Below are 55,221 nucleotides of genomic sequence, written 5' to 3'. Positions count from 1 at the left end.
TTCGATGACTTACTTAATACAACCCCAAAACTCAAGCCCACCCATTTCGGTCAACTCTGTGTTGCCGACATCACCTATGTTGCCACTCAACAAGGGTGGGCCTACCTCTCACTGGTAACAGATGCCGCCTCAAGAGTCATAGTAGGTTGGCAGCTCCATCCCACCTTATCCAAGGACGGCCCCATAGAAGCCATGAAGAAAGCTATCGACTTCTATAGAGTCAACCATGTCAACCTAACAGGGCTCATCCACCACTCCGACCGAGGCACTCAATATTGCTGCAATGAAATACATTGCGCTATTGAAAGACCTAGGAATAAGAGCCAGTATGACTCAAACAGGCGACCCTCTACACAATGCCCTAGCAGAGAGAATCAACAACACCGTAAAGAACGGATGGCTCTTTGAAACACAAGAAAAGAGCTTCGAGGAAGTAAAGCAACTCGTGCAAAAAGCCGTTGATATATACAATCGAGTACGCCCCCATCAAAGTTTAGAAAAGAGGACACCTCTCGAAGAAATGAAACGCTTATTAGAACAAGCAGCATAGCACAATGTCTCTCGGGGGCTACTCGCCCCCTGCCGACAGCATCCCCTCGGTGTTTTTCATACCTCTAGCTGCCATCGCAAATAAAATAGAAAGCCAAATAAATTAAAAATCCTTATCTTTGCCACCATAAGGCAAGTGTCAACCTAAAACAGATTTAGGAAACAACAATGACAACCTCCGCTAAACTTAACTTCAGGAGCTGTCAACCAAAAGATATTTTAACAAACAGAACTGTCAACCTTTTTCAGGACAGAGCAGTTTAAAAGCTGTTTTTTCCTTATTCTATTTGAAAACACAATAAGACTGTCAGCCGACATTCTTATTACATTTGAAAATATCTTTATTGTATTTTTTCTTTCTCCTCTGAAACTTCAAAATTTCCCTATTGTAGTAGTGCGTTGAATCTATGCTCTTTTCTTGTCAGCAAAATTTGATTCTATTCAATTCTTGTAGATATAGATTTCGGGATTTCTTTACAATCTTCTTTTTTGTTTGTCGTATGAAAGTTCTTAAGTTTTGCACAAACTCTTTTGTGTCTTTTTTATTCTTACTAATTGTGAGATTCCGTTATCTTAGAAACAATTTATCTGTAATATCTATGATATGAGATCTATACAAAACTCTCGCTATAATTTGTTTATTTTATTTTTGTATCTTTGAAGCATACAACAGGAATCCTCCTTTCCAGATTTGCCGATATATTGCAGGTTTACCGCAAGGGCTGGCAGTTCTTTTTTCAAATGACTAAGATAATCGATAAGAATCCCATTCATGGTATAATGGAGATAGCCTACACCAAAGATAACAAGCTGAGATCTCCCACTATGAAAAGTTTGGGACTTGCTTTAGTTTTTTTCGGCTAGAAGTTTTAGATCATTTGTGTAGTTATACAAAACGAAAGCAAAGAAGAGTGGATGAGCCCTGCTTCTTTGCCTCCGTTTTATGAAAGCTAATATTATTAGAGTGCATTCCATTTGCCGCCCACAAGCCTCCACTGGATTTTTACATCGTTCCAGTATGTAGGCCAACCACCAAAGATTCCTCCTAGGAATAATGCATGAATCTTGTGCCAACCTTTGGCTAATGCAATTTCACAATTCTCTCGCGTGTCGCGTGGGGCGTATACTCCTGAATTGTCAATATAGAGTGTGCCGTCAATACTTACTTGTGTGAGCAAAGAAGAAAATTCATACACACCCGTCTCTGGAACATAGAAGAACCCTTCTGCAGTTGCAGCGTAATTCTTGACGTTGCGCACATCGCTAGGAACGTTTGTTAGAGTGCGTACAACTTCAATGCGATCTGCCTTAAGGGTTGAGTCGGCCTTTGCATTTTTTAGCTGTTGAGGAGTTCTATATTCTCCCTTGTATTTACGAATTATGTAGCCTTTTATGGTAGGAGTACTGAGTGCGAAAAGGGGAGTTTGTTTGTTAATTTCAATCTTACGCACATTGCTGAGTAAACCACATGGAAGAAGAGTTGCAGTATTTAGCGTTGTGTTTTGATCAATTTTGATTGGCCCCGTATAGCGCGTTGAATGCGCGGTAGGTGTTGTTCCGTCAAGTGTGTAAACAATCGGGAGATTTCGTTGAGAGGTTAAAGCAACAGTACGTGAATGGATAAAAGCTAGCTTGTTGGAACTAATTCCTTCAACACTGGGAGCTGGAATGTAGAAATTGATGTGACGTTCTTTGAGGCGTAGCGTAAAATCGTTATCAAGACGACGTTGGAAATCAGAGAAATCTTTATTGCTTTCTTTCGTCCATCCTACTTCTGCCAAGGCAGCTCCACGCGGCCAAAGTCTATTTTCTAATGCTGCTGGACCGAGGGTGTATTCTGTCCAATTGTTTCCTTGAACACCTAAAACAAGTGAATCTAAACCTTGTGTAGACAGAGCAGAAGGTACAGGATTATAGGCATAACACTTATCTAGTGGAGCATATCCTCCGATGCTTGTAGGTTCATTCATGAAATCGCCTTGGTAATGATCGAAGTACAGACCATGACTTCCTGGCGTCATGATGACACTATGGCGTTTCTGAGCTGCAATGATACCACCTTCTTCTCCACGCCAACTCATAACAATAGCATCTTTGGGCAGATTTCCACCTTCAAGTATTTCATCCCAACCTATGATGCGCTTGCCCTTTGTTTGTAGGTATTTTCCAATGCGTTCGATGACGTAGTCTTGTAACTGAGCTTCTCTAGTGAGTCCCAGAACTTTCATGCGAGCTTGGCAACTATCACATTTTTCCCATTCAATGCGCGGACTTTCATCGCCACCAATATGGAAATAAGTCGAAGGAAATAGCGGCACAAGCTCATCTATCACGTTATTCAAGAAGTTAAACATATTTTCTCGGCCAGGGCACATTACAATGTCCTCGACCCCCCAAATGATTCGTGGTGTTATCTCTTCTTTATTGCAGGATAGGTCAGGGTAAGCCGCAATAGCTGCAAGTTCGTGACCTGGAATTTCTAGTTCAGGGACCACTTCTATATGGCGTGCTGCAGCATAGGCCACAATCTCACGAATTTCTTGTTGAGTATAAAAACCTCCATATTTGTTTCCTTCTGCATCTATTCGCCATGCTCCCACATCGGTGAGTTTTGGATAGCGCTTAATTTCAATGCGCCACCCTTGGTCGTCAGTTAAATGCCAATGAAAGCGGTTTAACTTTAGCGAAGCCATTATGTCAAGTTGCTTTTTGATAGCAGCAACGGGCATAAAGTGACGACTAACATCAACCAAAGTTCCGCGCCAAGAGAAGCGAGGTTGATCTTCGATTCTTACCATAGGGATTTTGAGTGGCCAGTTAGGCGTGCGTGCATTGGTTGATTCTACAAATGGTGGGAATAATTGAAGTAACGATTGATAAGCCCAAAAGAGACCATTTTCTGAAGATGCAGAAAGTTTTACTTGTTGAGGAGTTACCTCCAAGAGATAGGCTTCTTTTCCCTTTATTGTTGGATCAATAGCAAAAAGAATAGAAGATGTTGCTGCTTTGTGAGAACTCTTCAATCGAACGCCTGTAGATGTTTGCAATTTCTCTATAAAGGCTTGAGCAACTCTACTTGCTCCTTTTCCTTTGCCTTTCGAAATGACAACAGTTTGAGGAGATAGTTGAAAACTGCCACTTCCCTCCTCAACAATCGCAGGGCGTGGGATGATGTTTACTTGTCCCATAGAGGGAAGCAAAGACAGCGCAAAGAAAAGAACTGTGAGAACTTTTTTTATCATTTTTGTATAGTTAGATGTAATGTCTGCGAAATTACGTAATATTTTTTGATTTTCTTTAGAATAACTAATCCAAGAAGAAAAGTGATTTCCTTATTCCATAGATAAATACTAACTTTGTAGCAGAATAAAGATAACCAAAATGGAAGGAAAGAAAAACTCTCCTATATATATATCAGGTCCTTGTGTTATAGAATCGACAGAGTTGCTTGAGCTGGTTGCGCAGGAATTAGTTCGGATTCGTAACGCTCACGGAATAGATATAATTTTTAAGGCTTCTTTTGATAAAGCTAATCGCACATCTCTATCTTCTTTTAGAGGCCCAGGACTGGAGAAAGGACTTCAGATGTTGTCGGATATAAAGTTGCGTTACCACTTAAAACTAACGACAGATATTCACGAAAGTTATCAAGCTAAAGCAGCAGGAGAAGTTGTAGATATTTTGCAAATACCTGCATTCCTTTGTCGTCAGACAGATTTGTTAGTAGAAGCATCTCGGACAGGATGTGTTGTTAATATCAAAAAAGCACAGTTCCTTTCTGGCAGTGATATGAAGTATCCTGTTGAGAAATGTCGTAAATCAGGAGCTAAAGAAGTCTGGTTGACAGAAAGAGGAAATTCCTTTGGCTATAACAATCTAGTAGTAGATTTCAGAAATCTTCCTTTAATGGCTCAATGGTCAGACCGCATAATTATGGATTGTACGCATAGTGTTCAACGGCCTGGGGCTGGAGAGGGGAAAACTGTTGGCGATAGACAATTTGTACCAATGATGGCACATGCAGCTAAGGCTTTCGGTGCGGATGGTTATTTTTTTGAAACACATCCACAGCCTGATATGGCTCTTAGTGATGGCCCTAATATGCTTCCACTTAATGATTTGGAAAATCTCATTGTAGAATTAAGTAATTAGTTGTCTTATGAGTAAGTATATAGATGTAGCGATTCAATGTCTTAGAGAAGAATCAGAAGCCATAAAGGAGTTAATTCCTTATGTCAATGAAGATTTTGATAAAGCTATTCGCCTTATTTTAAATTGTCAAGGCAAATTGATTATTACAGGCGTTGGAAAGAGTGGACATATAGGAGCTAAAATTGCTGCAACACTTTCTTCTACGGGTACTCCTAGTTTCTTTGTTAATCCCCTTGATGTTTTTCATGGAGACTTAGGCGTGATTACTGCTGATGATGTAGTATTAGCAATTTCTAATTCTGGACAAACAGATGAACTATTGCGCATCCTCCCTTTTCTTCTTGATATGAAGATACCTGTAATAGGGATGTCGGGCAATCCTTGTTCACAACTATCTGAATATTCAACTGTTCATTTGAATTGTGGTGTGAAAAAAGAAACAGGGCCTTTGGGCTTAGCTCCAACTTCGTCTACAACGGCACAACTAGCGATGGGAGATGCTTTGGCGTGTGCTCTTATGGCTGCTCGTAACTTTCAGGCATCTGACTTTGCCCACTTTCATCCTGGCGGTTCTTTAGGGCGTCGGCTACTTACACGGGCAAGGGATGTGATGCGTACAGAGGATTTACCAGTAATTCCTCCTTCTATGAAGATGGGGGAAGCTGTTATACATGTTAGTAACGGCCGTCTCGGACTTTGTGTTGCAGAGGAGGACGGCAAAGTGGTTGGAATCATCACAGATGGCGATGTACGACGTGCTATTCAGTCCTCTCAAGATAGTTTTTTCCAGAAGACAGTGGCAGACTTTATGACGCGCTCACCAAAGACTGTAGGAGTAGAAACAAAGATTATGCAAATTGAGGAAATCCTGCAAGAAAACAAGATTCATTGTGTTTTAGTTGTCGATTCAGAAGATCATTTATTAGGTATTGTTGATACGTTTAGAACACAACTTTAAGTGGTTGTAAATGATTCTAATATTCATACATTTTTCTGAATATCTGGGTAAAGAATAGCAGATGTGTAAATACAATAAGGATAAGAAAATAAATAATAATAACAAACTCTTTTCACAATTAGGGATGTGTCAAAGTCGCTTTAAACACATCCTATTATTGTCTTTGCTCTTTGTACTTCCTTCTGTATTGAGGGCTGCACAAACGGACTCTCTCGTCTTCACAACAAATAATAGGATTGTTATTTTCAAGAGTGGACAAGAAAAGTTTTCAGATCTTTTTGCTGCAATTCGGCAGGCAAAGAAAAGTATTCATCTTGAGTATTTTAATTTTAGAAATGATTCTATTTCTGCAGCTCTCTTTTCGTTGTTAGAGCAAAAGACAGAAGAAGGGGTAAAAGTACGAGCTATCTTTGATGGCTTTGGTAATGCATCCAATAATAGACCTTTGAGGCGTAGACATTTGGATTCATTGAATAGGCATGGAATTGAAATATATGAATTCGATCCATTAAGATTTCCGTATGTAAATCATATCATACCGCGGGACCATCGAAAAATAGTAGTAATAGATGGAATTATTGCTTATACGGGGGGTATGAATGTTGCTGACTATTATATTAAAGGAAAGTCTGAATTTGGTGCTTGGCATGACATACATGCTCGTGTAGAAGGTGATGCTGTGGGGCAATTGCAAAAGGCCTTTTTAGACTTTTGGAATCTTTGGACTCAGCAAAATATCAATGGCGCACAATTTTATCCTGGATATCGTGATGCCACACAAGAGTTTTCTCATTTGGCATCTGATACGTGTAGCTCAGCAGGTAGAAAACGTATTGCTGTCGTTAATCAAGGTCCAGGATGTCCCAAGAAAATTATTCATACAACATTCTTGCAGCTCATCAATAACGCAAAAACGCAAATACAAATAATAAATCCTTATTTTACGCTTTGTCACCATATTCGGAGAGCACTCAAGCAAGCAGTAAAGCGGGGAGTCGATGTGCAAGTGATGGTTTCTGCCAAGAGTGATATTCCTATAACTCCACGCATTGTTGAACATAATGCTCATCGGCTTATGAAGAAAGGAGTTAAGATTTATTTTTTTGAAGGAGGTTTCCATCATAGTAAGATAATGATGGTAGATAGTATATATTCTTTTATCGGTTCTGCTAATTTGGATAGTCGTAGTCTATCTTTCGATTATGAATGTAATCTTTTAATCAAAGATAAACCTACAACTGAAGTATTACAAAATATTTTCAAAAAAGACAGAGACGAGAAATGCTGGCTATTAACTCCTAAAACATGGAAGGAAAAGTTTAAACCTTCCCGACGCTTTGCTGCATGGTTTTGGCAGTGGCTTGCTCCGTTTGTGTAGTTTTCTTTTAATTACGATTTAATTGCAGAATAGAAATGGATTCTTTTGATTATAATGACGGATATAATAGAAGCCTCTTTTACAAACAGAATGGACCAAAAGAGGAGAAAATAGAGGAGACAAATCCTTCTATAGGTGATTCATATGCTACACCAGCTAGGGATACAACTTTTTCAATATGTAAGGCTTTAGCAATTATTTGTGTGGTATTATCTCATGCGGGAGGTCCTTCGTGGCTCTTAAATATTGTATTCCAGTTTCATGTTCCAGTCTTTCTCATTTGTGCAGGATATTTTTTTAATACCAAGTACCTCAACGATGAAAAAACTTATATAGCAAATCGTATTAAAGGTTTATATTTCCCGTTTGTACGCTGGTCGATTTTTTTTCTGGTATTCCACAATTTTTTGTTCTATTTGGGGATTCTCAATGAACAATATGGAAATGCTAGCGGGGGAGTAACTCATCCATATAATTTTACTCAGTTTTCTCAACGTCTGTGGAGTATAGTCTTCAATATGTCGGGATATGATGAATTCCTGGCTGGTGCTTTTTGGTTTTTCAGAGCTCTCTTTATTGGTAGTATTGCTTTCTTGTTACTTTATAAGATTTGCGTGTGGTTTTTTGTAAAAAATGGGAAAGAAGCTTCTAAATTCTTCATTGGTGGAATAATTCTAGGCATAAGTCTGCTGATGGCTACTTGGCTTATTCTTGGTAATCTAAAGATTACAGGTATTAGCCAGGGGGGATATCGCGAAGTAATGGTGGTTTGCTTTATGGCTATTGGCTATATTTTTCGACAAGCCATTGATAAAGCGTGGTTAGATAAGATTCAGAAAGAGCGATTTGGCGTCATCTTAAAAATCTGTTTGCCTGCATTTCTCCTGCTGATTTTAGGATCTATATTTTTTCCTTCAAGCATGACTTACCGACCTGATTTCTTAGGTTTTCTGTCGTTGCCTTTTACAGGACTTGCAGGTTTCCTTTTGCTCTATTATTTCAGTATCTGGTTACGAAAAAAAGAACATATCTTGAAGCGGATACTGATCTATTTAGGAGAAAATACGCTGTATGTTTTTGCATTCCATCTTTTGGCTTTTAAGCTGGTTGGTATTCTAAAAGTTATAAGTTTGAACCTTCCATGGGAAATGATAGGAGGGCATCCTGTTGTGATAGAAGGAGCTGGACATGATTTCTTTTGGTTGATTTATCTTCTCGTAGGTATTTTCGGTCCTTTAGTTTGGATTTGGACATATCGCAAACTTGAGTCATATTTTGGATTTACCTTGTCTTATAGCAACTTGCTAAATCAAAAAATAATCAATGTCGTATTCTTCACTACTTTTAAAGTTTTGTGTTTTATAACCCTTAGAAGTTGGCGCTTTCTTTGTACTCTTTACAAGGGTGTTTGGCTTTTCTTTTCGAATCTGGTGCAAGGCGTTAAGGATATAATAAAAGCATCGAGTCCTGAAGATGAGTAGACGAAAAAAGACATTTAATGAATCGTATTATAGCAGTGTTCATAATAACTTAAATTTGAGATGTTATGTACAGAACCCTTTGTTTTCTTTACTTACTTTTTGCAATATTAAATTTGGCAAATGGTACACCAGTAGTGGGTGATTCAACAATTATTAAGCGACCTCGAATAGGTTTGGTACTTGGAGGAGGTGGTGCAAAAGGTGCTGCAGAGGTTGGAGTTTTGAAGGTGCTCGAAGAAGAAGGAGTACCTGTTGATTATATTGCAGGTACAAGTATTGGTGCCATAGTGGGAGGCTTATATAGTGTAGGATATCGTGCCGATTCTTTGAGAGTATTGCTGCGTAATGCCGATTGGCAGCAGCTATTAGCAGATAAAAGGTTGAGAATTGCTGAGACGTTTAATTCTAGACAAAGTAATGAGACATTCTTAATCTCTGTGCCTGTACCTTTCCTAAAATCTCACAGTGTAGCAGCTTCTACCCGTGGTTTTGTTGAGGGGAATAATCTCTACAATTTCTTTTCGAAATTGACAATTGGTTATCATAGGATGCATTCCTTCAAATCTTTGCCTATTCCTTTTACTGCTATTGCTACAGATCTTAAAACAGGTCAAGAAATAGAAATGGATAGTGGGTCTTTACCCCTAGCTATGCGTTCCAGTATGTCTATTCCTGGTTTTTTCGAACCAGTCCAATATGGAAGTCATCTTCTTGTAGATGGCGGAACGATCAATAATTTCCCTGTAGATGTTGTAAAAAAAATGGGTGCAGATATTATTATAGGAATAGATCTTAGCCAACAGACACGGTTGCAGGGAGAAGAATTGAAGGGGCTCGCTGCTGTTATACATCAACTTGTGAATATTATGGGGCAGCAAAAGTATAAGGCCAATACGAAAGTATTGAAAGAGAGTAATACTGATATCTACATCAATCCCAACTTGAAGGAGTTCGGAACAATGAGTTTCTCTCAGACGGCTATTGACACAATGTACAAGCGCGGTTATGAGGCAGCCGATTCTCTTCGTTACAAATTTCGAAAGCTCCGTGAATCTTTAGGCATTGCTAAATCTAACAATGTTTTCTCCACAGATGTTCAGCACCATTCTTCTCCTGATTTCTATAGTATTGAGAATATAAATTTTTATCTCTTAAATGCTGATTCAACTTCATCTTATAACTTGTTACAAGATGAGAAAAATCATAGACTATTATTGCAACGGTCACAACTGGTAGAACATTCTATCATTGATCAAGTTCAATTGGAAAAAGCTGTTGAAATGCTTCGGGGCATGGGAATTTTTTCTTCTGTCCAATACACATTGTCAAGTGTTGCTCCCTACAATCTGGATTTTTATCTTGACGCTAGTAGTGATGCTAGGATCAGTGTGGGAGCACGATTTGATAATGAGTTTGTTGCTTCAGTCCTAGTAAATATGTCTAATCTTAATGTTTTTTCTGGACAGCATCATTATTCATTTACTGCCCGTCTTTCTAAATTACCGTATTTTAAAGCTGAGTATTTCTATGGTCATCTCTTTGGAGCCCGTCTTGGGATTTCTTATAAGTATCAATATAATAATTTTGATGCGTATGTGGAGAGAGAAAAAATTGCAGGTTTAGATTTTAATCAACATTCATGTAGTCTCTTCTATTTGCAATCACTACGAAACTTCCAACTTTCAGCAGGAGCTTTATTCGAATATTTTCATTTTCGCCATTCACTATTTCAAGAAAAGTATTCTAAGAATAAACAAAACAATGCACATTTCTTGAACTATTTTGTTCAGCTTTCAATGGACAATTTCAATCGTCGATATTTTCCAACACGTGGTTGGACAGCAGATGCTTTAGGAATGTTGCACACAGATGATGGCTTTGGTTATAAGCAAAAAGCTCCTTTCTTGTCTGTTTCTGTTACAACTTCAGCTGCATGTCCTCTTACCTCGCGTTTTACTTGGATACCAAGTGTGCGTCTCCGTTTTCTCCTTGGTGATAATATGAATTTTGTGTATTCAAATGTGATAGGCGGAAACTTTAATGGTATGTATATGCCACAGCAACAGGTTTGGGCCACAGCAACACACTTAAATCTGATCAATAATAAGTTTGCAGCAGTTTCTTCAACCTTTCGTTATCGTTTGCAGAATAATATATATATGAGTGCAATAGGGGAGTATGGTAAAACATCAAAAGATTTTAATGGACTTATTCGTGGTCATAATCTTTGGGGCATAGCTCTCCAAGCTGCTTATGATTTTATTCTTGGTCCACTTAGCTTGCAAGTAAACTATTCCAATATTTCTAAATCTTTCTCTTGGTATGTTAATGCTGGATTCTATTTTTAAAGCTTCATATTTGTCTGTATTTTTTCACGAATGATTAGATTTATAGATATTTATCAAAATACTGACCAAGGGAAATAAAAGAAATTTTGCTTTTAAGAAGACTTCAATGCAATGTATAAGAGTGTCGATGCGGCTTGTTACTGTGCTCAAAACGCTTAAAAAGTGGCTTATTTCCAAAAAGCATATTATAATTACGTTCTAAAATGTAGTTATGGAATTTTAATTTGTAACTTTGCCACAATAAAGAAGAATAACTAATTGAAGATAAATGATAGATCAAGACAGAATTTTAAAGGTCGATATTGAAAAAGAGATGCGACAATCTTATATCGACTATTCTATGTCAGTGATTGTTTCCCGTGCACTACCAGACGTTCGCGACGGCTTTAAGCCTGTGCAACGCCGTATCTTATATGGTATGATGGGGTTGGGAAATACGCATGACAAGGCCTATAAAAAGTCAGCACGTACAGTAGGTGAAGTTTTGGGTAAGTATCATCCTCATGGCGATAGTAGTGTTTATGGTGCGCTTTGTCGTATGGCCCAAAATTGGAATCTACGCTATCCCTTGATTGATGGTCAGGGAAATTTTGGTTCTATTGACGGCGACTCGCCTGCTGCAATGCGTTATACCGAAGCTCGCTTGAGCGTTCTCGGTGAGATGATGATGCAGGATTTGGACAAGGAGACTGTTGATATGATGAATAACTTCGATGATACATTGAAGGAGCCAACAGTTCTACCAACGCGTATTCCTAACTTTCTTGTCAATGGTGCCACAGGTATTGCTGTAGGTATGGCAACAAATGTACCAACTCATAATCTTGGAGAGGTTATTGATGGTGCAATAGCTTATATCGACAATCCAGAAATTGATGTGGAAGGTTTAATGCAGTACATTAAAGCACCAGATTTTCCAACAGGAGCATCCATTATGGGGCTGCAAGGTGTTCGTTCTGCCTATCAAACTGGTAAAGGGCGTATTGTTCTACGCGCGAAAACAGATATAGAAAATGGTCCTCAGCACGACACTATTGTTGTTAGTGAAATTCCTTATGGTGTTAATAAGGCTGAGCTTATTCGCGATATAGCCAATCTTGTTAATGACAAGAAGATTGAAGGTATTTCCAATGTAAATGATGAATCCGACCGTGAAGGTATGCGAATCGTCATTGATGTAAAGCGTGATGCTAATGCCAATGTTGTTTTGAATAAGTTATTTAAGATGACAGCGTTGCAAAGCAGTTTTGCCGTTAATTGCATTGGTTTGGTTCACGGACGCCCAAAAGTATTAACGCTGAAAGACTGTATCTCTGTTTTTGTTGATCATCGTCATGATGTAGTAATCCGTCGTACGCAATATGAATTGCGCAAGGCTCAAGAACGAGCACATATTCTTGAAGGCTTAATCATAGCTAGCGACAATATCGACGAGGTTGTTCATCTCATTCGTTCAAGCAAAACTCCTTCAGAGGCTATTGAAGCTTTGAAGAATCGTTTCGAGCTTGATGACGTTCAAGCAAAGGCTATCGTAGATATGCGTTTGGCGCAGCTGACAGGTTTGCAACAAGAGAAACTTCATGCAGAATATGTAGAATTGGAACGTAAGATTGAATACTTCAACCAAATCCTTACAGATGATGATCTCTGCCGCAAGGTGATAAAGGACGAACTCATCGACGTAAAAGAAAAATATGGCGATGAACGTCGCACAGAGATCAAGCTGAGCGCAGAAGAGTTTAATCCAGAGGATTTCTATGCTAATGATGAAATTGTGATAACAATTTCTCATTTGGGATATATTAAGCGCACGAATCTTGATGAATTCCGTGCCCAAGCGCGTGGAGGTGTTGGTAGTCGCGGTGGTACTACACGCGATTCTGATTTTATAGAGTATATTTATCCTGCAATGATGCACGATACGATGCTCTTCTTCACTGCATGCGGCCGCTGCTATTGGTTGAAGGCATATGAACTTCCGGAAGGAACAAAGAATGCAAAAGGTCGTGCTATTCAGAATATGCTCAACATCGAAAAGGATGACGCCATTAATGCCTGCCTCTATGTGAAGAAACTCTCTGATGCAGAGTTCTGCAATAGCCACTATGTTGTATTCTGTACGAAGAATGGTACGATAAAGAAGACCTCTCTATCCGATTATAGTCGTCCACGTGCTAATGGTGTTATTGCTATCAACATTCGTGAGGATGACCGCGTTGTGAGTGCTGTTCTTACTAATGGGACTGACGAACTTGTTATTGCAAATAGAAATGGCCGTGCCATTCGTTTCAATGAAGATTCCGTTCGCGTTATGGGACGTACAGCAACGGGTGTCCGTGGTATTACGCTTGATGAGGCAGACGATGAAGTAGTAGGAATGGTTTGTGTGAACGACCCTGATAAAGAAACTATTATGGTTGTCAGCGAGAAAGGATTTGGTAAGAAGAGTGCCATTGAAGACTATCGTAAGACAAATCGTGGAGGTAAGGGGGTAAAAACTCTCCAAATTACGGAAAAGACTGGTAAGGTTGCTGCCATTAAGAGCGTTACAGATGATGACGACTTGATGATTATTAATAAGAGCGGTATAGTCATCCGTCTGAAAACTTCAGAAGTACGCGTAATGAGTCGTGCTACGCAAGGTGTAAAACTTATCGATCTCAAGAAGAGAAATGATATGATTTCTAGTGTTTGTAAGTGTCCTACTTCCACGGAAGAGGATGAAGAATTTATTGATGAAAATGCTGAAAACCTAGAAAACCTAGAAAACAATCAACAAATAAATACGGAAGAATAACCATACATATTAAATAAATAAATCTATGAAACGTATTATGTTATCACTTGCACTGATGGTTGTTGCAGGCTCAGGCTTTGCACAGAACAGTGCTCACTTCAAGGCTCAAGCTTTGATGCGCGACAAGAAAGACTATGCTCAGGCAGCAGAAGTTTGTGAGCAAGCTATTGTCAATCCGAAGACAACAAAGTTTGCCGAAATCTATCGTGATATGGGCTTGGCTTATGCAAGTCTATTCAACAATGAACTTGCGAAAGCGGCTAGAGAACTTCCTTTTGATACCATTGCTTTCTGCAACTATTTGGATAAAGCTGTAGACGCCTTTACAAATAGTCACTTGGCAGATATAAAGCCTGATGCAAAAGGTCGAGTTAAGCCTGAGTTCGAGATCATGAATAAGATGAATCTGAATCAGATGTTGAATTATTTCAATTATGCAGGTGTTTTCAAAGCACAGGGAGGAAAAAATGAAGAATCCCTGAAATACTTTGAAAAATACATCAATATGCCAAAGAATCCTATCTTCTCTCAGCATGAGACAGATTCTATCTATAAAGTAGGTCTTCATGAGTACTCTCAGGCTGCATTCAATGTTAGTTTGTTAAATTACAACTTAAAAAACTACGAGGCAGTCATTAGTAGTGCGGATTTAGCACTGAAAGATGCAGAACTTGATAAGCAGAATGTCCATGATGCTTACGTGATGAAGTCAAATTCTTTCCTCATGCTTAAGGATACAGTCAGTTATGCTAAGACGTTGCGTGACGCTGTTGCAGCGACAGCGGGTGAGGGCTTTATGAGTGATTTGATTACTTATTATATGCGTCGCCAAAATCGTGCAGAAGCGATTCAGATGGCTGATGAGTTGATTAAGCAGAAAGGTTCAAATAAGACTTCTTATTACATCAAAGGATGCTTGGAAATGAATATGACGCCGTATAACTACACATCTGCCCGCGAAGCTTTTGCAAAGGCTATGGAGTTGGATCCTGATTATCTTGAGGCCAATACAAATATGGGCGTTTGCTGGATTCAAGATGTACAGGATAAAATCAACGCCAACTATTTCCATTTACCACGTGGCAACGACAATGCTTCTGCAACCAAGTATAATAACATTGTCAATACGCAGATAAATCCTTACTACAAAAATGCTCTTCCTTACTTGGAGAAAGCGCGTCAGTTAGCTCCTGAAAAGCCTGAACTATGGGCGCAAGGCCTCTATCTCTGCTATACTAATTTGAAGGAAACAGCCAAAGCTAATGAAGTGAAGCCCTTTGTTCCCAAAAACTAATTGTAGCAGAATTTAGCGTATTGCTGGTAGCTTTTTAGTTACTTGTATTCCTGAAATGCATAGTTACAGATAGTTGTAACTATGCTCTTTTTATTCAGACAGATATTCATGCCTAGTCAAATCTTAAGAATGTTTGCTGTTTTCCTTGCAAAGTGCTATATTTGCAGTATTGAAAAATTTCTAGTTTTATACTCGACGTTTTATGACTACAGAAGAGGAGTTTCAAAAGGTCTTAGCAATGTGTCGTGACTTGTTTATAAAAAAAATGCACGACTATGGGGTGGCTTGGCGCATTTTACGCCCAACGTCACTGACAGACCAAATATATATCAAGGCCAATCGCATTCGTACTTTGGAGACAAAAGGTGAGGCGTTGGTTGATGAAGGAATAGTTCCAGAATTTATTGGTATTGTGAATTATACTGCAATGGGGCTTATTCAACTAGAAAGAGGAGTATCTTCAGGAAATGATATTTCCAATGAAGAAGCATTAACCCTTTACGATAAGATGACTGTGAGTGCAATGGAACTGATGCTAAAAAAAAACCACGACTATGATGAAGTGTGGCGTGCAATGCGTGTAAGTTCTTATACCGATTTGATTCTGATGAAGATTTCCAGAACAAAGCAGATTGAAGACTTACAGGGGAAGACGCTAGTGTCTGAAGGTATAGCTGCCAATTATCGTGACATGATGAATTATGCAGTTTTTGCACTAATCAAACTAACGCTTGAATAAGCCGTTCAACATATTGCTTTTTTGGCTGACAAGAATAAGTGTATTGCTCTTGTCGGTTGTATTTATATTTTCTGGCTTTGCCAAAGCTGTTGATCCTGTTGGCATGGTCATAAAGCTGAATGCCTATTTTCAGCATTGGGGCTTTCACTTTGCAGATAATAATATCTGGCTTCAGATGCTTGTAGGAGCAATGGCAGCAATTGAATTGCTGTTGGGAGTGAATTTGTTGTTGGGAATACGTCGCAAACTTACAACTGTTTTTACAGTTATTTTTATGCTTGTCATGACAGGCATAACATTGTATGTTTTTCTCTACGACCCTGTTCCTGATTGTGGTTGTTTTGGTTCAGCCTTGGAACTGTCCAATTTGGAGACATTGCAGAAGAATGTTGTGTTACTTGCGGCCTCTTTGTTTTTATCAGTACGCCCACAATATATACTTCGATTAATTTCCGAAAGAAATCAATGGATTACAGCAGTATGTTCTTTGGTCTATGTGGTGAGTATAACTGTTTATTCTTTTCGCCACTTACCCGTGATAAGTTTTACGCCCTACAAGGTAGGAGTAAACATAAAAGCTGCCTATGAAGGGAATATTCCCGACCAAGCAGCAATGGAATTGGCCAATTTATATTTTTACACAACCAAGGGAGCCGACGTAACATACGAGGTGCTTTCAGATACTTCCTTCACCTTTCTTCTTACCTTACCTGAAGAGAAAGAGGCCGATGATGGAAATAATGATCGAATCAATGACTTGTATGATTATTGTGTCGATAAGCATTATAAATTCATAGGTGTGGCCTCTCAAGCTTCAGGAAATCTTTCTGATTGGATTGATCGTTCAGGTGCTGCATATCCGATGCTTTTGGGTGAGCCTTCACAGCTGAAAGCAATGGTGCGTTCTAATCCTGGTTTGCTCTTGCTGAAGAATGGTGTCATTATCGGTAAATGGAGCCAAAATGATCTTCCTAGCGTTGATGACCAAACTAAAATATCCGAAATAGTGAAAAGCGGTAATCCTACTAAGAGTGGCTTAGTTCTATCACTATGGTGGCTTATCCCAGTGCTATTGGCAATCCTTGCTGATCGCATATGGATTGGAAGTAAATTCTACAAACACTATATTTTCAAAAAAATAAAACAAACAATTATGCGAAAGAAAATTGTAGCAGGTAACTGGAAAATGAATAAGAACCTGCAAGAAGGTGTTGCTTTGGCAAAGGAACTCAATGAGAAACTTACTGCTGATGCTCCGAAGTGTGACGTTGTCATCTGTACTCCGTTTATCCATTTGGCTTCTGTTGCTAACATCCTAAATCCGGAACTGATTGGTCTTGGTGCTGAAGACTGTGCTAACAAGGAGAAGGGTGCTTATACAGGCGAAGTTTCTGCAGAAATGGTGAAGAGCACAGGTGCTCAATATGTAATCCTTGGTCACAGTGAACGTCGTGCTTACTATGGTGAGACTCCCGAAATTCTTCGTGAGAAAGTAAATCTTGCTTTGGCTAACGGCCTCGAAGTGATTTTCTGCATCGGTGAGGTTCTCGAAGAGCGTGAAGCTAATCGTCAAAACGAGGTTGTTAAGGCTCAGTTGGAAGACTCTTTGTTTGATTTAACTGCAGAACAGTTCTCTCATATTATTCTTGCATACGAACCTGTTTGGGCTATTGGTACAGGCAAGACTGCTACTTCTGACCAAGCTGAGGAAATGCACGCATTCATCCGTCAGACTATTGCTGATAAGTTCGGTGCAGAAGCAGCAGAGAATGTTTCTATCCTTTATGGTGGAAGCTGCAAGCCTAGCAATGCTAAGGAACTCTTCTCTAAGCCAGATGTTGATGGTGGTCTCATTGGTGGCGCAGCTCTCCAGGCTGACGACTTCAAGGGAATCATTGATGCCTGGAAATAAGTTTATTTGCAACTTAACGAACAAGAAAAATTCTTGTTAAGAGACAGATAAAAAGGTAGGCAAGTGTGCTCTCGTATAGAGATACACTTGTCTACATTCTCTCAATAAATGACTTTTATGCTAAGGATTTACCTATTCTTTATAGCCTTGCTTCTTCCTTTTTGCATGAATGGACAAACTTTTACAGAACGTCTTAAACAGCAACGTTCTGGACAGGGAAAGGTTGTCGTTGTGCAAGATTCTATTTTGGAGCGGATAGTAAATAATAAGTCTACTTCGGTTCCAGTAAATGGGACACGTCCTATAAAGCAGGAACAAACACCTCAAAAAAAAATTGAAACAGCTCCCAAGAAGGCAGACGCTATACCTGCAAAAAAAGAAGAGGTTTCAACTTCAACTTCTTCTGGGGGAGCGGATGTGAAAAATAGTGCTGAAGCTCGTGCTCGTGCTGCACAAGAAGCACGTCTCAAAGCTGAAAAGCAAAAAATGGCACGTGAGAACTTCACAGAGGCGGCGAGTTATATGGCTCGTGCTCGCTACAAAGCAGAAGGTTTTAGAATACAAGTTTATACTGGAGGGAATTCTCGTACAGATAAGGAAAAGGCTCAACAGTTGCAATTGCGCTGTCGTCAAGAATTTCCTGAACTTTCTGCTTATGTCCATTTTGTTTCTCCTCATTGGATTTGTCGTGTGGGGGATTTTAAGGATAGAGAAGAAGCTCAGCGTTATGCCAATCAGATACGGAAAAAGAGATTAAGTTACGAAGTACGAATTGTTAAATCATCAGTATTGTTAGCAAGATAAAATAATGATACAAGAAGAAAAAATAGAACGCCTTAAGGTGCTGAATGCGGAGATATTGGCACTTTTGGGGGAGACCCCTCAGAGGGAGGGATTGTTGAAAACTCCTGAACGTGTGGCTAAAGCACAACTGACTTTAACGCGTGGTTATGAAATGGACGCTAGTGCTGTTCTTAATTCTGCCAAGTTCCAAGAGTCCTACCAACACATGGTTATTGTGAAAGATATTAATTTCTATAGCCTCTGTGAGCATCACATGCTACCTTTCTACGGTAAGGCTCATATTGCCTATATTCCAAATGGCTATATAACAGGCTTATCAAAACTAGCTCGCGTAGTCGATATTTATTCTCATCGCTTGCAAGTTCAGGAGCGTATGACTCAGCAGGTTATGGAGTGTATTCAAGATGCCTTGAACCCATTGGGCGTGATGGTAGTAATAGAAGCAAAGCACATGTGTATGCAGATGCGTGGTGTAGAGAAAGAAAATAGCATGACTGTAACTTCTGCTTTTTCGGGTGCGTTTAATCAAGCAAAGACTCGTGAGGAGTTTCTTGATTTGATTCATAACTCCAAATAAAATGAAAGATATCTTGGCAATCGCAAAAAATATATTATTTTTGCATTGCTAAAACGCGGTAATAGCTCAGTTGGTAGAGCGTTGGCTTCCCAAGCCAAAAGTCGCGGGTTCGAGCCCCGTTTACCGCTCATTTTATGTTGTACTTTTAGAAAGAGAAGATACATACAACTTTGTGAAAGTTTCTGATTTTTTTTCGATTGTATATGTATATAATATTCTTCCCTAAAAGTGTGTAAATCTGGTTTACACTTGTTTTGAAGAGGTGTCCAATAAATTTATTTATTCCAGCTTCAGAGGATAGCATCCAGAAATAAATGCCGTTTTTGTGCGTGTGTAAGTTTGATTGTTTTCTTGATTTTTTGCAACTACAAGATAAGATCAAAGGCGCTTATACACTTTTGGGACCCCAATTCGGTTTAAGAAACGCTCTTTCATGAGTTTCTTAAACCGCACACGCATCCTTTCGGCCTTGACCTAAAACCGAAGTATAATTGTTTCACGCAAATTATAGGTTAGAATAAAGTAAGCTGTTTTACACCCTGCTTTGCATCCCTCTCAAACTCCATGTTGATGGAAGGTTTGGTGTCGTAGAAAGCATATGCAGCTATGCCAGCTAAAAGGTTAACGATGAAATTAGAGATACTTCTATGGCGTGTGTGAACTATCTGTGCAATGTTCTTCAACATATCATTGATAGTCTCTATGATACTTCTCTTGCGAAGCATGATTTTATCATGCACATCCATTAATCTGTTCTTCATATTAGTCCGTATTCCTGTTACGATGTGTACACCTCTATCAAAGAGTGAAGCAAACAGTGATTGAGAAATATACTCTTTATCGGCATATAATTTCCCAAATAAATCCTTCGTCAAATCGTTGAATACTTTTGGGTTACGGTCGTCTACATTGGCTCGGGTTAGAGCAAAATTGAGTAGCTCACCTCGTTCATTACACAAAAGATGAAGTTTGAAGCCATAGTACCATCCCATCGTACTTTTTCCCTTTTGGGCGTACCCTTTGAATACGCGATTACGGGATTGTCGCTTATTTTCGCACACTGGAATACGTGTAGAATCGATAAAGGTTATTCCTGTACACTCTCCCATTAATCCCAGTTTGAGAAAGAGCAATAGAGGTATTGCAATACGAGGCATACGCTCAACAAAGCGTGTATAAGAGAGTAGATTGGGAAACTCTTTTTTTAGTTCTCGGCAAACATAAAAGAGATAGAAATGTTTGAAATTCCGAAATGTATTACTGTGAAACAATATAAGAATTGTGATCATTTCAGCATCACTCATCCGCCCTTTTCTCTTGCGATGTTTTGGACTATTGGCAGAGAGATTTGGGAGAGAAAGAGAGGTTTTGTTCAATTCTGAATTATATTCTTTGCAGAAATCATCTGCAATACAATAGATTTCCGTAACTTTGCTGACAAGTTTCATGAGGATTGTTATTTTGTTATATGATTGATAATCAACAGTAAATATACAAAAAACAATCCTCTTTTTAGGCTTTTATTAAAACTTTTTTGAGGAAAAGAAGTACTGCTTATCCCGAATTGAGGTTTGAGGGATTGTGTCTCCTTTTTTTGCAGACCGTTGTAAGATTGTGAGACTCTTTGGAAAAAGGTTCAAGAGTTTATGCTTCTTTGCAATAGCTGACGTAAAGATATTTATAGGAGACTAAGATAAACTCATTAACTGGTTTGATGCTACGTGAGTAGATAAATGGTCTGAGCAAAAAAGACTATAATAATTTGATCCTCTGAGAAGAATATGTTATTTTTGCAAGTCGAATTCTCAAACCGAATACAAATATAATTATATAAGTATGAATATCTCATTAGAAAAGAACACGCCCGCTACAGCTGTCATCACTTTGAAGATGGAGAAAGCTGACTATGAGGCTGACGTAACAAAAGCAATCAAAAATTTCTGTCAGAAGGCTCAGATGCCGGGCTTCCGCCCTGGCAAAATTCCTTTTGGCATGGCTAAGAAAATATACGGTGCCCAGGCTAAGATGGAAACTATCAATAAGCTTCTTTCTGATAAGCTCTTCTCTTATATTCGTGAGGAGAAACTGAATATCCTTGGTGAACCATTGCCTAATGAGCAACAGCAAACTCAAGATATCGAAAATCAAGATGAATTTGAGTTTACTTTTGACGTAGCTCTTACGCCTGAGTTCAAAATTGAACTTACAAGCAAAGACACTATCAACTATTACGAGATCGAGGTAAGTGAGGAGCAAATTGACCAGCAGGTGAAGGCTTTGACACAGCAAGCCGGTCACCCTGAGGAAGTAGAGGAATATAAAGAAGGCGATATCCTTCGCGGTTTGCTTGCAGAACTTGGAGAAGATGGGCAGCCTATCGAGGGTGGTGTACAAGTGGAAAAGGGTAGCCTTATGCCTCAGTACATGCAGTCTGACGACCAAAAGAAAATCTTTGATGGCGCAAAGAAAAATGATGTTTTGACATTCAACCCAGCTAAAGCTTATGGTGACACAGAGTTGGCTTCTCTTCTTCATATAACAAAAGAGGAGGCAGAAAATCATAAAGGCAATTTTAGCTTCCAGGTTAATGAAATCAGTCGCTATGTTCCAGCTGAACTCAATCAAGAGTTCTTTGATCGTATGTTTGGCAAGGATGCCGTGAAGAGCGAAGAAGAATTCCGCGGAAAGGTGAAAGAACAACTTGCTAAGCAGTTTGAGGCAGATAGTGACTATAAGTTCTTGCTCGACCTTCGTGCCTATGCAGAAAAAAAGGTAGGTGAAGTGGAATTCCCCAACGAGATGCTGAAGCGTATAATGATTGCTAACAATAAAGATAAGGATGCAAGCTTTGTTGAAGAGAATTTCGAAAATAGCGTTAAAGAGTTGAAATGGCACCTCATTAAGGAGCAATTGGCAGAAGCTAACAAGGTGAAGGTTGAAGATAAGGATATCAAAGCAACAGCACTTGAGGCTGCTCGCTTCCAGTTCGCTCAGTACGGAATGGCAAATATTCCTGATGAATATCTCGAACAATATGCACAGCAGATGCTTAAGGATCAAAATCAAGTGAATGGTCTTGTAGAGCGCGCTATCGATAGTAAGTTGACAGGTGTTTTGAAGGAAGTTGTTAAGCTGAAGCGTACGACTGTTTCTCAAGAATATTTCGGAAAGTTTTTTGAAGAAAAGAAAGATTAAGCTTTTGTATTTATAATATGACTAATAGAGTAGGGGCAGCCAATAAGGTTGCCCCCTATTTGCTAAGATGTAAATATCTCTAGTCATATAAGTGTCGCTTTTGGCATAAGCTTTGTAATAACTTCTTTGTATAAAATATTATAATGATAAGGAATCGACATCAATCTATATGATAAAATCAGATTTTGAGAAGTTTGCTCTATCAAAGGGCATTAGCAGCATGACAATAGATTCTGCAGTGAAAGCACAAGCTCAGTATTTGAATCCCTACATCCTTGAGGAACGTCAATTGAACGTTACACAGATGGATGTTTTTAGTCGTCTTATGATGGATCGTATCATATTTTTGGGGACTCAAATTGATGACTACACGGCTAACACGCTTCAAGCACAGTTACTCTACTTAGATTCTGCAGATCCTGGTAAGGATATTTCTATTTATATCAATAGTCCTGGTGGTAGTGTTTATGCCGGACTAGGAATCTATGACACTATGCAATTCATTGGCTCTGAAGTTTCTACTATATGTACAGGTATGGCAGCAAGTATGGCTGCGGTCTTACTCGTTGCTGGTAAAGAGGGAAAACGTTGGGCGTTGCCGCACAGCCGTGTGATGATTCATCAACCAATGGGGGGCGCACAAGGACAAGCAAGTGATATTGAGATTACAGCTCGTGAAATTCAGAAACTAAAGAAGGAACTTTACACTATTATCGCAGATCATAGCCACCAATCGTTTGATAAAGTTTGGGCAGATAGTGATCGCGACTATTGGATGACAAGTGAAGAGGCCAAAGAATACGGCATGATAGATCAAATTTTTAAGAAAAGTAATAAAAATGTCAGATAAGAAGCATTGTGCCTTTTGTGGTAGAGATGAGGATGAAGTAGATTTATTGCTTTCTGGCCCAGAAGGGTGCATATGTAATGACTGTATTGAAAGAGCTTCAGACGTACTTAAGGATGCTGGATTCTATTCTGGCCGTTCTTCTGCTCGCAATGGCAAAAAATATACCCCCGTCAACTTACGGGAGATACCTAAACCTAAGGAAATCAAGGAATATCTTGATCAATATGTAATAGGTCAAGACGACGCAAAGCGTTATCTTAGTGTCTCCGTTTATAATCATTATAAACGGCTAGTAAAGTTAGATGATACAGCTAAAGAAGATGGTGTAAGTATTGACAAGTCCAATATCATTATGGTAGGAACAACTGGTACTGGGAAGACTTTGCTTGCACGTACTATAGCAAAGCTTTTGGATGTTCCTTTTACCATTGTGGATGCTACAGTTTTTACAGAAGCAGGGTATGTTGGAGAGGACGTAGAGAGTATCTTAAGCCGTCTTTTGCAAGAAGCCGACTATGATAAAGAACGTGCAGAGCGAGGTATTGTTTTTATTGACGAAATAGATAAGATCGCTCGTAAGACAGATAATCCTAGCATTACTCGTGATGTGAGTGGAGAAGGAGTCCAGCAAGGTTTGTTAAAATTGCTAGAAGGTTCTGTGGTAAATGTTCCTCCAAAGGGAGGACGAAAGCATCCAGATCAAGATTATGTCCATGTTGACACACGGAATATTCTCTTTATATGTGGCGGTGCATTCGATGGAATAGAAAAGAAAATTGCTCAGCGCCTCAATACGCATACTGTTGGTTACAATTCTGTGAGCAACATAAAGAAGTTGGATCCGAAAAACTTGATGCAGTATATAGAGCCAATGGATCTAAAAAGCTTTGGACTTATTCCTGAAATCATTGGTCGTCTGCCAGTCCTAACATATCTAAACCCTTTAGATAAGGAGGCTTTGCGTCGTATTCTTTCTGAACCCAAGAATAGTTTGGTGAAGCAATATATCGAAATTTTCCGTTTAGATGGAGTTACTCTTCAGTTTGAAGATGACGCACTTGATTATGTGGTGAATAAAGCGCTTGAATATAAACTTGGTGCACGTGGATTGCGCTCTATTATGGAAAGCATTATGATGACTGCCATGTATGAAACTCCTTCTACGCGAAAGAAGAAGTTGATAATTACACGAGAGTATGCAGAGCAGGAGTTTGATAAGAAAAAAAGCAAACTTGCCTAATTTCTAATTCACATAACTTTTATAATCCAGCTAAAATCCTACCTTTACTCGACAAAGAGGGATTAGCTGGATTCTTCTTACATTGTAAATTAGAAATAGGAGAGAGTTAATAAAAATGTAGCTGATTTCATTAGTTTTTATATGGACATTTCTAAAACTTTGTTTTATCTTTGTTCTGCCGAAACATAGTAATATGTATATATCATAAGGGCATATAATGATATGATAGAAAGGTCTGAAATACATAACGCACTAAAGAAGTATTTTGGTTTTGATTGTTTCAAGAAGAACCAAGAAGATATTATTCTATCCTTGCTCAGTGGTAAGGATGTCTTTGTCCTAATGCCTACAGGTGGAGGAAAGAGTATGTGCTACCAGTTGCCATCTTTACTGATGCAAGGAACTGCAATTGTAATATCTCCTCTAATAGCGTTAATGAAAAATCAAGTGGATGCTATTCGTCATATTTGTGAAGAAGATGGTGTTGCTCATTTTATAAACTCCTCGCTTAATAAAGGCGATATCGATCACGTGAAATTAGATATACTTTCTGGTAAGACAAAACTTCTCTATGTTGCTCCTGAGTCTTTGGCAAAGCGCGAATATGTGGAGTTTTTTAAAACCATAAAGATAAGTTTCTATGCAGTAGATGAAGCACATTGTATTTCTGAATGGGGGCACGATTTCCGTCCGGAATATAGAAATATCCGGGTGGTTATAGATGAAATTGGACGAGCACCTATTATAGCTTTAACTGCAACTGCTACAGATAAAGTTCGATTTGATATAAAAAAGAGTCTTGCCATTCAAGATGCAGAAGAGTTTAAAAGCTCTTTTAATAGAGCTAATCTATATTACGAAGTTAGGCCTAAAACAAAAGAGATTAACAAAGAAATCGTTACTTTCATTCGTCAGAATGCAGGTAAAAGTGGTATTATTTATTGTTTAAGTCGCAAGACTGTTGATGAACTAGCAAAAGTGTTGCAAGCCAACGAGATAAAAGCAAAACCATATCATGCAGGTTTAGAACCTGATGAGCGTTCGCAGACTCAAGACCTATTTCTTATGCAGGACATTGATGTGATTGTTGCCACAATTGCTTTCGGAATGGGCATAGATAAACCTGATGTCCGGTTTGTTATTCACTATGATATTCCTAAAAGTCTTGAAGGCTACTATCAAGAAACAGGTAGAGCTGGGCGTGACGATGGGGAAGGAAAATGTATAACGTTCTATTCTCCTGATGATTTGAAGAAATTGGAGAAATTCATGGAGAAAAAAGGAGAGCAAGAACGAGAAATCGGTTATTTACTTTTGGCAGAAACAGCAGCTTATGCAGAGAGTTCCATCTGCCGTCGTAAATTACTCCTACATTACTTCGGTGAGGAGTACCTCAAAGATAATTGTGGAAATTGCGACAATTGTTTAAATCCAAAAAAGAAAGTGGAAGCTAAAGAAGAGTTGGAGAAAGTTCTTAATGTGATTCTTGCAACGAAAGAAGTTTTTAGAGCAGAGCACATCAAGGATATACTTATGGGAAATAAAACAGAAAGTGTTCGAGATTATAAGCACGATGAATTAGAAGATTTTGGATGCGGAGAGAATGAAGATGAACATATTTGGAATGCAGTAATCCGCCAGGCACTACTAACTGGTTATCTCAATAAGGAAATAGAAAATTATGGTGTTTTAAAGATTACAGATAAGGGACGCCAGTTTTTAGAAAAAACTGTATCTTTCCAAATTATTAAGGATCAAGACTATAGTGAAACATCTGCCACAGAACCTGTACAGAGTGGGGCAGATTGTGCAGTTGCACCAGAGTTGTATGATATGCTCCTGGGATTGCGAAAGAAGATGTCCAAAGAACTGCAAGTTCCTCCCTATGTAATCTTCCAAGATCCTTCATTAGAAGCTATGGCCACGGTATTCCCTCAGACATTGGAGGAACTAAAGAATATTCCAGGTGTTGGTGAAGGAAAAGCTAAGCGCTATGGAAAGGAATTCTGTGATCTTATTCGTAAATATTGTTTAGATAATGATATTGATCGACCAGAAGATATACGTATTCGTACTGTCGCTAAAAATTCAAAATTAAAGATAGCGCTTATTCAAGCTATAGATAGAAAAGTTGCATTGGATGATCTTGCTGCTGCAAATGGTATTGAATTCGATGAACTTTTGGATGAGATAGAATCCATTGTTTACTATAGTGGCAATAAAATAAATATAGATTATTTCATAGATGACATTATGGACCCAGAAGTTGTAGATGCAATCTATGAGTATTTCCGAGAGTCAGATACTGACGACATAGATGCTGCCCTCGAAGAACTCTCCGAATATGAAGAAGACGAAATACGATTGGTGCGAATTAAATTTATGTCAGAAATGGCTAATTAAAACTACGAACGAACGAGTAAAAGATATGACTACATCAGTAGAAGAACCAAAGAAAGAAAGTCTGAACTTTATTGAGCAGATAGTAAAGGATGATTTGACCGCAGGAAAGAATGGAGGCCGTCTGCAAACACGATTCCCGCCTGAGCCCAATGGATATATCCATATAGGTCATGCTAAGGCCATCTGTATGGATTTTGGCGTAGCCGAGAAATTTGGTGGAGTATGTAACTTGCGCTTTGATGATACTAACCCTCAGAAGGAAGATACCGAGTATGTTGATGCGATTCTGCGTGACATAGAATGGTTAGGGTTCAAGTGGGAGAATATTTATTATGCTTCCGACTATTTTCAGCAACTTTGGGATTTTGCAGTTCGTTTGATAAAAGAAGGTAAAGCCTATGTTGATGAACAATCTAGTGAGGAAATAGCTGTTCAGAAAGGAACTCCGACTGAGCCTGGCATTCCAAGTCCTTATAGAGATCGCCCCATTGAGGAGAGTTTGGAACTCTTTGCTAAGATGAATACGGGAGATATTGAAGAAGGTAAGATGGTACTGCGTGCAAAGATTGATATGGCCAATCCCAATATGCACTTCCGTGATCCGGTAATCTATCGAATTATAAAACATCATCATCATCGTACAGGTGATACGTGGAAGGCTTATCCTATGTACGACTTTGCGCATGGTCAGAGTGACTTCTTCGAGGGAGTAACGCATTCTATTTGTACTTTGGAGTTTGTTCCTCATCGTCCCCTCTATGACTTTTTTATAGATGAACTCAAGGAGCAAAAAGACCTAGATGACAATCGTCCACGTCAGTTTGAATTCAATCGTCTTAATTTGACATATACAGTTATGTCAAAGAGAAAACTCCTCGCTCTTGTTCAAGAAAATCTTGTGGATGGTTGGGACGACCCTCGTATGCCGACAGTTTGTGGTTTACGTCGCCGCGGTTATTCTCCTGAATCAATCCGGAAGTTCATCAATATGATTGGTTATACGAAATATGATGCACTTAATGATTATTCTATGTTAGAGGCCGCAGCAAGAGAGGACTTAAACAATAGATCTTTGCGTCTTAGTGCTGTTCTCAATCCTGTGAAACTCATTGTAACAAACTATCATCCTGAAGATAAAGACGCTTCAGAGGAAATGCTTGCAGTGAATAATCCAGAGAATGAAGCAGAAGGTACTCATGCAATAACTTTTAGTCGCGAGCTTTGGATTGAACGTGATGACTTCATGGAGGAAGCTCCGAAGAAATTTTTCCGTATGGTTCCTGGTAAAGAAGTTCGCTTAAAGAATGCATATATTGTAAAATGTACAGGATGCAAGAAAGATGCAAAAGGCAATATTGAGGAAATTTATTGCGAATACGATCCTGAAAGTAAAAGTGGTATGCCAGGAGCTGATCGTAAAGTGAAGGGAACTTTACATTGGCTCAGTGCAAAGCATTGCTTACCAGCAGAGGTTCGTGTTTATGATAAACTTTTTAGTGTTGAAAATCCAGCAGTTGACGAACGTGATTTCCGCGAGTTGTTAAACCCAGATTCAAAGAAAGTCGTGAAAGGCTATGTTGAGTCTTATGCAGCTCTACCGGGTCTTACTCGTTACTTGCAGTTTCAACGCATTGGTTATTTTACTTTTGACGATGATTCAACATCAGATCACCTTATCTTCAATCGTACTGTCGGCTTGAAAGATAATTTTGCAAAGAAGAAATAGCTATTAATACTGATATTTTCTAGTTGTCCAACAAAAAGTTTGCTATAAAGCAGGGCCTTTTGTTGGGCAACTTTTATTTTCATTGCATGTAAATAATGGAAAGAAATATATAGTGAGACAGTTCTAAGTGATAGTATTTATTAAAAGTTGTATATTTGTTTAGTTTTTAGAATTCTTCTTATCCTTCCTTTTTTGACTACATTTGCAAACAAAATAAATATAGACTATTTGAGAAAGGAAGGCTTGATATATGTTTCTTTTGAATGGTTAACCACAAACAATATAAAAAGATGTTTGGACATATTGCAGAATTCACGACATGGCCTATTTTGACAGGACTAATTATTATTGGCTATGTAGCTAATTGTATCATGAATGGTGAAGGAAAAGGTTGTTTTCTGAATTTATTTATAGGAATAGTCGGCAGCTACGCTGACTCTTTTATTAGTCATGTGCTGGATATAGAACTTTTCGGTAAAGCCTTTTTTACCAATTTTGTTTTCTGTGTACTAGATGCTCTTTGTGTCTTGTGAATCTGGAAGATTTTTTTTGATTAGTAACTCTTATTCTCGTTTTATAATTTTTGTCTATAGAAGAATAATCCTGATATGATAAAAGTATTTGTTATGAATACCTGCCCTGATTGTGAAAGTATCGAGATGCAGGTTAAGCATGATTCGCGTTTTGAATTGATTGATATTGGTAAACACATTCGCAATCTAAAGCATTTCCTAAAATTGCGTGATTCGCTCCCTGCGTTTGACAAAGTAAAAAAGCGAGAGGCAGTGGGAGTGCCTTGTTTTTTGCTTGACGATGGCACAATAACTTTTTCACCTGAAGATTTGGGACTAAAGTCTGATCTGGAATCTATCGGAGCACGGTGTAATCTTGATGGGAGCGGTTGTTGATATGGCAGAAACAGATTGGAAAAGTGCCTTAGCTGCTCTTGGTGCAATAAGTGAAAGTGACGAGAGCGAGAATAAGTCAGACGTTGTCCGCAAAAAACGTGTAGGAGTCGTCTATTCCACCAATCCAGACTATGACTATTCAGTGTGTGAAGAGACTGAACCTGAAACGATTCCGAAGCATCGACAGAAACTTCATTTGAGTATGGAGCGAGCAGGGCGTGCTGGCAAAACTGTTACTATTGTAAAAGGTTTTGTAGGTACTGATGCTGACATAAAGGCACTCTGCAAATTGTTGAAGCAGAAATGTGGAGTAGGAGGGAGTGTTAAAAATGGAGAGATTATTATTCAAGGCGACCATCGGCAGCAACTTTTGAATATACTAAAGAAGGAAGGTTTTCAGCTATAATAATATAGATTCTCTATTTATAACTACTTTTGTTGCAGTAGATACAATGAAGATGTCAGCTGATAGCCTTATTCTGTCAGCTGATATCCTTATTGTGTTTTTTTACACAATAAGGATATTTACAATAGATAAAGCACTTTACAAAAGCTTCGCTAAGAGAGGATTTAAGAGACATTTTACTTATTTTAGAAAAGATGTATAAAATGATTTTAGATACTTAGTTGATATCTCTTTTGTACCTTTTCCGTTGAGAAACAAGAATAATTTTTTTCTATATTTCTTCGGATAATTCCATCTCTGAAAGCCATAATTTCAGAAAAAAGAACGAAAGGAGATATAATGACGTTTAAAACTAGAAAATGCTAATAGAACACACGCACAAAACTAGTGAAACGCTTTGTAGAGTGAGCAGAAAAATATAATTTTGCCTATTATTTTCAAATTATAAATTAAAAAAACTTCAAAATGGCTATGAAGGACGGAAAGAGAGTTTACACATTTGGCAACGGTCAAGCAGAAGGCCGCGCTGATATGCGTAACGAATTAGGTGGCAAAGGTGCCAACCTCGCTGAAATGAACCTCATTGGAGTCCCCGTTCCTCCTGGGTTCACCATCACAACAGACGTATGTAACGAATACTACGAGATCGGACATGACAAGGTCGTAGCACTCATCAAGGATGAAGTGGAACGTTCTTTGAAGCATATTGAGAACTTGACAAATCAAAAGTTTGGAGATGCAGAAAATCCTCTCTTGCTAAGTGTCCGTTCTGGTGCTCGTGCATCAATGCCTGGTATGATGGATACAATCCTCAACCTTGGTCTTAATGACACTGTTGTTGAAGGTTTAGCAAGGAAAACTGGTAATCCTCGTTTTGCTTATGATGCTTATCGTCGCTTCGTTCAGATGTATGGCGATGTGGTGATGGAATTGAAACCTGCTTCAAAGGAAGAGATCGATCCTTTTGAAGAAATTATCGAGAAGGTTAAGGAACAAAAAGGTGTTAACACTGATAATGAACTTGAGACCGAAGATCTGAAGAAGTTGGTTAAACTCTTTAAGGATGCCATCTTAAAACGTACAGGCAAACAGTTTCCCGATGATCCGATAGAGCAATTATGGGGGGCCATCTGTGCTGTCTTCGACAGCTGGATGAATGAGCGCGCTATCCTTTATCGTAAGATGGAAGGAATTCCACAAGAGTGGGGTACGGCTGTAACCGTAATGGCTATGGTCTTTGGTAACATGGGTGAGACCAGTGCTACAGGTGTTTGCTTTAGTCGTAATGCTGCAACAGGTGAAAATGTATTCAATGGTGAATGGCTGGTAAATGCACAAGGTGAAGACGTTGTTGCTGGTATTCGTACTCCACAGCAGATTACATTGGCAGGAAGCCGCCATTGGGCCGAGCTGCAAGGTATTTCTGAAGAAGAGCGTGCAACAAAGTATCCTTCTATGGAGGAGGCTATGCCCGATATGTACAAAGAGTTGGATGCTCTGCAAACTAAGCTGGAAGAACACTACCGCGACATGCAGGATATGGAGTTCACTGTGCAGGAAGGCAAACTTTGGTTCCTCCAAACACGTAATGGTAAGCGCACAGGTGCAGCCATGGTTAAAATTGCAATGGATCTGCTTCGTGAAGGTAAGATTGATGAGAAAACAGCAATCAAGCGTTGCGAGCCATTGAAACTTGACGAACTTTTGCACCCAGTATTCAATAAAGAAGCATTGAACCAAGCAAAAGAGCTTACACGTGGTCTTCCCGCAAGTCCAGGTGCTGCTTGCGGTCAGATAGTGTTCTTTGCTGATGATGCAGAAAAGTGGCATCATGATGGACATAAGGTAATTCTTGTGCGTCTTGAAACAAGTCCTGAGGATCTTGCTGGTATGGCCGAAGCTGAAGGTATCTTGACTGCTCGTGGAGGTATGACTAGCCATGCAGCAGTGGTTGCTCGCGGTATGGGCAAGTGCTGCGTCAGTGGTGCAGGTGCTGTAAATGTAGACTATAAGAAACGCACCATCGAAATTGATGGCCAGATTCTGAAAGAAGGTGAATATATATCTCTGAATGGTACAAACGGTCATGTCTACAAAGGTGAGATTCCTACACAGGCAGCTGAACTTAGCGACGATTTTGCAGCTCTGATGGATTTATGCAGCAAATACACACATCTTCAGGTACGTACCAATGCTGATACTCCACACGATGCTGAAGTAGCAAATCGGTTTGGAGCAGTAGGTATCGGTCTCTGCCGTACGGAGCATATGTTTTTCGATAATGAGAAGATTATTGCTATGCGCGAAATGATCCTAGCAGAAGATGCAGAAGGTCGTGAACGTGCTTTGGCAAAGTTGTTGCCTTATCAGAAGGAGGACTTTAAGGGTTTGTTCAGAGCGATGAACGGATATCCCGTAAACGTACGTTTGCTTGATCCACCACTCCATGAGTTTGTTCCTCATGATACTCTCGGCCAGCAGACAATGGCAGACCAGATGGGCGTTAGCGTTGAAACAATCAAGCAGCGCGTTGAAAATCTCTCTGAGCACAACCCAATGTTGGGCCATCGTGGTTGCCGTTTGGGAAATACATTTCCTGAAATCACTGCAATGCAAACGCGTGCCATTCTTATGGCAGCTTGCGAACTGAAGAAGGAAGGATTTGATCCTCATCCCGAAATCATGGTTCCTCTAGTTGGTAATGTTCACGAATTTGAAAACCAAGAACGCGTCATTCGTGCAGAGGCTGCAAAAGTTTTTGCAGAACAAGGTCTTGAGATTACGTTCAAGGTTGGCACTATGATTGAGATTCCTCGTGCAGCCCTTACTGCTGATAAAATAGCTACGCACGCAGAGTACTTCTCTTTTGGAACAAATGACTTGACGCAGATGACCTTTGGTTATAGCCGTGATGATATTGCAAGCTTCTTACCTGTTTACTTGGAGAAAAAGATCTTGAAGGTTGATCCATTCCAGGTTCTCGACCAGAAGGGGGTAGGTCAGCTTATCAACATGGCAGTAGAAAAGGGGCGCTCTGTTCGTCCCGAACTGAAATGTGGTATTTGCGGTGAGCACGGAGGTGAACCAAGTTCTGTCAAGTTCTGCCACAAGGCTGGTCTTAACTATGTGAGCTGTTCTCCATTCCGCGTACCTATTGCACGTCTCGCTGCGGCGCAGGCTGCTGTAGAGGAATAATCGAAGGTGAAATTATAATTAAAGAATTATGGGTAAGAACTTTCAACAGGAGCTTATCCATAATTCTTTTTATATGTCTATGGGCCAAGAGCTGTTTATTAAGAAATAGTCAGTAATTGAAACCATGAACCCCAATTCGGGATAAGCAGTACTTCTTTTTCCTCAAAAAAAGTTTTAATAAAAACCTAAAAAGAGGATTGTTTTTTGTATATTTACTATTGATTATCAATCATATAACAAAATAACAATCCTCATGAAACTTGTCAGCAAAGTTACGGAAATTTATTGTATTGCAGATGATTTCTGCAAAGAATATAATTTAGAATTGAATAAAACCTCTCTTTCGCTCTCAAATCCCTCTGCCAATAGTCCAAAACATCGCAAGAGAAAAGGACGAATGAGTGATGCTGAAATGATCACAATTCTTATATTGTTTCACAGCAATACATTTCGGAATTTCAAACATTTCTATCTCTTCTATGTTTGCCGAGAACTAAAAAAAGAGTTTCCCGATCTACTCTCTTATACACGCTTTGTTGAGCGTATGCCTCGTGTTGCAATCCCTCTCTTGCTCTTTCTCAAACTGGGATTAATGAGAGAATGCACAGGGATAACCTTTATCGATTCTACACGTATTCCAGTGTGCGAAAACAAGAGACAATCCCGTAATCGCGTATTCAAAGGGTACGCCCAGAAGGGAAAAAGTACGATGGGATGGTACTATGGATTCAAACTTCATCTTTTGTGTAATGAACGAGGAGAACTACTCAATTTTGCTCTAACCCGAGCCAATGTAGACGACCGTAACCCAAAAGTATTCAACGATTTGACGAAGGATTTATTTGGAAAATTATATGCCGATAAAGGGTATATTTCTCAATCACTTTTTGCTTTACTCTTTGATCGAGGTGTGCACATCGTAACAGGAATACGGACTAATATGAAGAACAGATTAATGGATGTGCATGATAAAATCATGCTTCGCAAAAGAAGTATCATAGAGACTATCAATGATATGTTGAAGAACGTTGCACAGATAGTTCACACACGCCACAGAAGTATCGCTAATTTCATCGTAAACCTTTTAGCAGGAATGACTGCTTATGCTTTCTACGACACCAAACCTTCCATCAATATGGAGTTTGAGAGGGATGCAAAGCAGGGTGTAAAACAGCTTACTTTATTCTAACCTATAATTTGCGTGAAACAATTATACTTCGGTTTTAGGTCAAGGCCGAAAGGATGCGTGTGCGGTTTAACAAACTCATGAAAAAGCGTTTCTTAAACCGAATTGGGGTCATGAAAAATTTTCTCACCTTTTTTCCTGAAGACCGAAAGCTATTTCTCTTTTCTATGCTCCCGATGAAATAATTAAAGAAAAAATATCTAAATGTTACCAATGCGACTTGTAAGATTTTTTCTAATTATACTTTTACTTATAGCTGTTTAGAAGTCTTTTCCTTAGACAAAAATTGTAGGGCAAGCATCCAAAACTGAAGTTCTATAGTAAATCGAGAAAGCGTAAAAGAAAGAGTAGCTATTATAATAAATATAAAGTTTTACCTTAAGCATCTTTGCATGATAAAGCAAAATACTTTTATAAATATGGGAATGAGTAAAATAAAAAAACAAAGGCTTCCCCCAAAAGCAAGTCCACACAACACTCCGCTAATAATGCAAACAGCTAGAAGGTATACAAACGTAATGATCAAAGTAAGATTACTCGGCATTTAGCAAGGATTTAGAAAATGGGATAAAATAGATGAATCTGACATTTTTCAAGTTAATATCTGCGATAATTAAATAAGCCCTGATTTTTCTACTTAAAAATTTTGAATTATCGGATTTCTCCTTTACATTTGCAAAATCATAGTATTTAAAAGAAAGTTATTAACTCTAATCATTAACCACTTTTATAATTATGAAAACCGAGGTAATTATGCAAGCCCTAGAGGCTAAGCATCCTGGAGAAAAAGAATATCTCCAGGCAGTAAAGGAAGTATTACTTTCTATTGAAGATGTTTACAATCAGCATCCTGAGTTTGAGCGCGTGAAACTTATCGAGCGCTTGGTAGAACCTGACAGAATCCTGACTTTCCGCGTGCCTTGGACCGATGATTCGGGCGAGGTGCATGTAAACTTAGGCTATCGCGTTCAGTTCAATAATGCCATTGGTCCATACAAGGGTGGGATACGTTTCCATCCTTCCGTTAATCTTTCTATCTTGAAGTTCTTGGGCTTTGAGCAAACCTTCAAAAATGCACTGACAACATTACCTATGGGCGGTGCTAAAGGTGGAGCAGATTTCTCACCACGTGGAAAATCTGATTCAGAGATTATGCGCTTCTGCCAAAGCTTCATGCTGGAAGCCCATAAAATTCTAGGTCCAGATATGGATGTTCCTGCTGGTGATATTGGTGTAGGTGGTCGTGAGGTTGGCTATATGTTTGGAATGTACAAGAAACTTACGCATGAACATACTGGAACTTTCACTGGGAAAGGTCAAGAATTTGGCGGATCTATCCTTCGTCCAGAAGCAACTGGATATGGTGCTTGCTATTTCTTGAAGCAAATGTTGGCAGATTATAGTATGGAAGTGAAAGACAAAACTGTCGCTATCAGTGGTTTCGGAAATGTAGCTTGGGGGGCAGCTAAGAAAGCAACAGAGCTTGGTGCTAAGGTTGTAACTATTAGTGGACCAGACGGATATGTTTACGATCCAGACGGCATTAGTGGCGAGAAAATTGAGTATATGCTCGAGCTTCGTGCTAGTGGTAATGACATTGTTGCTCCTTACGCTCAGAAATATCCCAACGCAAAGTTCATTGCAGGTAAGAAGCCTTGGGAAGTAAAGGTTGATATCGCTATGCCATGCGCTACTCAAAATGAGTTGAATGAAAATGATGCAAAGCATTTGGTCGCAAATGGTGTAAAATGCGTTGCAGAGGTTAGCAATATGGGCTGTACTACAGAAGCTATCGATTACTTCATCGAAAAGAAAACTCCATTTGCACCTGGTAAGGCTGTTAACTCTGGTGGTGTAGCTACTTCTGGTCTAGAAATGACTCAGAATGCGATGCATTTATATTGGACAGCAGAAGAAGTTGACAAGCATCTTAACCAAATTATGACAGATGTACATGCTCAATGCTTACAGTATGGTAAACAAGAAGATGGTTATATCAACTATGTTCGCGGTGCAAACATAGCAGGTTTCATGAAAGTTGCCCGTGCCATTATTGCACAAGGAATTCTGTAACATATAATTGTTTCCTCTCTAGAAGCAATGACTAAAAAGGGAAGAGCCAGGCTACGAGCTTGGCTCTTATTTTTTTCTAAGACTATCAAGATTTATGCGCACCTATATATGCAGTCTTTGAACTAAGAACGTAGGGTAATATTCCCAAAAGTGTGTAAGTTTGTTTCTCCTCGCATAGGTTGTTTCGGTCATCTCTTTTGCAACAGAGCCCAAGAGAAAGATTACGGCCTCTGCAGAAGGTAGAGCTCCTCGTAGGCGCAATGTTCGTTTATAGCTACGATTGAGACGTTCTACCCCGTTGGTCGAATAAATCATACCCCGAACACTCTCTGGAAATCTTAGATAGGTGAAATTGGGGATATTGCGAGGGGCGGCGAGGGAGGATAAACTCCTATAATGCTTCCCCCAACGAGCGGCAAATGTACATAAATTTTCAAAAGCTTTGAACGGCGTAAAGCCTTTTTCTTGAATCGGGAATAATTCTTCTAGCTTCTGCTTTAGTATCACTTTGTCCTTCTTTGAAACTTGATTTAGTACGTGACGCTTGAAGTGAACCACGCACAATTGATGAGCTGCTTGAGGGAATGCCGAACAAATGGCGCGCTCTATGCCTTGCAAGGCATCTGAAATAATCAAATCGATCTGCTCTACACCGCGTTCCTTAAGGCCGTTCAATTCCAACTTCCAATTCAAAGCCCCTCCTGTAGGATGATTCACCACACAAAGAAGATACTGTCCTAGGAGCTGCAAGCCCCCAAGGAACGTGGTGTGCAACAAATCGACTTGATTGTGTCCGATGTTTTGAGCGGCATCGAAAATGCGGTATGTTCGGCTTTTCCCACGGCACTGCACCAACTTTGCGTCGTGCATTTCAAACGGAAGGTGTTGAACACCGCTTCCTTAAAAGACAAAGCCGAGGTCTGGGAGGAACTCAAAGAACTCTTTCCCATAGAGCATACCGACATGACGCCTCTTGCGGCCTATGAGAAATTGCGTACCTTTGCGCAGCGTTGGGGCAAAAAGTACCCGAGCCTTGCCCGTTTGGGCAATGAGCGCAACGCGGCCTATTTTACCTATATGAGGTTCTCCGACAGTGTGCGCCGAATGATTTATTCTACCAACTGGGTGGAACGATTGAATAGAAGCTACAAAGCGCACTTTGCTCATGCGTGGGGCGATGCCTTCTCCCGCCTTGGTGGTTTATTTCTTGGGGGCTGTTGCCAAGGAGAAAACAGAAGGGACATATGCAAGACGGCTGCCATATTTTCGGAAGTGGAAAATCAGGTAAAATGGCAATGAAATATCAGCATCAGGGCAAGGACGAGGAGAATCTTACACACTTTTTCGGACATTACCACAAAGAACCTCTCGAGTGCCATCGGGAAGCAGCCCCAACATCGTGTAATAAGCCTCTTGAGACACACTATCGTTTCGGCGAGTAGAGGAAAAAGTAGTATCAACGGGGCGAAAGCTGGCGCGATAGCCACTTATATATCTCGTCTTTACTTGTCCGTGAGAAGAAACTAACTTGCTGCTTACTATAATGATGCCCATAGATGCGCTCACAGACAGATCCTATGTCTTCACAGGTTGCCCGTACGCGTGCGAGGAATATACGTAGCTCAAAACTACAACCAGCACCACGCCAACGACGAGGCCGAAAACCATTACATTGTTCACCAGGGTGATCCTTTACCCAAAGAGCACGCTCTTGTTTGGAAAATGTATCTTGCTGAATTATATTGTATTGCAGAATGTATTCTGCAATACAATATAATTCAGAATTGAACAAAATCTCTCTTTCTCTTTCAAATCCCTCTGTCAACAGCCCCCTGTTTATAATTGTAATTATGTTTAATTTAAACAATAAGTAAAATAATGCATCTTCATTAGTACTGGTTTTATTAGGGAGGACTGAATATATATCATAGATTTTAGTATATTTGCGATAGAAACGAAATGATATGACGACCCATCTTTGCAAAAATTTCGAACACAAATATATATATATTCCAACTATTGCTGATAGTCGAGGAAATTTGGCGATTATTGACAATGCAAAATCTGTTTTGCCGTTTAAGGTTCAACGAGTATTTTGGATTTATAATGTACCAGAAGGACAAGTTCGTGGTTTGCATGCTCATAGAACGTGTTCTGAAGTTTTAGTAACTGTAAAAGGTTCACTTTCTGTTATTTTAACGGATAAAAATGGCACTAAAGAATATAATTTGAACAGCCCGAATAAAGGCTTACTTATTCGCCCGTTTGTTTGGTGCAAATTAGAAAAATTCAGTTCTGATTGCGTCTGCATCTGCTTTGCTTCAGAAGCGTACGATGAAACAGGTTATATTAACGATTGGGATTCTTTTTCAGAGCTTATTAAATAAAAATGAAGATTAGTCCATATAAATCTACAGATAAAGATCTTTGGGATCAACTTGTAGAAGGTTCTAAAAATGGAACTTTCTTATTTCTACGTGATTATATGGATTATCATAAAGATCGTTTCTCCGATTGTTCTCTGATTGTTAGGAATGCAAAAAATACTCCTATTGCTTTATTTCCTGCAAATTATGTTGATTCTGAAAAGCTTGTAGTATCTCATGGAGGTTTGACCTATGGTTCTCTCCTTCTCTCTCATGAAGCTACAGCTGTGGATATTGGAAAAGTTTGGAAAGAGATTCGAAGATATTATAAGCAGCTAGGTGCTGATTTACTGCATCTTAAAACAATTCCATACATCTATCATAATTATCCCTGCGAGGAGGAGAAGTATTGGCTTTTCCGTTCTGGAGCAAAACTACTATCATGTGGCTTGTCTTCTGTAGTTGATTTGAGGAGTCCTCTTTCTTTTAGCAAGTTACGAATGCGGAAAGTTAAAAGAGCGCAGCAATCAGCTTTAGAGGTAATACTCAATGCTCCCCTATCCCATTATTCTGGATTTTGGGCTATTCTAGGGAAAGTTCTTCTTTCCTATCATAACACATTACCTGTACATTCATTGGAAGAAATACTATTGCTTGCACAACATTTTCCGCAAAATATACAGTTGGCTATTGTTCTGAAATCAGATAGTATTATCGCAGGCTGTGTTCAATATAAGACAAAAAATGTCAATCATATTCAATATATTGCAGTTTCAGAAGAGGGCCGTAATAAAGGAGCTCTTGATTTTCTTTTCTATCACTTGATTCAGAATTCTCAAAAAGAAGGTTTCAAGTATGTTGATTTTGGAATTTCTACGGAACAAGATGGGCACTACCTAAATGAAGGTCTACTTTTTCAGAAAGAAGGCTTTGGTGGCAGAGGAATTTGTTACGACAAATATGAGATAAACCTAAATGATTAGCTTCTTAGACATACAGAAAATATCACAAGAATTTCAGCCAGAATTATCTTCTGTTGTAGAAGAGGTCGTAAACTCTGGCTGGTACTTGAATGGAAAAAAACTATCAGCTTTTGAAGATGCTTTTGCTAACTATATCGGAGTTCAGCATTGCATTGGCGTAGGAAATGGTTTAGATGCCTTGACGTTGATTTTGCAGTCGATGAAAGATCTTTACCATTGGAAAGATGGAGCAGAAGTTATTGTCCCTGCCATGACTTTTGTTGCTAGTGCACAAGCTATTGTTCGTGTAAATCTTACTCCTGTTTTCTCTGATGTCTCTTCTTTTCACTACACACTTACTCCTGAATTAGTTTCTTCAAAAGTTACTAAGAAAACCCGAGCTATTCTACCCGTCCATCTGTATGGAAAGACCTGTAATATTGAAGATTTGAGAAAAATATCAGCAGCTTATAATTTGCGAATTATTGAAGATGCTGCTCAAGCTCATGGAGGACGATATTTCTCGGGAAAGAGAGTTGGGTCGGAAGGTGATGCTGCAGCATTCAGCTTTTATCCAGGTAAAAACTTAGGTGCTTTAGGTGATGGTGGAGCTGTGGTTACTAATAATTCTTGTTTGGCAGAACGCGTAAGAATGTATGCCAATTATGGGGCGAAAGAAAAATATAATCATGTCATTCAGGGAGTCAATAGTCGCTTAGATGAGATACAAGCAGCTGTTCTTTTGCTCAAATTAAAAAAGCTTGATGACGATAACAAACAGCGTCGCCATATAGCACATATATATAAGACAAATATCAAGAATCCATTTGTAGTCTTACCTCAATATGCTGCCAAAGATAGTGTTTTTCACATCTTCCCTATTTTGGTAGATAAAAAAGAGAAGTTTCAAATCTATCTCAAAGAAAAAGGAATAGAAACTTTGTGCCATTATCCCATACCTGTTCACAAACAGAAATCATTTTCATCATATAACTCTTTGACATTCAAAGAGACTGAATACATTGCGGCTCGAGAAGTTAGTCTCCCCATAAGTCCTGTTTTGACCGATGACGAAGCAATGTATATTTCACAAGTGATAAATAACTACAACGATAAATAAAGTTCTAACCATGTCCATAGATGTACTTATTTGTTCCCTCAATAAGGGTATAGTTCGCGTTGATGAAGTTATGCTTCCTCCTCGCTCTGATGTTCATTATATTGTTTCTTACCAGTATACAGACGAACGTTACCTAGACTTAATACCAGAGTCCCTTTCCCAACGAGAAGATGTTACATTATATAAATATAACGGACAAGGGTTGTCGGCAAATAGAAATTTGGCGATGGAAAAATCAACGGCAGAACTTTTTATGTATGCCGACGATGATACACACTTTACAGAAGAGACTTTTGATACAATCTTTGAAACATTCAAGCAAGAAACAGAATTGGATATAGCTTTTTTTAGGGCAAGCACTTACACAGGAAAGTTGCTCAAATCTTATCCTGAGAATGAGCAAATGCTCACTGCAATGCCTAAAGATTATATCATTTCTGCTATTGAGATGGTTTGCCGCCGAGAAGCTGTACAAGGCAAAATACGCTTTGATGAACGCTTTGGTTTAGGCACAAAGTTTCTTACATGTGGCGAAGAAGAAATCTGGATGGAAGATGCTGTAAAGGCAGGTTTCAAGATGAAGTATTTTCCCTTTAAAATTGTGGAAACTTCTACTCTTCTCAAGAAGTCTATGATATATGTAGATGCGGGAGTTCAACGTAGTTATGGCGCGATACTTTACTATAAATACGGGCGCAAAGCATGGCTTAAAAGTTTGCAATTTGCTTGGTGTTCTGCAAGAAAGCGTATGTGCCATTTCAATCCATTCTTCCGGCACTTGCTAGAAGGAATTGCTTATATGCGAAAAACTGAATAAAAGGAAAGATTTTTATGATTTTAGAATTATTAATATGCACGATAAACGAAGGTGTGCGTCGTGTGCCAAACATATTATTGCCCCAAGTAGAGAATGTTCGCTATTTAGTGTCGTGGCAACAAACAGGTACTGTCAATATTGACTTACCTGAAGATCTCAATCGCCCAGATGTTCGTGTTATTACGCTTGAAGGTCGCGGTTTAGCAACCAATCGTAACAATGCTCTCAAGAATGCTCAAGGTGATATTCTTCTACTTTCTGATGACGATACAAAATATAAAGCAGAGAATCTACAAAATATCGTCCAGAAATTTAGAACATATCCCAAAGCAGATATGATATGCTTCAAAGCCGTGGATGCAGAAGGTAAAGAGATAAAGCAGTATGCTGAACAACCTTTTATTTATGCAAAACGTCCAAAAGGAACTTTCTTTAGTTCTTGCGAAATAGCATTCCGTAGGAGCCTAAATCTGCCATCTTTTGACGAACGTTTTGGGCTTGGCTCTCAATATTTGGCTTGTGGAGAAGAGGAAGTTTTTCTTGAAACAGCATATAAGAAAGGATTAAAAATCATATTTTTACCTGAAGTTGTTGTTGAAACAAATTCGGACACAACAGGGAAACATTTCTTAATAAACGCAGCTGTTCGACGATCTAAAGGTGCTGTTCTTTGCATCATTTACGGCCCATGGAGTGCCCGCTTACGGTGTCTCAAAAAAGCCATGCAATACGACGAGCTCCCACTGCAACAGCGCATGAAGTTTTTTGAAGATATGATTCAAGGTATCCATTATATACAATATGGGCATCTCTAATCCGCTAATATCGATAATCATTCCTTTCAGAAACCGAGAAAAATACATCCAACGAACCTTAGCCTCCTTTCGTCGCATCAAATATCGACCGATAGAACTAATCTTCGTTGATAATGCTTCAGAGGACAATTCTCGGCAGTTTGTAGAGCACTTTCTTCAAAATATAGCAGAGGATAAAGTGGTTATAATGCTTCTTACTGAGCCTATTGTTGGAGCTTGTAAAGCTCGAAATTGCGGACTTCATGCAGCTCATGGAGATTTTGTTTATTTCTTTGATGACGACGACGAAATTTCTGCTGATTTCCTAGATGAAGCATTCCCCCATCTCTATGATAATGATATTGTAGCTGCTCCTACACGAATGATTTTCCCTACAGGCGAAGAGAAAGTGAGATATACCAGTTTTTCTGATAGTGTACGCGATCAAATTTTAACTGGTATGCTTTCTACTCAAAGTATGCTTATTCGAAAATCGGCCTTAATTAGTGCAGGAGAATGGAATGAAAAGCTACCCAAATGGAATGATTGGGAACTGGGTGTACGTTTGCTCAAGAAAGGACTGAAAATAACTTGGTTAAAGAAGGTATATCATCGTATATATCAGCATCCAGATAGTTTAACAGGTCCTTCGCTTGCTACTACTTATCCCCTACTTCAACCAGCTCTATTAGCTGTTGCTTCACTTTCCTTGACCGATTCAGAAAAAAGAGCCCTTGCTGCTAAGGAGTTGATTATTTCCCGCGAGTTAGAAAAAGCTGGAGAGAAACAGCAAAATCGTATCATCATAACTCGCAACCTAAAACTGTATCCCTCCTTATTTTTTTTCTACTTCTATTTAAGGTTGATAAGCAGAGGAGCTTGGAAGTTTTATCGTACTTTTTGGTCATAAATAGCTAGTATATTTTGGCCCTAAAAATATCCTTATTGCGTTTTGAAATATCCTTATTGCGTCAGCTGATACAATAAGGATATTTTCAAATCCAAGTATTGTATTTTAATCATCTTTGTTATTGACCTATATCTTTCATATATAATGTATTAACGAATTGCAAACTAACTAGGAAAAGTATGTATTATTGCTGAAATAAGATAGTAATAATTTTGCATTCATCCTAAATTTGTATATTTGCACTAAGATGAATGAGGTAATAGTTACAGATGCAGCTTTGCGTGAAGCAGCTGGCAAAGGCTCAGATGAATTTCTCGCAGTGGTGATGGATGCCATTTGCGCTTCAGTGAATAATGAACTTACTGCAGAGACAATGATGCAACTAAATGCAGAACAGATAACCCTCTATGGCTTTAAGATTTTGCACGAAGAAGTCATGGATGGTGGTTTTGTACAGTTGATTCACAATGGATATGGTCCTTTTGTCTTTCTCAATCCTTTTGCTAAGGCATTGCGGCTTTGGGGACTTCACGATCTTTCCAAGTTGGTATACAAAGGCCGAAAACTTTTTGAACAAGATGCAGAAGAACTCACACGCGAGTGTAGTGATGAAGAGTTTATGGCCCTTTTTGAGCAATTTCCACAATATGATGACTTAGATGACGAATTTGTAGAAAATGAAGAATCCTATGTTGATGGAGTGGCTCATTACGTAGACGAACACCTCGCAAACTTTGTTACTATCATAAAATAAAGAAATGGCAGGAAAAAAGATTGTTCCATCAAGGATAAATATAAAAAATAAGCGAGCAGAACACGATTATTTTATCATAGACCAATACACTGCGGGAATTGTCTTAACTGGCACAGAAATTAAGAGTATCCGTGCAGGAAAAGCTGGCCTTGTAGATTCGTTTTGCTTCATTAGTAACAATGAAATTTGGGTCAAGAATATGTATGTTGCAGAATATAGTTTTGGCTCTTTTAATCGTCACGAAATACGTCGCGACCGAAAGTTGCTTCTCAATAAGAAAGAAATCAGACATTTAGCAGATGAAACAAAATCCCCTGGACAAACTATTGTCCCCTTACGTCTTTTTATCGACGATAATGGTCGTGCTAAATTAGTTGTTGGCCTTTGCCGAGGTAAGAAGGAATACGACAAACGCGAAACTTTGAAAGAAAAGGAAGGACGTAGGGAAATGGATAGAGTTTTAAAGGGACATAGATATGGGACTTAAAGAAGCTGTAAAAGATAGAATACTTATTTTAGATGGTGCTTTAGGTACCATGATTCAAAAATACGGATTGTCCGAAATGGACTTTCGTGGAAAACGATTTGAATACTTGCCTGGACAGCAGCGTGGTAATAATGATTTATTGGTGCTCAGTCGTCCCGACGTGATACGAGAAATCCACACGCGTTATCTTGAGGCTGGTGCAGACATCATCGAGACGTGTACGTTTAATAGTCAAAGTATATCCTTGGCCGACTATCATTGTGAATCGTTGGTAAAGGAAATAAATTTTGTTGCAGCACAATTGGCACGTACATGTGCTGATAAATTTTCAACACCAGAAAAGCCTCGTTTCGTTACTGGTTCTGTTGGCCCAACCAATAAGACTTGCTCTTTAAGTCCAGACGTTAACGATCCAGCTCTTCGAGCTTTACAGTTCGATGAATTGGCCGCAGCTTATCAAGAACAAATAGAGGCTCTACTTGAAGGAGGTGTAGATGCCATTCTTATTGAAACAGTTTTTGACACTTTAAATGCGAAGGCGGCGGTGGTTGCTGCACAAGCAGCTATGAGTACGGTGGGAAGAGAAGTTCCTATCATGCTCAGCGTTACAGTTGCGGATAAAGGTGGACGCACCCTTTCGGGGCAGACACTCGAAGCTTTCTTGGCATCATTCAGTACAATGCCGATATTCTCTGTGGGGTTGAACTGTTCTTTTGGTGCAAAGGACATGAAGCCATTTCTTGAAAATCTCGCGGCAAAAGCCCCCTACTACATATCTGTGTACCCCAATGCTGGATTGCCAAACTCTTTGGGAGAATACGATGAGACTCCAGAGCATATGGCTTCGGAAATTGCAGAATTTCTTGATGAAAATCTGATAAATATCGTAGGCGGATGTTGTGGAACTACTGACAAGTTTATTGCAGAGTACTCTAAATTACTGAAAGGTCGTACTCCACACCAGCCTGTAGCCGCTCCCACTTGTCTGTGGCTCTCTGGTTTGGAATCTTGTGAAGTTCGTCCAGAACGAAATTTTACAAATATCGGAGAACGCTGTAATGTGGCAGGTTCACGCAAGTTCTTGCGACTGGTTTCAGAAAAGAATTATGACGAAGCCATTGGCATAGCTCGCAAACAAGTGGAAGATGGAGCTCAGGTTATTGATATAAATTTCGATGACGGCCTATTAGAAACAAAAGAAGAAATGGTGCATTTCCTAAATCTTCTTGCTTCCGAGCCAGATGTAGCGCGTGTACCTTTCATGATCGACTCTTCGAAATGGGACGTTATACTTGCAGCCCTCAAATGTGTACAGGGAAAATCCATTGTCAATAGTATTTCTCTGAAAGAAGGAGAAGAAACTTTTCTCTCTCATGCACGTGATATACAAAAGTATGGGGCAGCTGTTGTAGTAATGGCCTTTGATGAGACGGGGCAGGCAACAAGTTTCGAACGCAAGATTGAAATATGCAAACGTGCCTATAATCTTCTTACACAGAAGCTACACTTTAACCCCAATGATATAATCTTTGATCCTAATGTCCTAAGTATCTGTACAGGTATTTCTGAGCATGATTCTTACGGCTTTGATTTTATTCGCGCTGTAGCTTGGATTCGCGAAAATCTGCCAGGTGCGCACGTCAGTGGTGGTATCAGTAATTTATCCTTCTCTTTTCGAGGTAATAACTACTTGCGTGAGGCTATGCACACAGTATTCCTCTATCATGCTATCCAGAATGGATTGGATATGGGTATTGTAAATCCCTCTTCTACAATTACATATTCTGATATTCCTAAAGACTTGCTCGAAGTCATAGAGTCCGTTATTCTCAATACGCGTGATGCGTCGGAAGAACTGATAAGCCTTGCACAGCAAATGACAGATCAACAGAAAAATAAAGTTGAGCATAGTCAGAAAACAGAAGAGTGGAGAGATTTCCCTTTAGATAAACGGCTTTCTTATTCGTTGCGAAAAGGAATCGATAGTAATTTGGAAGAAGATCTATCAGAAGCTCTTGGGAAATATGCCCATGCTGTTGATATTATTGAAGGCCCTTTAATGGACGGCATGAATGAAGTTGGAGATCTTTTTGGAGCAGGGAAAATGTTTCTTCCACAAGTAGTTAAAACTGCACGTACGATGAAGAAAGCTGTTAGTATTCTGCAGCCCCATATTGAGGCTGAGAAAAAAGACGGAAATAGTGCAGGAAAAGTATTGATGGCCACGGTGAAAGGAGATGTCCATGATATTGGAAAGAATATCGTAGGGGCTGTACTCTCATGTAATAATTACGCCATTGAAGATCTGGGAGTGATGGTTGCCCCTGAAGACATTGCGGAAAAAGCCCTTGAAATAGAAGCTGATGTTGTTGGTCTAAGTGGCCTTATTACTCCTAGTTTGGACGAAATGACAAAAACGGTGGTAATGATGAAAGAACGAGGTATAGAAATCCCAGTTCTTTTGGGCGGTGCTACAACAAGTCGCTTACACACAGCCTTGAAAATTGCTCCTAATTATGATGGCCCTGTGATATGGGTAAAGGATGCGTCACAAATGGTTATAGCTATGTCAAAGTTGTCGAATCCAGCTACTGCGGACAACTATATTGCTGAAAACTATAAGCAGCAAGAAATCCTGCGTGATAAACATAATATAAAAACTACGCAAGATGTTGATTTTAAAACTGCTAAATCTGACAAACTCAATCTTTTTAATAAATAACTTATGAAACGATTACTAACATCACTCTTTGTGATTTTATCCTGCTGTGTTCATGCAGTTGCGGGAAAGTACATCACTGTTGAAGGAAACAGGCTGATGAAGGATGGAGCTCCCTACTTCTATGTCGGTGCTAATTTCTGGTATGGACCAATCCTTGGCTCTAAGGGAGAAGGTGGCAACCGTGAGCGTTTAGTTTATGAGTTGGATTCGCTGCGCTCTATGGGTGTAGATAACCTCCGCATTCTCGTAGGTGCAGAAAAGGGTAGTAAATTTGCAAATTCTGTTAGCCCTGTTCTTCAGTCAGCGCCAGGAGTATATGACGATGCTCTCTTTGATGGCCTCGACTATTTACTTGCTGAAATGGCAAAGCGTAATATGGTTGCCGTACTCTATCTCACAAATTCTTGGGATTGGAGTGGCGGTTATGGATTCTACTTGCGTGAGACAGGCCATGGTGATTCTCCTTCTGCAGAAGGTCCTGGTGGATTTGAAGCTTACTGCAACTATGCTGCGAATATGAATAGTGATGCAAAAGCTCAGAAGCTTTTCTTTGATTATGTAAAGACCGTAATTGCTCGTACGAATAAATATACAGGTCGCAAGTACACAGAAGATCCTACCATTATGGCTTGGCAGATTGCTAATGAGCCACGCCCTTTCTCCAGCAAGGAATGCGACAATATGGTACAGTTCTTGGCGAAGACAACGAAACTGATTAAATCATTGGACAAGAATCATCTCGTATCTTTAGGAAGTGAAGGTATTGTAGGGTGTGAAAACGATGAGGGAATATGTGAACGCTCTGTAATGGATAAGAATGTGGATTACATGACAATACACATTTGGCCAAAGAACTGGAATTGGACTTCTAACGATCGCTTAACGGAAGCACTTCCGAATGTTTATTTGAAGGCAAAAGACTATATTGCTCGCAACTCTCGTATTGCAGATAAGGCGGCAAAACCTATTGTTATCGAAGAGTTTGGATATCCACGCGATCATGCCTTATATTCTGCAGAAGCAACTGTATCTGCCCGTGATAATTTCTACAATTTCATTTTCCAACAAATTATACAGAGCAAAGAAAATAATGGAAATATTGTAGGTTGCAATTTCTGGGGATGGGGCGGTAAAGGACGCTTAAACGGAAACCGTTGGAAAGCAGGCGATGACTTCCTTTGCGATCCTCCACACGAGCCACAAGGATGGTATTCTGTGTATGATTCTGACACAACTACTACGGATTTAATTAAAGCTGCAGTAGAGGCACTGCGCAAATGAGAGTAATAATAACACTATTATTGCTGGTTTTTCCTGTAGCATTAATGTCACAAACTAAGAGTCGAGTAAGGAAATCTACGGATTTCCTTTTCTCGACTCCTATTGCTGCAGGTATAACAACAGCCTTGATTAAGAAAGATTATGTGGGGCTTAAGCAATTAGCGTTTTCTACAGGCACAGCTATTGTTACAAACTATGCTTTAGAGCTTTCAGTAAAGAAAGTGCGCCCCGACCATACAGGGAAACATGCTTTCCCCTCTACTCATACACTCATTGCCTTTACTGGTGCAGAATATGTACAGCGGCGTTATGGATGGAAATGGGGGCTTCCTGCTTTTTTCGTTTCGAGTTATGTGGCCTGGGGAAGAGTTAATGCAGAAAAGCATGACTGGTGGGATGTTGCTGCTGGGGCGGCAATTGGCATTGGTGCAAGTTATGCTTTTACAAAGCCTCTTAAGAATGCAAATATAACAATAGTACCTGCTCACAAAGGAGTAGTTATCACTGCTACCTTCTAAGGACTTTCTATTCCTTAGGACTAATTTCCTTTCCTCATATACAAAGTGGAGTTTATACGCTTAGTGTTTCATCGGTTCAATAAGAGTTTTTACTCCTTTGATTTTCTCTCCAGAAATCATTTGCAAAAGCTGGCTGACTTTATTTCGTTTTATAGCTACATAGGACTGATGTGACGTAATATCAATTCTTCCTATTTCAGCTGATTTTAAGCCACCTTTTTTGCAAAGAAATCCTAAGATATCACCCTTAGAAAGTTTATCCTTCTTTCCTCGACCTATATAGAGTGAACGCCATAAAGGAGCATGTGCTTTTATGGGAGAATCTGAAATATCTAAACTCTTATATTCCTTTATATAGTCTGGAATATTTTCTTCGGGACCAACCAACAAATAGTTACTTCCTGTATTATCCCATCGAGCTGTTCGGCCTGAGCGATGAATAAACTCTTCTTCCTTGTTAGTCAAATGATACTGTACAACATGGCGTACTTCTGGAAGATCTAAACCTCTAGCAGCTAAATCAGTTGCAACTAAGATATTTACACTTCCAGCACGAAATCTGTAGAGATTACGCTCTCTAACCTCTTGCTCTTGCCCTCCGTGATAATCTACACAGGAGAATTTGTTTTCTTTTAAGTATGAAAGAATGCGGGCTACACTCTCACGATGCGCTACAAACACAATTGATGGTTCCCCTCTAAAAGAACTTAAGAGGCGTCCTAATGTTTCTAACTTGTCCCTCAGCGGACTTTTTACAACATATAGCTTACTTTTTTCATCAGAGTTTTCTACTGTGGACAAATAATCTAACGTAACTGAATTTTTCGTCTTTTTCTCTGGGAATGCAAAGTCTGGCATCTCTTCTATATTTGTAGCAGAAGTGAAAATGCGCTGTTTAATATGCGGTAGCTTTCTAATAATTTTATCCATATCATCTTGAAAGCCTAGCTCTAAGCATTTATCAAATTCGTCAATAATAAGAGTGTGGGCAGCTCCTGTAAAGATATTGTCCTTCTCTATGTGATCTAGCAGACGTCCAGGCGTGGCAAAGACTAGCAGAGGTTTTATTTCTCGAATCTGCCTATGCTCATCCATTGTAGGGCGACCACCATAGAGACAGAGGCTTCTGACTCCTTTCAGCTTCATTCGCTGAAAAACTTCATTAGATTGTAAAGCAAGTTCTCGCGAAGGAAGAATTATAGCCACTTGCAATACGTTCTGATCGGCCTTGATTTTTTCTACAATTGGCAAAAGATAGGCAAGAGTTTTACCTGTACCTGTTGGAGAAAGTAGAGTAGTATTTTTTCCACTCTTAATTGTTTGATAAGCTTTTTCCTGCATCTCCGTAAGAGCATCAAAGCCAAGATTGGTCAGTATAATATTGTGTTCCATTGTGTCCATAAAAAAGAGTGAGAATAAAGAAATTACACGGATTTCTTTTAAGGAAATCCGTGTAGTAATGTAGCTGTAGCTTATTTATGATTAGTTAAACCAACGTACATAGCAGAAGTCCTGACGATGAGGCAATAACGAATTTTTCGGGAACATACGGTAAGCAATCTTGAAGCTACCAGCAATGTCAATTTCGTTCTTGAGTTCGAAGGTATAAAGATTACCTTCATGCCCTACTACGTTCATCGGGATAACGCGCAATAAGTGATCTTGTCCTTCAGCAGTACCAACGACAACCATTTCTATACCAATTGCGTCGTCAAGTCCTTGTGCGTCTATGGTCACACGTGATTCGAATTGTTCACCATTGATGTGAAGACCATTGTTGTCATTCGTGGCTTCTTTCTTAACAACTTGAATGCTGTCCCAACGTTCTGCTACAAGTTCCTTCCAAGCTACAATTTCTTTTGCAAGCTTGTTGTTGTCTGCTGATAGAGCCTTGAAGCGGCTTGCCTGAGGAGTATAGAAACGATCATAGTAATCATCTAATTGGCGTTTCATTGTATAGTGAGGAGCAATTTGAGCAATGCTATTTTTCACCGTACGCACCCAATTCTCGCTGTAACCTTTACGGTTACGAGCATAGTAAAGAGGTATAATTTCTTGTTCGAGCAATGAATAGATCGTTGATGCGTCCAACTTATCTTGATATTCTTGATTCTCATAAGTACGGCGGTCTGTTAGTGCCCAACCTGCACCTTCACGATAACCTTCATACCACCAGCCATCAAGAACAGAGAGATTGATCACGCCATTCATAAGTGCTTTTTCTCCTGAAGTACCAGAAGCTTCGAGAGGACGTGTTGGTGTATTCATCCAAATATCAACACCGCTCACCAAGCGACGTGCAAGATGCATATCGTAATTGTCAAGAAACAGAATCTTGCCAATAAATTCTGGACGCTGAGAAATTTCGTAGATACGCTTGATCAGACCTTGGCCTGCCCCATCTGCAGGGTGCGCTTTTCCAGCAAAAATAAATTGTACTGGGTAGTCAGGATTATTTACAATCTTTGCTAAGCGATCGAGGTCGCTAAAGAGCAAGTGTGCACGCTTGTAAGTAGCAAATCGACGAGCAAATCCAATGAGTAGTGCATTGGGATTGATCTTATCAAGTAGACTTACCACGCGGCTTGGATCACCATGATTCTTCAACCAGTTTTCGCGGAAACGTTCGCGGATATACTTGATAAGTTTATTCTTTAGCGCCAAGCGTGTCTTCCAAATTTCCTCATCGGGCACTTCGTAAATCTTTTCCCAGATCTTTTCATTCGATTCATCTTCCAAAAAATTCTTATCGAAGTACCTATTGTAAACAGATTTCCATTCCTTTGCGCTCCATGTGGGATAGTGTACACCATTAGTAACATATCCTACATGACTTTCTTCTGGGTGTGAGTTGTAGATATTATACCACTCATCGTGTGTGCGAAAATCGTGTTCTACGCGCTCTTCTTCGGGCATATATCCCTTCCAGATATTTTTGAACATCTGCTGACTTACACGGCCATGCAACCAGCTAACGCCATTAACTTCCTGGCAGGTGTTGCAGAGGAATGTAGACATACAGAAGCGTTCTCCGTGATCGTCTGGATTCGTACGGCCAAGACCGATAAAGTCATCCCAAGTGATTCCTAATTTTTCAGGAACCCACCCCATGTACTTACCGAACAAAGCTTCATCGAAATAGTCGTGACCAGCAGGAACAGGAGTGTGAACGGTATATAGAGAGGAAGCACGTACCAACTCTAAAGCTTCACCGAAAGAAAGACCTTGACCAACATAATCAACGAGGCGTTCAACGTTGCAGAAAGCAGCGTGACCTTCGTTGCAGTGGTAGATGTCTTTCTTGATGCCCAGCTTCTTCAAAACAAGCATACCACCAATACCGAGCAAATATTCCTGCTTGATACGATTTTCCCAATCACCGCCATAAAGTGCATGGGTGATATTTCTATCATATTCGCTGTTTGAAGGAATATCAGTATCGAGGAGGTAGAGAGAAATACGACCTACATTTACCTTCCAAATTGCAGCATGAACGAGATAGTTGGGGAAAGGAACATCAACAACAAGTTGATTACCAGTCTCATCAAGAACTCGCTCAATTGGGAGTTTATCAAATTCTTGTGCCTCGTAGTTTGCAATTTGCTGGCCATCCATAGACAGATTCTGGGTGAAATAGCCATAACGATATAAGAAACCTACAGCACAGAGGTTAACATTTGAATCACTAGCTTCTTTCAAATAGTCACCAGCTAAAACTCCAAGACCGCCAGAGTAAATTTTGAGAATATGGAACAGACCATATTCCATGCAGAAGTATGCTACACTAGGACGCTTCTCATTAGGTTTTACGTCCATGTACTTGCGGAAATTCTTATATACCTTATTAACACGATCAACAAGTTCCTTATCTTTGCTAAGTTCCGTCAAGCGGTCATAGCTCATGCGTTGGAGCATATCAATAGGGTTTTGATCGCATTTGTGATCAAACAAATCATGGTCAATGCTGCGGAATAACTCAATACCTTCAGGATTCCAAGTCCACCACAGGTTGTGTGCCAATTCGTCAAGCTGTCGTAATTCAGCAGGGATATGGCTCTGAACATTAAAAACCTCCCAGTTCGGCTGGTTAGCGTTGCTTACTTTGACTTTCATAAATTATTTTGGTTATTATTTTAATTTTTTGCTCAATGCAAAATTATATGCTTGGTAGTAATACTTAATAAAGTTGTTCCACTGCGCTTTGTCGGCCAGTGCAGCAGCATTCTTGCGCATCTTATTGCGAATAGTTTTATTTGCATTCAGAACTTTTATCGTTGTATTGCAGATATTTTGTGCCACATCAAAATAGTTGTCATCATTTCGGTGTAACACTTCTACGCCATTTTCGATCATTCCTCTGTGCTTCAGAGTAGCATCCACCCATTGGCCAAAGCCACTTAAATCCGTTGTAATACATGGTATCTTGAAAGCACAAGCCTCGAGCGGTGTATATCCCCAAGGTTCATAATAGCTTGGGTAGATACAGAGGTCATTTGCCAGTAGAACCTCATAATAAGGCTTATTGATGATACCATCTTCTCCATCGAGATAACACGGAAGGAGGATGACTTTTACAGGGTTGTTTCTGTCGTTCATCAAGGAGAGCGAGCGCATTGTATTGAGAATGGCATCCTCTCCCTCATTGTAGAGTTCGTGCGTCAGATACGGATTGGGTAATGCTGTATTTGGAATTTCCTTTTCTGCCAATCGTTGTTGCAGGTCTTTGCGTGGCTCTTTCATCCAACAAGGTACTTCTATCAAGGCCAAAACACTGGTTTTACAATTTTCAGTAGATTGGCGCTGTAATTCGCTGTTGAGATTAGCCATAGCTTGAAGGAATACATCAAATCCTTTGCAACGGAAATCATTGCGGCCACTTGTTGAAACAATCATGGTACTATCAAAGAGTTCTTCACCCAGTAGAGCAGACGCAACTCTCAGCAAATTCTTTCGAGCTGCTTTGCGCTTTGCGGTGAATGCAGAACCTTTCGGAACGATGGTATTGTCGAAGCCATTGGGCAGAATCACATCTGCTGACTTCTCAAGCAGTTGGGCACATTCTTTGTCGGTAAACGTTGAAACAGTAGTGAAACAATCAGCAAAATGGGCACTTTGCTTCTCCACACTATGTTTTGCATCCATATGGAGTTCTTCGGCCATTTGATCGCCATTGTAACCATGGAAGTATTTATAGAGCTGCTTATTATTGCTCGTAATAGAACGGCCAATGCTTGTGGCATGGGTCGTAAAAATAGTGGCAATACTTGGAGCAGCCTTGCACAAATGTAGCATACCCAAACCAGCCATCCACTCATGAGCTTGATAAACAACTTTCTTATTTTTGTGGATAAGTGAGAGGTATATAATCTCTACAAAACGTGCTGCAGCATAAGAGAACATAGAGGCTTCATCGTAATCGCCATAGGCTTTGTCACTTTGAACTCCAAAATTCTGCCATACTGTTCTATATATAGAATTGCGTTGCTCGAAAAAAGGTTGGAAATCTACTAGAACGGCAATGGGCTTGCCTTCAACTTGCCAACGCCCTATCCTAACATTTACACCTTCCTTTGCTGCGGCTTCACGCCAGTTCTTTAAGAGTTTTTTATCTTCTATAAAATCAGGATTGTTTTTTCCTTGCCATACATCTGGACCTAAGAATATAAGCTTATTACCATATTCTTTAAGTAGTGTCTGTGCTCTCGATGACAAGACAGTATAAATGCCTCCGACTTTATTACAGACTTCCCAACTTGCCTCGAAAATAAAGTTAGGCTTGAGTTGCTTACCTATCATTTTTTGTATTTTGGGTGCAAAGATAGTCTTTTTTATTGAGTTCTTGTTTTGAAAAAGTATTTAGTTTATAGTGCAATAATTTTAATTTGTTTTATTTTTTATTCTTTTAGGAGAGATTGTTTTAAGGTGAAGGAAAATGGCTTTACCTTTGTACTTAGTACGAGCATATGAGTAGTTCTTAACACCATATACCTGATATAATAAGCTGTCGTTCATTTCTAATGAAGTTGGGCAACCACAAAGATAATGAATAGACAGCTTTTTTTATAAGAAAATAATAAATCCTTCGTCAAATCGTTGAATACTTTTGGGTTACGGTCGTCTACATTGGCTCGGGTTAGAGCAAAATTGAGTAGTTCTCCTCGTTCATTACACAAAAGATGAAGTTTGAAGCCATAATACCATCCCATCGTACTTTTTCCCTTCTGGGCATACCCTTTGAATACGCGATTTCGGGATTGTCTCTTGTTTTCGCACACTGGAATACGTGTGGAATCGATAAAGGTTATCCCTGTGCATTCTC

41 protein-coding genes, 1 tRNA gene and 3 pseudogenes are annotated in these 55,221 nt (G+C 39.4%); 37 read left to right on the top strand and 8 right to left on the bottom strand.

Annotation, left to right across the window (positions count from 1 at the left end; genetic code table 11):
• Both FHS60_RS09225 and FHS60_RS10550 read left to right on the top strand, forming a co-directional pair.
• Window positions 1–408: DDE-type integrase/transposase/recombinase (locus tag FHS60_RS09225; protein ID WP_183697863.1), on the top strand; the 408-nt coding region annotated here is incomplete at its 5' end.
• Window positions 329–550 carry an integrase core domain-containing protein gene (locus FHS60_RS10550; RefSeq protein WP_183697861.1) on the top strand — a complete coding sequence of 74 codons (222 nt, stop codon included), beginning with the start codon at window positions 329–331 and terminating at the stop codon, window positions 548–550. The genes FHS60_RS09225 and FHS60_RS10550, both read left to right, overlap by 80 nt.
• A gap of 958 nt (window positions 551–1,508) precedes the next feature.
• On the opposite strand, the gene FHS60_RS09215 is transcribed toward FHS60_RS10550, so the two are convergent.
• A complete protein-coding gene (locus FHS60_RS09215) occupies window positions 1,509–3,791 on the bottom strand; it encodes a family 20 glycosylhydrolase (protein ID WP_183697859.1) in 2,283 nt (760 codons plus the stop codon).
• Between the two features lie 139 nt (window positions 3,792–3,930).
• On the opposite strand from FHS60_RS09215, the gene kdsA reads away from it, so the two are divergent.
• The 12 genes from kdsA to FHS60_RS09155 all read left to right on the top strand — a co-directional run bounded on the left by kdsA (window position 3,931) and on the right by FHS60_RS09155 (window position 19,117).
• Entirely contained in the window at window positions 3,931–4,701 is a 771-nt protein-coding gene (gene kdsA, locus FHS60_RS09210; RefSeq protein ID WP_183697857.1) for a 3-deoxy-8-phosphooctulonate synthase, read from the top strand.
• A 7-nt stretch (window positions 4,702–4,708) separates the two neighbouring features.
• A complete protein-coding gene (locus FHS60_RS09205; protein WP_009346536.1) occupies window positions 4,709–5,659 on the top strand; it encodes a KpsF/GutQ family sugar-phosphate isomerase in 951 nt (316 codons plus the stop codon).
• Window positions 5,660–5,720: 61 nt separating this feature from the next.
• On the top strand, window positions 5,721–7,037 hold the full coding sequence (locus FHS60_RS09200) for a phospholipase D-like domain-containing protein (RefSeq protein ID WP_183697855.1): 1,317 nt from the start codon (window positions 5,721–5,723) through the stop codon (window positions 7,035–7,037).
• A gap of 35 nt (window positions 7,038–7,072) precedes the next feature.
• The gene (locus FHS60_RS09195) at window positions 7,073–8,518 is read left to right on the top strand and encodes an acyltransferase family protein (RefSeq protein WP_183697853.1); all 1,446 of its coding nucleotides are present in this window, start codon (window positions 7,073–7,075) and stop codon (window positions 8,516–8,518) included.
• 65 nt (window positions 8,519–8,583) lie between these two features.
• Window positions 8,584–10,866 (top strand): patatin-like phospholipase family protein, encoded by a 2,283-nt coding sequence (locus tag FHS60_RS09190; protein ID WP_221189664.1) that lies wholly within the window; start codon window positions 8,584–8,586, stop codon window positions 10,864–10,866.
• 268 nt (window positions 10,867–11,134) lie between these two features.
• Window positions 11,135–13,663 (top strand): DNA gyrase subunit A, encoded by a 2,529-nt coding sequence (gene gyrA / locus FHS60_RS09185; RefSeq protein WP_183697849.1) that lies wholly within the window; start codon window positions 11,135–11,137, stop codon window positions 13,661–13,663.
• Window positions 13,664–13,688: 25 nt separating this feature from the next.
• Window positions 13,689–14,957, top strand: coding sequence for a tetratricopeptide repeat protein (locus tag FHS60_RS09180; RefSeq protein ID WP_183697847.1), 1,269 nt, complete (start codon window positions 13,689–13,691; stop codon window positions 14,955–14,957).
• Between the two features lie 202 nt (window positions 14,958–15,159).
• Window positions 15,160–15,696, top strand: a complete 537-nt coding sequence (locus FHS60_RS09175; RefSeq protein ID WP_183697845.1) for a DUF1599 domain-containing protein — start codon at window positions 15,160–15,162, stop codon at window positions 15,694–15,696.
• Window positions 15,689–17,608 carry a triose-phosphate isomerase gene (tpiA, locus tag FHS60_RS09170; RefSeq protein ID WP_338081932.1) on the top strand — a complete coding sequence of 640 codons (1,920 nt, stop codon included), beginning with the start codon at window positions 15,689–15,691 and terminating at the stop codon, window positions 17,606–17,608. The genes FHS60_RS09175 and tpiA overlap by 8 nt, the downstream gene beginning before the upstream one ends.
• 117 nt (window positions 17,609–17,725) lie before the next feature.
• Window positions 17,726–18,412: an SPOR domain-containing protein gene (locus FHS60_RS09165; protein ID WP_244957483.1), complete on the top strand. Its 687-nt coding sequence runs from the start codon at window positions 17,726–17,728 to the stop codon at window positions 18,410–18,412.
• Between the two features lie 4 nt (window positions 18,413–18,416).
• Entirely contained in the window at window positions 18,417–18,989 is a 573-nt protein-coding gene (gene folE / locus FHS60_RS09160; protein WP_183697843.1) for a GTP cyclohydrolase I FolE, read from the top strand.
• Between the two features lie 55 nt (window positions 18,990–19,044).
• Window positions 19,045–19,117 (top strand) — tRNA-Gly (locus tag FHS60_RS09155).
• 384 nt (window positions 19,118–19,501) lie between these two features.
• On the opposite strand, the gene FHS60_RS09150 is transcribed toward FHS60_RS09155, so the two are convergent.
• Window positions 19,502–20,437, bottom strand: coding sequence for an IS982 family transposase (locus FHS60_RS09150; protein ID WP_183697841.1), 936 nt, complete (start codon window positions 20,435–20,437; stop codon window positions 19,502–19,504).
• Window positions 20,438–20,825: 388 nt separating this feature from the next.
• Here FHS60_RS09150 and tig point away from each other — a divergent pair, with 388 nt between their 5' ends.
• The 11 genes from tig to gdhA all read left to right on the top strand — a co-directional run bounded on the left by tig (window position 20,826) and on the right by gdhA (window position 36,171).
• Window positions 20,826–22,184, top strand: a complete 1,359-nt coding sequence (gene tig, locus FHS60_RS09145) for a trigger factor (protein WP_183697839.1) — start codon at window positions 20,826–20,828, stop codon at window positions 22,182–22,184.
• 169 nt (window positions 22,185–22,353) lie between these two features.
• Window positions 22,354–23,034 carry an ATP-dependent Clp endopeptidase proteolytic subunit ClpP gene (gene clpP, locus FHS60_RS09140; RefSeq protein WP_009346548.1) on the top strand — a complete coding sequence of 227 codons (681 nt, stop codon included), beginning with the start codon at window positions 22,354–22,356 and terminating at the stop codon, window positions 23,032–23,034.
• Window positions 23,024–24,274, top strand: coding sequence for an ATP-dependent Clp protease ATP-binding subunit ClpX (gene clpX, locus FHS60_RS09135; RefSeq protein ID WP_183697837.1), 1,251 nt, complete (start codon window positions 23,024–23,026; stop codon window positions 24,272–24,274). Before clpP ends, clpX begins: the two co-directional genes overlap by 11 nt.
• Window positions 24,275–24,496: 222 nt before the next feature.
• Window positions 24,497–26,677, top strand: coding sequence for a DNA helicase RecQ (gene recQ, locus FHS60_RS09130; RefSeq protein WP_183697835.1), 2,181 nt, complete (start codon window positions 24,497–24,499; stop codon window positions 26,675–26,677).
• A gap of 25 nt (window positions 26,678–26,702) precedes the next feature.
• Complete coding sequence (locus FHS60_RS09125) at window positions 26,703–28,403, top strand: glutamine--tRNA ligase/YqeY domain fusion protein (protein WP_183697833.1); 1,701 nt, start codon at window positions 26,703–26,705, stop codon at window positions 28,401–28,403.
• Between the two features lie 290 nt (window positions 28,404–28,693).
• Entirely contained in the window at window positions 28,694–28,936 is a 243-nt protein-coding gene (locus FHS60_RS09120) for a GlsB/YeaQ/YmgE family stress response membrane protein (protein WP_183697865.1), read from the top strand.
• Window positions 28,937–29,011: 75 nt separating this feature from the next.
• Entirely contained in the window at window positions 29,012–29,311 is a 300-nt protein-coding gene (locus tag FHS60_RS09115) for a glutaredoxin-related protein (RefSeq protein ID WP_183697831.1), read from the top strand.
• Window position 29,312: 1 nt separating this feature from the next.
• Window positions 29,313–29,717: a translation initiation factor gene (locus FHS60_RS09110; RefSeq protein ID WP_244957482.1), complete on the top strand. Its 405-nt coding sequence runs from the start codon at window positions 29,313–29,315 to the stop codon at window positions 29,715–29,717.
• A gap of 471 nt (window positions 29,718–30,188) precedes the next feature.
• Window positions 30,189–32,912 (top strand): pyruvate, phosphate dikinase, encoded by a 2,724-nt coding sequence (gene ppdK, locus FHS60_RS09105; RefSeq protein WP_244957481.1) that lies wholly within the window; start codon window positions 30,189–30,191, stop codon window positions 32,910–32,912.
• A 253-nt stretch (window positions 32,913–33,165) separates the two neighbouring features.
• On the top strand, window positions 33,166–34,101 hold the full coding sequence (locus FHS60_RS09100) for an IS982 family transposase (RefSeq protein WP_183697827.1): 936 nt from the start codon (window positions 33,166–33,168) through the stop codon (window positions 34,099–34,101).
• A gap of 732 nt (window positions 34,102–34,833) precedes the next feature.
• Window positions 34,834–36,171 carry an NADP-specific glutamate dehydrogenase gene (gene gdhA / locus FHS60_RS09095; RefSeq protein ID WP_183697824.1) on the top strand — a complete coding sequence of 446 codons (1,338 nt, stop codon included), beginning with the start codon at window positions 34,834–34,836 and terminating at the stop codon, window positions 36,169–36,171.
• Between the two features lie 102 nt (window positions 36,172–36,273).
• On the opposite strand, the pseudogene FHS60_RS09090 reads toward gdhA, so the two are convergent.
• Window positions 36,274–36,936: pseudogene (locus FHS60_RS09090) on the bottom strand (transposase); the annotation flags it as partial.
• A gap of 3 nt (window positions 36,937–36,939) precedes the next feature.
• Between FHS60_RS09090 and FHS60_RS09085 the strand changes: the two are divergent.
• Complete coding sequence (locus FHS60_RS09085; RefSeq protein ID WP_183697822.1) at window positions 36,940–37,470, top strand: transposase; 531 nt, start codon at window positions 36,940–36,942, stop codon at window positions 37,468–37,470.
• Between the two features lie 57 nt (window positions 37,471–37,527).
• Here FHS60_RS09085 and FHS60_RS10545 read toward each other — a convergent pair.
• Window positions 37,528–37,939: pseudogene (locus tag FHS60_RS10545) on the bottom strand (transposase); the annotation flags it as partial.
• A gap of 196 nt (window positions 37,940–38,135) precedes the next feature.
• Between FHS60_RS10545 and FHS60_RS09075 the strand changes: the two are divergent.
• From FHS60_RS09075 to FHS60_RS09025, 11 genes are all read left to right on the top strand, one after another.
• Entirely contained in the window at window positions 38,136–38,558 is a 423-nt protein-coding gene (locus FHS60_RS09075; protein WP_009346562.1) for a sugar 3,4-ketoisomerase, read from the top strand.
• 2 nt (window positions 38,559–38,560) lie between these two features.
• The gene (locus FHS60_RS09070) at window positions 38,561–39,520 is read left to right on the top strand and encodes a GNAT family N-acetyltransferase (RefSeq protein WP_183697820.1); all 960 of its coding nucleotides are present in this window, start codon (window positions 38,561–38,563) and stop codon (window positions 39,518–39,520) included.
• Window positions 39,513–40,619: a DegT/DnrJ/EryC1/StrS family aminotransferase gene (locus tag FHS60_RS09065; RefSeq protein ID WP_183697818.1), complete on the top strand. Its 1,107-nt coding sequence runs from the start codon at window positions 39,513–39,515 to the stop codon at window positions 40,617–40,619. The genes FHS60_RS09070 and FHS60_RS09065 overlap by 8 nt, the downstream gene beginning before the upstream one ends.
• 10 nt (window positions 40,620–40,629) lie before the next feature.
• Window positions 40,630–41,436 (top strand): glycosyltransferase family A protein, encoded by an 807-nt coding sequence (locus FHS60_RS09060; protein ID WP_183697816.1) that lies wholly within the window; start codon window positions 40,630–40,632, stop codon window positions 41,434–41,436.
• Between the two features lie 14 nt (window positions 41,437–41,450).
• On the top strand, window positions 41,451–42,251 hold the full coding sequence (locus tag FHS60_RS09055; protein ID WP_183697814.1) for a glycosyltransferase family 2 protein: 801 nt from the start codon (window positions 41,451–41,453) through the stop codon (window positions 42,249–42,251).
• Window positions 42,238–43,140 (top strand): glycosyltransferase family 2 protein, encoded by a 903-nt coding sequence (locus FHS60_RS09050; RefSeq protein WP_183697812.1) that lies wholly within the window; start codon window positions 42,238–42,240, stop codon window positions 43,138–43,140. Before FHS60_RS09055 ends, FHS60_RS09050 begins: the two co-directional genes overlap by 14 nt.
• A gap of 247 nt (window positions 43,141–43,387) precedes the next feature.
• Window positions 43,388–43,894 carry a DMP19 family protein gene (locus FHS60_RS09045; RefSeq protein ID WP_183697810.1) on the top strand — a complete coding sequence of 169 codons (507 nt, stop codon included), beginning with the start codon at window positions 43,388–43,390 and terminating at the stop codon, window positions 43,892–43,894.
• A gap of 4 nt (window positions 43,895–43,898) precedes the next feature.
• Window positions 43,899–44,381: an SsrA-binding protein SmpB gene (smpB, locus tag FHS60_RS09040; RefSeq protein WP_009346569.1), complete on the top strand. Its 483-nt coding sequence runs from the start codon at window positions 43,899–43,901 to the stop codon at window positions 44,379–44,381.
• Window positions 44,371–47,103, top strand: coding sequence for a methionine synthase (metH, locus tag FHS60_RS09035; protein WP_183697808.1), 2,733 nt, complete (start codon window positions 44,371–44,373; stop codon window positions 47,101–47,103). The genes smpB and metH overlap by 11 nt, the downstream gene beginning before the upstream one ends.
• Window positions 47,104–47,106: 3 nt before the next feature.
• Window positions 47,107–48,384 carry a glycoside hydrolase 5 family protein gene (locus tag FHS60_RS09030; protein WP_183697806.1) on the top strand — a complete coding sequence of 426 codons (1,278 nt, stop codon included), beginning with the start codon at window positions 47,107–47,109 and terminating at the stop codon, window positions 48,382–48,384.
• Window positions 48,381–48,902, top strand: a complete 522-nt coding sequence (locus tag FHS60_RS09025; RefSeq protein ID WP_183697804.1) for a phosphatase PAP2 family protein — start codon at window positions 48,381–48,383, stop codon at window positions 48,900–48,902. The genes FHS60_RS09030 and FHS60_RS09025 overlap by 4 nt, the downstream gene beginning before the upstream one ends.
• A gap of 60 nt (window positions 48,903–48,962) precedes the next feature.
• On the opposite strand, the gene FHS60_RS09020 is transcribed toward FHS60_RS09025, so the two are convergent.
• From FHS60_RS09020 to FHS60_RS09005, 4 genes and pseudogenes are all read right to left on the bottom strand, one after another.
• Window positions 48,963–50,294: a DEAD/DEAH box helicase gene (locus FHS60_RS09020; RefSeq protein WP_183697802.1), complete on the bottom strand. Its 1,332-nt coding sequence runs from the start codon at window positions 50,292–50,294 to the stop codon at window positions 48,963–48,965.
• Window positions 50,295–50,384: 90 nt separating this feature from the next.
• A complete protein-coding gene (gene glgP / locus FHS60_RS09015) occupies window positions 50,385–53,015 on the bottom strand; it encodes an alpha-glucan family phosphorylase (protein WP_183697800.1) in 2,631 nt (876 codons plus the stop codon).
• A gap of 15 nt (window positions 53,016–53,030) precedes the next feature.
• Window positions 53,031–54,698 (bottom strand): glycogen/starch synthase, encoded by a 1,668-nt coding sequence (locus FHS60_RS09010; RefSeq protein WP_183697798.1) that lies wholly within the window; start codon window positions 54,696–54,698, stop codon window positions 53,031–53,033.
• Between the two features lie 317 nt (window positions 54,699–55,015).
• Window positions 55,016–55,221, bottom strand: a pseudogene (locus FHS60_RS09005) (transposase); the annotation flags it as partial.

It is taken from the genome of Alloprevotella rava (assembly GCF_014195585.1).
In the GTDB taxonomy this organism is placed as follows: domain Bacteria; phylum Bacteroidota; class Bacteroidia; order Bacteroidales; family Bacteroidaceae; genus Alloprevotella; species Alloprevotella rava.
This window is presented reverse-complemented; position numbering and strand designations above follow the sequence as displayed.

Bases quoted from the DNA above. Each gene is read 5' to 3' on its own strand.
- FHS60_RS09215 (WP_183697859.1), bottom strand. From the start codon at position 3,791: ATGATAAAAAAAGTTCTCACAGTTCTTTTCTTTGCGCTGTCTTTGCTT.
- clpP (WP_009346548.1), top strand. From the start codon at position 22,354: ATGATAAAATCAGATTTTGAGAAGTTTGCTCTATCAAAGGGCATTAGC.
- metH (WP_183697808.1), top strand. From the start codon at position 44,371: ATGGGACTTAAAGAAGCTGTAAAAGATAGAATACTTATTTTAGATGGT.
- FHS60_RS09010 (WP_183697798.1), bottom strand. From the start codon at position 54,698: ATGATAGGTAAGCAACTCAAGCCTAACTTTATTTTCGAGGCAAGTTGG.
- gyrA (WP_183697849.1), top strand. From the start codon at position 11,135: ATGATAGATCAAGACAGAATTTTAAAGGTCGATATTGAAAAAGAGATG.
- FHS60_RS09200 (WP_183697855.1), top strand. From the start codon at position 5,721: ATGTGTAAATACAATAAGGATAAGAAAATAAATAATAATAACAAACTC.
- FHS60_RS09075 (WP_009346562.1), top strand. From the start codon at position 38,136: ATGACGACCCATCTTTGCAAAAATTTCGAACACAAATATATATATATT.
- FHS60_RS09195 (WP_183697853.1), top strand. From the start codon at position 7,073: ATGGATTCTTTTGATTATAATGACGGATATAATAGAAGCCTCTTTTAC.
- folE (WP_183697843.1), top strand. From the start codon at position 18,417: ATGATACAAGAAGAAAAAATAGAACGCCTTAAGGTGCTGAATGCGGAG.
- recQ (WP_183697835.1), top strand. From the start codon at position 24,497: ATGATAGAAAGGTCTGAAATACATAACGCACTAAAGAAGTATTTTGGT.
- FHS60_RS09115 (WP_183697831.1), top strand. From the start codon at position 29,012: ATGATAAAAGTATTTGTTATGAATACCTGCCCTGATTGTGAAAGTATC.
- kdsA (WP_183697857.1), top strand. From the start codon at position 3,931: ATGGAAGGAAAGAAAAACTCTCCTATATATATATCAGGTCCTTGTGTT.
- FHS60_RS09110 (WP_244957482.1), top strand. From the start codon at position 29,313: ATGGCAGAAACAGATTGGAAAAGTGCCTTAGCTGCTCTTGGTGCAATA.
- FHS60_RS09055 (WP_183697814.1), top strand. From the start codon at position 41,451: ATGATTTTAGAATTATTAATATGCACGATAAACGAAGGTGTGCGTCGT.
- FHS60_RS09065 (WP_183697818.1), top strand. From the start codon at position 39,513: ATGATTAGCTTCTTAGACATACAGAAAATATCACAAGAATTTCAGCCA.
- FHS60_RS09070 (WP_183697820.1), top strand. From the start codon at position 38,561: ATGAAGATTAGTCCATATAAATCTACAGATAAAGATCTTTGGGATCAA.
- FHS60_RS09205 (WP_009346536.1), top strand. From the start codon at position 4,709: ATGAGTAAGTATATAGATGTAGCGATTCAATGTCTTAGAGAAGAATCA.
- smpB (WP_009346569.1), top strand. From the start codon at position 43,899: ATGGCAGGAAAAAAGATTGTTCCATCAAGGATAAATATAAAAAATAAG.
- FHS60_RS09050 (WP_183697812.1), top strand. From the start codon at position 42,238: ATGGGCATCTCTAATCCGCTAATATCGATAATCATTCCTTTCAGAAAC.
- ppdK (WP_244957481.1), top strand. From the start codon at position 30,189: ATGAAGGACGGAAAGAGAGTTTACACATTTGGCAACGGTCAAGCAGAA.
- FHS60_RS09120 (WP_183697865.1), top strand. From the start codon at position 28,694: ATGTTTGGACATATTGCAGAATTCACGACATGGCCTATTTTGACAGGA.
- FHS60_RS09100 (WP_183697827.1), top strand. From the start codon at position 33,166: ATGAAACTTGTCAGCAAAGTTACGGAAATTTATTGTATTGCAGATGAT.
- FHS60_RS09060 (WP_183697816.1), top strand. From the start codon at position 40,630: ATGTCCATAGATGTACTTATTTGTTCCCTCAATAAGGGTATAGTTCGC.
- tig (WP_183697839.1), top strand. From the start codon at position 20,826: ATGAATATCTCATTAGAAAAGAACACGCCCGCTACAGCTGTCATCACT.
- glgP (WP_183697800.1), bottom strand. From the start codon at position 53,015: ATGAAAGTCAAAGTAAGCAACGCTAACCAGCCGAACTGGGAGGTTTTT.
- FHS60_RS09180 (WP_183697847.1), top strand. From the start codon at position 13,689: ATGAAACGTATTATGTTATCACTTGCACTGATGGTTGTTGCAGGCTCA.
- FHS60_RS09030 (WP_183697806.1), top strand. From the start codon at position 47,107: ATGAAACGATTACTAACATCACTCTTTGTGATTTTATCCTGCTGTGTT.
- FHS60_RS09125 (WP_183697833.1), top strand. From the start codon at position 26,703: ATGACTACATCAGTAGAAGAACCAAAGAAAGAAAGTCTGAACTTTATT.
- clpX (WP_183697837.1), top strand. From the start codon at position 23,024: ATGTCAGATAAGAAGCATTGTGCCTTTTGTGGTAGAGATGAGGATGAA.
- FHS60_RS09165 (WP_244957483.1), top strand. From the start codon at position 17,726: ATGCTAAGGATTTACCTATTCTTTATAGCCTTGCTTCTTCCTTTTTGC.
- FHS60_RS09045 (WP_183697810.1), top strand. From the start codon at position 43,388: ATGAATGAGGTAATAGTTACAGATGCAGCTTTGCGTGAAGCAGCTGGC.
- gdhA (WP_183697824.1), top strand. From the start codon at position 34,834: ATGAAAACCGAGGTAATTATGCAAGCCCTAGAGGCTAAGCATCCTGGA.
- FHS60_RS09025 (WP_183697804.1), top strand. From the start codon at position 48,381: ATGAGAGTAATAATAACACTATTATTGCTGGTTTTTCCTGTAGCATTA.
- FHS60_RS09020 (WP_183697802.1), bottom strand. From the start codon at position 50,294: ATGGAACACAATATTATACTGACCAATCTTGGCTTTGATGCTCTTACG.
- FHS60_RS09175 (WP_183697845.1), top strand. From the start codon at position 15,160: ATGACTACAGAAGAGGAGTTTCAAAAGGTCTTAGCAATGTGTCGTGAC.
- FHS60_RS10550 (WP_183697861.1), top strand. From the start codon at position 329: ATGACTCAAACAGGCGACCCTCTACACAATGCCCTAGCAGAGAGAATC.
- FHS60_RS09150 (WP_183697841.1), bottom strand. From the start codon at position 20,437: ATGAAACTTGTCAGCAAAGTTACGGAAATCTATTGTATTGCAGATGAT.
- FHS60_RS09190 (WP_221189664.1), top strand. From the start codon at position 8,584: ATGTACAGAACCCTTTGTTTTCTTTACTTACTTTTTGCAATATTAAAT.